57 protein-coding genes and 2 tRNA genes (1 of these 59 running past the window's edge) are annotated in these 57,671 nt (G+C 49.5%); 31 read left to right on the top strand and 28 right to left on the bottom strand.

The annotated features are described in order from the left end of the window. Nucleotides 1–897: the final stretch of a tetratricopeptide repeat protein gene (locus GO013_RS00295; protein WP_163808043.1), read on the top strand. The gene continues 2,223 nt to the left of window position 1, outside the view; only the last 897 of its 3,120 coding nucleotides appear in the window; its start codon lies off the left edge, out of view; the stop codon is at nt 895–897. Between the two features lie 128 nt (nt 898–1,025). Continuing rightward, a complete protein-coding gene (amrB, locus tag GO013_RS00290) occupies nt 1,026–1,835 on the top strand; it encodes an AmmeMemoRadiSam system protein B (RefSeq protein WP_163808042.1) in 810 nt (269 codons plus the stop codon). A gap of 107 nt (nt 1,836–1,942) precedes the next feature. Here the strand turns inward: amrB and GO013_RS17475 are convergent, their stop codons facing one another. The 12 genes from GO013_RS17475 to GO013_RS00230 all read right to left on the bottom strand — a co-directional run bounded on the left by GO013_RS17475 (nt 1,943) and on the right by GO013_RS00230 (nt 13,048). Continuing rightward, nucleotides 1,943–2,146: a UXX-star (seleno)protein family 1 gene (locus tag GO013_RS17475; RefSeq protein ID WP_163808041.1), complete on the bottom strand. Its 204-nt coding sequence runs from the start codon at nt 2,144–2,146 to the stop codon at nt 1,943–1,945. A 169-nt stretch (nt 2,147–2,315) separates the two neighbouring features. Continuing rightward, nucleotides 2,316–4,553, bottom strand: coding sequence for a polyribonucleotide nucleotidyltransferase (gene pnp, locus GO013_RS00280; RefSeq protein ID WP_163808040.1), 2,238 nt, complete (start codon nt 4,551–4,553; stop codon nt 2,316–2,318). Nucleotides 4,554–4,784: 231 nt separating this feature from the next. Next, entirely contained in the window at nt 4,785–5,054 is a 270-nt protein-coding gene (gene rpsO / locus GO013_RS00275) for a 30S ribosomal protein S15 (protein WP_163808039.1), read from the bottom strand. A 63-nt stretch (nt 5,055–5,117) separates the two neighbouring features. Continuing rightward, nucleotides 5,118–6,059 (bottom strand): tRNA pseudouridine(55) synthase TruB, encoded by a 942-nt coding sequence (gene truB, locus GO013_RS00270; protein WP_163808038.1) that lies wholly within the window; start codon nt 6,057–6,059, stop codon nt 5,118–5,120. Further along, nucleotides 6,060–7,028, bottom strand: coding sequence for a DHH family phosphoesterase (locus GO013_RS00265; protein WP_163808037.1), 969 nt, complete (start codon nt 7,026–7,028; stop codon nt 6,060–6,062). Next, nucleotides 7,009–7,344: a 30S ribosome-binding factor RbfA gene (rbfA, locus tag GO013_RS00260; protein ID WP_163808036.1), complete on the bottom strand. Its 336-nt coding sequence runs from the start codon at nt 7,342–7,344 to the stop codon at nt 7,009–7,011. The genes GO013_RS00265 and rbfA overlap by 20 nt, the downstream gene beginning before the upstream one ends. A gap of 6 nt (nt 7,345–7,350) precedes the next feature. Further along, nucleotides 7,351–7,650: a DUF503 domain-containing protein gene (locus tag GO013_RS00255; RefSeq protein WP_163808035.1), complete on the bottom strand. Its 300-nt coding sequence runs from the start codon at nt 7,648–7,650 to the stop codon at nt 7,351–7,353. Nucleotides 7,651–7,724: 74 nt separating this feature from the next. Beyond that, complete coding sequence (infB, locus tag GO013_RS00250; protein ID WP_163808034.1) at nt 7,725–10,676, bottom strand: translation initiation factor IF-2; 2,952 nt, start codon at nt 10,674–10,676, stop codon at nt 7,725–7,727. Continuing rightward, complete coding sequence (locus GO013_RS00245) at nt 10,677–10,928, bottom strand: DUF448 domain-containing protein (RefSeq protein WP_163808033.1); 252 nt, start codon at nt 10,926–10,928, stop codon at nt 10,677–10,679. Between the two features lie 20 nt (nt 10,929–10,948). After that, on the bottom strand, nt 10,949–12,337 hold the full coding sequence (nusA, locus tag GO013_RS00240; protein ID WP_203529278.1) for a transcription termination factor NusA: 1,389 nt from the start codon (nt 12,335–12,337) through the stop codon (nt 10,949–10,951). A 61-nt stretch (nt 12,338–12,398) separates the two neighbouring features. Next, nucleotides 12,399–12,857 (bottom strand): ribosome maturation factor RimP, encoded by a 459-nt coding sequence (rimP, locus tag GO013_RS00235; RefSeq protein ID WP_163808032.1) that lies wholly within the window; start codon nt 12,855–12,857, stop codon nt 12,399–12,401. 115 nt (nt 12,858–12,972) lie between these two features. Then, a tRNA-Gly gene (locus tag GO013_RS00230) sits at nt 12,973–13,048 on the bottom strand. A gap of 135 nt (nt 13,049–13,183) precedes the next feature. Between GO013_RS00230 and flgF the strand changes: the two genes are divergently transcribed. The 11 genes from flgF to fliW all read left to right on the top strand — a co-directional run bounded on the left by flgF (nt 13,184) and on the right by fliW (nt 23,621). Further along, entirely contained in the window at nt 13,184–13,963 is a 780-nt protein-coding gene (gene flgF / locus GO013_RS00225) for a flagellar basal-body rod protein FlgF (protein WP_163808031.1), read from the top strand. A gap of 17 nt (nt 13,964–13,980) precedes the next feature. Beyond that, the gene (flgG, locus tag GO013_RS00220) at nt 13,981–14,763 is read left to right on the top strand and encodes a flagellar basal-body rod protein FlgG (RefSeq protein ID WP_163808030.1); all 783 of its coding nucleotides are present in this window, start codon (nt 13,981–13,983) and stop codon (nt 14,761–14,763) included. Between the two features lie 41 nt (nt 14,764–14,804). Then, nucleotides 14,805–15,812: a flagellar basal body P-ring formation chaperone FlgA gene (flgA, locus tag GO013_RS00215; protein ID WP_239057687.1), complete on the top strand. Its 1,008-nt coding sequence runs from the start codon at nt 14,805–14,807 to the stop codon at nt 15,810–15,812. A gap of 14 nt (nt 15,813–15,826) precedes the next feature. Continuing rightward, the gene (locus GO013_RS00210) at nt 15,827–16,522 is read left to right on the top strand and encodes a flagellar basal body L-ring protein FlgH (RefSeq protein WP_163808029.1); all 696 of its coding nucleotides are present in this window, start codon (nt 15,827–15,829) and stop codon (nt 16,520–16,522) included. A gap of 47 nt (nt 16,523–16,569) precedes the next feature. Continuing rightward, nucleotides 16,570–17,727, top strand: a complete 1,158-nt coding sequence (locus GO013_RS00205) for a flagellar basal body P-ring protein FlgI (protein WP_203529275.1) — start codon at nt 16,570–16,572, stop codon at nt 17,725–17,727. 1 nt (nt 17,728) lies between these two features. Beyond that, a complete protein-coding gene (locus GO013_RS00200) occupies nt 17,729–18,502 on the top strand; it encodes a rod-binding protein (protein WP_163808028.1) in 774 nt (257 codons plus the stop codon). Between the two features lie 73 nt (nt 18,503–18,575). Further along, nucleotides 18,576–19,058 carry a flagellar export chaperone FlgN gene (gene flgN, locus GO013_RS00195; RefSeq protein ID WP_163808027.1) on the top strand — a complete coding sequence of 161 codons (483 nt, stop codon included), beginning with the start codon at nt 18,576–18,578 and terminating at the stop codon, nt 19,056–19,058. Then, entirely contained in the window at nt 19,059–21,197 is a 2,139-nt protein-coding gene (gene flgK / locus GO013_RS00190) for a flagellar hook-associated protein FlgK (protein WP_163808026.1), read from the top strand. Nucleotides 21,198–21,212: 15 nt separating this feature from the next. Continuing rightward, the gene (flgL, locus tag GO013_RS00185) at nt 21,213–22,868 is read left to right on the top strand and encodes a flagellar hook-associated protein FlgL (protein ID WP_163808025.1); all 1,656 of its coding nucleotides are present in this window, start codon (nt 21,213–21,215) and stop codon (nt 22,866–22,868) included. Nucleotides 22,869–22,959: 91 nt separating this feature from the next. Further along, nucleotides 22,960–23,202 carry a carbon storage regulator CsrA gene (csrA, locus tag GO013_RS00180; protein WP_163808024.1) on the top strand — a complete coding sequence of 81 codons (243 nt, stop codon included), beginning with the start codon at nt 22,960–22,962 and terminating at the stop codon, nt 23,200–23,202. Next, nucleotides 23,202–23,621: a flagellar assembly protein FliW gene (gene fliW / locus GO013_RS00175; RefSeq protein ID WP_239057686.1), complete on the top strand. Its 420-nt coding sequence runs from the start codon at nt 23,202–23,204 to the stop codon at nt 23,619–23,621. Before csrA ends, fliW begins: the two co-directional genes overlap by 1 nt. Before the next feature lie 23 nt (nt 23,622–23,644). On the opposite strand, the gene flgM is transcribed toward fliW, so the two are convergent. After that, on the bottom strand, nt 23,645–23,953 hold the full coding sequence (flgM, locus tag GO013_RS00170) for a flagellar biosynthesis anti-sigma factor FlgM (RefSeq protein WP_163808022.1): 309 nt from the start codon (nt 23,951–23,953) through the stop codon (nt 23,645–23,647). A 27-nt stretch (nt 23,954–23,980) separates the two neighbouring features. Next, nucleotides 23,981–24,391, bottom strand: a complete 411-nt coding sequence (locus tag GO013_RS00165; protein ID WP_163808021.1) for a DVU0524 family FlgM-associated protein — start codon at nt 24,389–24,391, stop codon at nt 23,981–23,983. A 297-nt stretch (nt 24,392–24,688) separates the two neighbouring features. Here GO013_RS00165 and GO013_RS00160 point away from each other — a divergent pair, with 297 nt between their 5' ends. The 7 genes from GO013_RS00160 to GO013_RS00130 all read left to right on the top strand — a co-directional run bounded on the left by GO013_RS00160 (nt 24,689) and on the right by GO013_RS00130 (nt 32,970). Then, nucleotides 24,689–26,452: a hypothetical protein gene (locus GO013_RS00160; protein WP_163808020.1), complete on the top strand. Its 1,764-nt coding sequence runs from the start codon at nt 24,689–24,691 to the stop codon at nt 26,450–26,452. Between the two features lie 46 nt (nt 26,453–26,498). Next, nucleotides 26,499–27,875: an MltA domain-containing protein gene (locus GO013_RS00155; RefSeq protein ID WP_163808019.1), complete on the top strand. Its 1,377-nt coding sequence runs from the start codon at nt 26,499–26,501 to the stop codon at nt 27,873–27,875. Next, nucleotides 27,868–28,512, top strand: coding sequence for a DUF4254 domain-containing protein (locus tag GO013_RS00150; RefSeq protein ID WP_163808018.1), 645 nt, complete (start codon nt 27,868–27,870; stop codon nt 28,510–28,512). The genes GO013_RS00155 and GO013_RS00150 overlap by 8 nt, the downstream gene beginning before the upstream one ends. A 10-nt stretch (nt 28,513–28,522) precedes the next feature. After that, nucleotides 28,523–29,956, top strand: coding sequence for an Asp-tRNA(Asn)/Glu-tRNA(Gln) amidotransferase subunit GatB (gene gatB, locus GO013_RS00145; RefSeq protein WP_163808017.1), 1,434 nt, complete (start codon nt 28,523–28,525; stop codon nt 29,954–29,956). 167 nt (nt 29,957–30,123) lie between these two features. Further along, nucleotides 30,124–31,176: an S-methyl-5-thioribose-1-phosphate isomerase gene (mtnA, locus tag GO013_RS00140; protein WP_163808016.1), complete on the top strand. Its 1,053-nt coding sequence runs from the start codon at nt 30,124–30,126 to the stop codon at nt 31,174–31,176. A 100-nt stretch (nt 31,177–31,276) separates the two neighbouring features. Next, a complete protein-coding gene (gene der / locus GO013_RS00135) occupies nt 31,277–32,785 on the top strand; it encodes a ribosome biogenesis GTPase Der (protein ID WP_163808015.1) in 1,509 nt (502 codons plus the stop codon). A 91-nt stretch (nt 32,786–32,876) separates the two neighbouring features. Beyond that, nucleotides 32,877–32,970 (top strand) — tRNA-Ser (locus GO013_RS00130). A gap of 45 nt (nt 32,971–33,015) precedes the next feature. On the opposite strand, the gene GO013_RS00125 is transcribed toward GO013_RS00130, so the two are convergent. Beyond that, nucleotides 33,016–34,215, bottom strand: coding sequence for a site-specific integrase (locus tag GO013_RS00125; RefSeq protein ID WP_163808014.1), 1,200 nt, complete (start codon nt 34,213–34,215; stop codon nt 33,016–33,018). A 301-nt stretch (nt 34,216–34,516) separates the two neighbouring features. Here GO013_RS00125 and GO013_RS00120 point away from each other — a divergent pair, with 301 nt between their 5' ends. The 6 genes from GO013_RS00120 to GO013_RS00095 all read left to right on the top strand — a co-directional run bounded on the left by GO013_RS00120 (nt 34,517) and on the right by GO013_RS00095 (nt 40,241). Continuing rightward, nucleotides 34,517–35,530, top strand: a complete 1,014-nt coding sequence (locus GO013_RS00120; protein WP_163808013.1) for a RepB family plasmid replication initiator protein — start codon at nt 34,517–34,519, stop codon at nt 35,528–35,530. Nucleotides 35,531–35,955: 425 nt separating this feature from the next. After that, complete coding sequence (locus tag GO013_RS00115) at nt 35,956–36,849, top strand: hypothetical protein (protein WP_163808012.1); 894 nt, start codon at nt 35,956–35,958, stop codon at nt 36,847–36,849. Between the two features lie 681 nt (nt 36,850–37,530). Next, nucleotides 37,531–38,607 (top strand): site-specific integrase, encoded by a 1,077-nt coding sequence (locus GO013_RS00110; protein ID WP_163808011.1) that lies wholly within the window; start codon nt 37,531–37,533, stop codon nt 38,605–38,607. A gap of 287 nt (nt 38,608–38,894) precedes the next feature. Beyond that, complete coding sequence (locus tag GO013_RS00105; RefSeq protein WP_203529272.1) at nt 38,895–39,380, top strand: hypothetical protein; 486 nt, start codon at nt 38,895–38,897, stop codon at nt 39,378–39,380. Continuing rightward, entirely contained in the window at nt 39,377–40,084 is a 708-nt protein-coding gene (locus tag GO013_RS00100; protein WP_163808009.1) for a metallophosphoesterase, read from the top strand. Before GO013_RS00105 ends, GO013_RS00100 begins: the two co-directional genes overlap by 4 nt. 4 nt (nt 40,085–40,088) lie before the next feature. Beyond that, nucleotides 40,089–40,241 (top strand): hypothetical protein, encoded by a 153-nt coding sequence (locus tag GO013_RS00095; RefSeq protein WP_163808008.1) that lies wholly within the window; start codon nt 40,089–40,091, stop codon nt 40,239–40,241. An 83-nt stretch (nt 40,242–40,324) separates the two neighbouring features. Here the strand turns inward: GO013_RS00095 and GO013_RS00090 are convergent, their stop codons facing one another. Next, entirely contained in the window at nt 40,325–40,555 is a 231-nt protein-coding gene (locus tag GO013_RS00090; protein WP_163808007.1) for a DUF6471 domain-containing protein, read from the bottom strand. Between the two features lie 142 nt (nt 40,556–40,697). Between GO013_RS00090 and GO013_RS00085 the strand changes: the two genes are divergently transcribed. The 3 genes from GO013_RS00085 (at nt 40,698) to GO013_RS00075 (ending at nt 44,082) form a co-directional block, all read left to right on the top strand. Then, nucleotides 40,698–40,916 (top strand): hypothetical protein, encoded by a 219-nt coding sequence (locus tag GO013_RS00085; protein ID WP_163808006.1) that lies wholly within the window; start codon nt 40,698–40,700, stop codon nt 40,914–40,916. Nucleotides 40,917–41,116: 200 nt separating this feature from the next. Then, a complete protein-coding gene (locus GO013_RS00080) occupies nt 41,117–41,563 on the top strand; it encodes a hypothetical protein (RefSeq protein WP_163808005.1) in 447 nt (148 codons plus the stop codon). A gap of 272 nt (nt 41,564–41,835) precedes the next feature. Further along, nucleotides 41,836–44,082, top strand: coding sequence for a DotA/TraY family protein (locus GO013_RS00075; protein WP_163808004.1), 2,247 nt, complete (start codon nt 41,836–41,838; stop codon nt 44,080–44,082). Between the two features lie 27 nt (nt 44,083–44,109). Here the strand turns inward: GO013_RS00075 and GO013_RS00070 are convergent, their stop codons facing one another. The 3 genes from GO013_RS00070 to GO013_RS00060 form a co-directional block, all read right to left on the bottom strand. Then, entirely contained in the window at nt 44,110–44,394 is a 285-nt protein-coding gene (locus GO013_RS00070; protein ID WP_163808003.1) for a hypothetical protein, read from the bottom strand. Nucleotides 44,395–44,462: 68 nt separating this feature from the next. Next, nucleotides 44,463–44,924, bottom strand: coding sequence for a hypothetical protein (locus GO013_RS00065; RefSeq protein WP_163808002.1), 462 nt, complete (start codon nt 44,922–44,924; stop codon nt 44,463–44,465). Nucleotides 44,925–44,954: 30 nt separating this feature from the next. Then, on the bottom strand, nt 44,955–45,239 hold the full coding sequence (locus GO013_RS00060; protein WP_163808001.1) for a hypothetical protein: 285 nt from the start codon (nt 45,237–45,239) through the stop codon (nt 44,955–44,957). 89 nt (nt 45,240–45,328) lie between these two features. On the opposite strand from GO013_RS00060, the gene GO013_RS00055 reads away from it, so the two are divergent. Together GO013_RS00055 and GO013_RS00050 are read left to right on the top strand one after the other, a co-directional pair. Continuing rightward, on the top strand, nt 45,329–46,087 hold the full coding sequence (locus GO013_RS00055) for an AAA family ATPase (RefSeq protein ID WP_163808000.1): 759 nt from the start codon (nt 45,329–45,331) through the stop codon (nt 46,085–46,087). Nucleotides 46,088–46,134: 47 nt separating this feature from the next. Next, a complete protein-coding gene (locus GO013_RS00050) occupies nt 46,135–46,362 on the top strand; it encodes a hypothetical protein (protein ID WP_163807999.1) in 228 nt (75 codons plus the stop codon). A gap of 246 nt (nt 46,363–46,608) precedes the next feature. Here the strand turns inward: GO013_RS00050 and GO013_RS00045 are convergent, their stop codons facing one another. The 9 genes from GO013_RS00045 to GO013_RS00005 form a co-directional block, all read right to left on the bottom strand. After that, nucleotides 46,609–47,634: a hypothetical protein gene (locus tag GO013_RS00045; RefSeq protein WP_163807998.1), complete on the bottom strand. Its 1,026-nt coding sequence runs from the start codon at nt 47,632–47,634 to the stop codon at nt 46,609–46,611. A 1-nt stretch (nt 47,635) separates the two neighbouring features. Beyond that, nucleotides 47,636–50,080, bottom strand: a complete 2,445-nt coding sequence (locus GO013_RS00040; protein WP_163807997.1) for a hypothetical protein — start codon at nt 50,078–50,080, stop codon at nt 47,636–47,638. Beyond that, nucleotides 50,077–50,922: a hypothetical protein gene (locus tag GO013_RS00035; protein WP_163807996.1), complete on the bottom strand. Its 846-nt coding sequence runs from the start codon at nt 50,920–50,922 to the stop codon at nt 50,077–50,079. The genes GO013_RS00040 and GO013_RS00035 overlap by 4 nt, the downstream gene beginning before the upstream one ends. After that, a complete protein-coding gene (locus tag GO013_RS00030; RefSeq protein WP_163807995.1) occupies nt 50,915–51,871 on the bottom strand; it encodes a hypothetical protein in 957 nt (318 codons plus the stop codon). Before GO013_RS00030 ends, GO013_RS00035 begins: the two co-directional genes overlap by 8 nt. 6 nt (nt 51,872–51,877) lie before the next feature. After that, nucleotides 51,878–53,197 (bottom strand): GTPase-associated system all-helical protein GASH, encoded by a 1,320-nt coding sequence (locus GO013_RS00025; RefSeq protein ID WP_163807994.1) that lies wholly within the window; start codon nt 53,195–53,197, stop codon nt 51,878–51,880. Between the two features lie 33 nt (nt 53,198–53,230). Beyond that, complete coding sequence (locus tag GO013_RS00020) at nt 53,231–54,514, bottom strand: effector-associated domain EAD1-containing protein (protein WP_163807993.1); 1,284 nt, start codon at nt 54,512–54,514, stop codon at nt 53,231–53,233. 599 nt (nt 54,515–55,113) lie between these two features. Then, on the bottom strand, nt 55,114–56,076 hold the full coding sequence (locus GO013_RS00015; RefSeq protein ID WP_163807992.1) for a nucleotidyl transferase AbiEii/AbiGii toxin family protein: 963 nt from the start codon (nt 56,074–56,076) through the stop codon (nt 55,114–55,116). Next, nucleotides 56,073–56,804 carry a DUF6088 family protein gene (locus GO013_RS00010; protein ID WP_163807991.1) on the bottom strand — a complete coding sequence of 244 codons (732 nt, stop codon included), beginning with the start codon at nt 56,802–56,804 and terminating at the stop codon, nt 56,073–56,075. The genes GO013_RS00015 and GO013_RS00010 overlap by 4 nt, the downstream gene beginning before the upstream one ends. Nucleotides 56,805–57,454: 650 nt before the next feature. Further along, nucleotides 57,455–57,671, bottom strand: a 217-nt coding sequence (locus tag GO013_RS00005; protein WP_163807990.1) for a transposase, incomplete at its 5' end; no start/stop codon positions are given.

Below are 57,671 nucleotides of genomic sequence, written 5' to 3'. Positions count from 1 at the left end.
GTTGCAAAGGCCAGAAAGCTCGGCGATTCCGTCTTTGTTTTGGCCGTGCCCGGCATGATTGACGAAGAACGGTTTGGCCGCGTGGTTCGCTATTGGGAAACTTATGATTTCATTGGCAAGGACGGGTCCAAGGTCAACGATACGACGAAAATTGCCATTGCGACCAGTTACTGGAAAATAGGCCAACCGGACAAGGCGCTTGCGTTGATTGCGCCATATTTGCAAAAGAAACAGATTCCGGGTGCTTCTGGCGAAGCCCTTGGATTGGCCGTGAATATTCATTTGGACCAATTGAATTGGAAGGATATCGCTGATTTGGTGGCCATGGCCAAAAAGAACTGGACACTTGATCCGGCGCAACAAAAGCAGCTTGAATATGCGCGGGCCATGTCCTTGCAGAATCTTGGCGATGCGCGTCAGGCCATGCCTTTGTGGGCGGAACTTGCCAAGGATGCGTCGGTTTCCCCAGCATTTCGAGCGTATGCAATGTATTACATGGCCAAGGATGCCATGCAGCGGCAGGATTTGAGACGAGTTTTTGTCTATGCCCAGGAAGCGTTGGCCCTGTTGCTTCAGACCCATGGCGACCCGGAAAAGATCAAGGACACGGTGTTGATGTCCATCTATGCCACCGAACGGTCCGGCCGGTATGATGAAGCGCTCAAGTGGGCCAAGGAATATGATCGGTATATCAAGGTGGATAACCCTGAGTGGGCGTCCACCCGATTCAAGCTCGCCCGAATTTATCGCAAGGCCGGTGCCATGGAAGAGTGGCGGCATTTGCTCGGTGATATTATCGAGAAGAAGCCTGAAACACTTCAGGCGCAACTCGCCAAATCCGCTCTCCAAACCTATGAGCTGGAGCAAAAAGCTTCAGTGTATCAAGGCGTTCAGTAAACACGGTTTTCAGGTTTTTACCGCGTGTCTGTCGTCCTTTTGGGGAGGGACGCAGTGGGCATGCTCCATGCTGGATGGAGAGTGTGGTGCGTTGTGCTGTGAAGACCTTTTTGTAAGGAGTCGAGGATATGGAGAGACATCCTGTCGTTGCCGGACGGTTTTATGATGCCGACCCGGAATTGCTTTGTTCTGTGGTTGATGGTTTTCTCAATATGGCAGGGGAGAAACGTGAAGCCCCGACACGGCTCGCCATGGTGCCACATGCCGGATACGTCTATTCCGGGGCTGTCTGTGGGACCACCTTGGGAATGGCTAATCTGGCACCGACTATCCTGCTTCTCGGACCCAACCATACCGGACTCGGAGACTCTTTTTCGCTGTGGGGTGATGGGAATTGGCATATTCCCGGAGCGTCGTTGTCCGTTGATGTGGAATTGGCAGAGGCCTTACTGATGGCTGTGCCGCTATTGCGGGCTGATAGGCGTGCGCACCAGCAGGAACATTCCATTGAGGTCATATTGCCGTTTCTCCATCGTTTGAACCCGAGGACGACCATTGTGCCGATTACCATTGCTTCGTCGTCTCTCGACGTGCTCAGGCGGACAGGACAGGCCATAGGGCAGGTCCTTGCGTCCTTTGATCGGTCCGTTTCCATTGTCGTCAGTTCGGACATGAGTCATTACATTGCCCACGATGTAGCCAAGGCACAGGATGCGTTGGCCTTGAACGCGCTTGATGTGTCTGACCCCGCCGCTTTGTTTGAAACGGTTCGGGGAAATGATATTTCCATGTGCGGTGTTTTGCCGATGACAACCGGGATGTTTGCCGTGGCCGAAATGGGGGCGACTCATGTCGAGGTGGTGTCTTATGCCACCTCCGGCGAAGTGTCCGGGGATTTCGATCAGGTTGTGGGGTATGCCGGGGTGTTGGTAAGCTGATCGTTGTCGCTCTGTTTCTTTTCGTGAAAAATGAATTGAAAAATCCCGGAGCAAAGGCTTCGGGATTTTTTGTGGTGTATCGACATCCTGCCGACAGCTTAGACGTGTCATGAGCCTCGATTGAAGCCGATCGTCGTGGTGCCGTCGTGGACAATGACCGGGACCTTGCGAAGGCCATCTGTCAGTTTGAGCATCTTTTCCAGATCGGCCGGGTTCATCACAACATCCACAAATTTTGCGTTCGGGTGCGCATCCAACGCCCGCTTGGTGTGCGGTCAGGTGGATTTTCCGTAAATAATCGTCTCTGTCATGAGAGCATCTCCTTTTCGTCTCTAATTACACCCAGCTATTGACTCTGTCTATGCTTGGAGGGGAGAGGGCTGAAAAGGATGTATGGAATGTTGGGAGGGGAGGCCATGAAAAAACCGCCCTGTCCAACGGAAGCTGGACAGGGCGGTTGAGAATGTTTTGGTTCAGGACTTAGCGACGGCCGCGGTTACCACCGCCACGGTTGTCACGGCGTCCGCCGCCACGGTTGTCACGACGACCACCACGATCACCGCCACGAGGGGCGGGACGTTTGAAATCGTCCAGATTGACTTCCTGGCCGGCTTCTTCCATCAGCCATGCCTTGCGGGACAAACGAATACGTCCGCCCGGTTCCAGAGAGATGCACTTGACCCAGACTTCCTGTCCGAGCTGGACAACGTCTTCGACACGCTCGACGCGCTCGAAGTCGAGCTGGGAGATGTGCAACATGCCTTCCATGCCAGGCAGGATCTCGACGAGAGCGCCGACTTCCAGAACCTTGCGCACGGTACCGAGGTAATTTTTGCCCGGTTCGGCTTTCTGGTCGTAGTACAGGACCATTTCCTTGGCCTTTTCCATGGATGCCATGGTCGGGGCGAAGATGGAGATCTTGCCGGAATCTTCGATGTCGATGTCGGCTTCAGTCTCTGCGGTAATGGCCTTGATGTTTTTGCCGCCGGGTCCGATGACAGAGCGGATTTTCTCGGGATCAATGTGAACGACAGCCATCTGCGGGGCCAGTTCAGACAATTCCTGACGCGGCTTTTCGAGAACGTCGCACATGTGATCGAGAATGTGTGTCCGGGCTTCTTTAGCCTGGTACAGGGCTTTTTTGAGAACGTCCTGAGGAATACCGGCGATCTTGATGTCCATCTGGATGGCCGTGATACCGTCTTTGGTACCGGCAACCTTGAAGTCCATATCGCCAAGGGCGTCTTCGTCACCGAGGATATCGGTCAACACGAAGTATTTGTCCTCTTCCTTGCAGAGACCCATGGCAATACCGGCGACCGGCTCGGCAATGGGGACACCAGCGTCCATGAGGGACATGGTGGCACCGCAGACGGAAGCCATGGACGAGGAACCGTTGGATTCCATGATTTCGGAAACCACGCGGATGGTGAACGGGAATTCGTCCTGATTCGGTAGAACCGGGGTCAGGGCGCGCTCGGCGAGTGCTCCGTGACCAACTTCACGACGAGAGGTTCCGCGCAGCATACGGGCTTCACCAACGCAGTACGGTGGGAAGTTGTAATGCAGCATGAACCGCTTGGTGGCATCTCCGAGCAGGGAGTCGTACCGTTGTTCATCGCGAGTGGAACCCAGAGTGGCGACAGCCAGTGCGGATGTTTCACCGCGACGGAACAGCACAGACCCGTGAGTCTGGGCCAAAACGCCGGTCTCGATGGAGAGCGGACGAACGGTCGTGGTGTCACGACCATCAATGCGCAGACCTTCGTTGACGATACGGTCACGCACAATTTTCTTGGTCATGTCGCCGAAGATGCCGCTGACGGCCTTGAGCTTTTCTTCGTCGTCGGGGAATTTTTCTGCAACCGCTTCCTTGGCTTTCTGCTTGGCAGCGTCCTTGGCAGCGTAGCGGATCAATTTTTCGGGAGTGGTCAGGGCTTTTTCCAGGTCTTCAGTGATGAAGTCTCCCAGGAAGGCAGCCACTTCTTCGTCGCGGACAGGGGCTTCGACTTCCAGCTTGGGAACGCCGACTTTCTCGCGAAGTTCGTCCTGAATGTCGAAGAGCGGAGTGATTTGTTCGTGACCCCAGGCCAAAGCATCGGCAACGAGGTCTTCGGAGACGAAGTTACCGCCACCTTCAACCATGACCATGGCTTCGCGAGTTGCCGCGAAGATCAGGTTCAGGCTGGAGCCATCGTTCATGTCCTTGTAGCTCGGATTGATCACGAATTTGTCGTTCACATAGCCGACACGAGCGCCGACGATGGGGCCGAGGAACGGCATTTTGGAAATGTGGCAGGCCGCAGAGGCACCAGTCAGGGCCAGAACGTCCGGGTTGACCTGTTGGTCAGCGGACAGGACCGTGGCGATGATCTGCACTTCATCTGCAAAGCCTTTGGCAAACAAGGGGCGAATGGGGCGGTCAATGAGACGGGAAACCAAGGTTTCATGCTCGGACGGACGGCCTTCGCGACGGAAATAGTTGCCCGGCACGCGGCCTGCGGCATAGGCCATTTCCTGATAGTTGCAGGTCAAGGGGAAGAATCCGCGATCAATGGCCAGAGGTTGGGTCACAGCGGTGACCAGCACAGTGGTTTTGCCGGACGTGATCGTCACGGCTCCACTTGCCTGACGGGCGTATTTGCCCGTTTCGATGGTGATGTCGATGCCGCCGACCGTTGCGGTCACGCTGGTGGCATCAAAAGGAATCATTGTCATAGTGATTTCCTACCTTACTAAGGTAATAGGTGAATCACTTCCTGCGTATCCCTCGGATTGGGTTAGCCGGCTTGGGTAAGAACTTTTGGAACGTGGTGAACCAAAAATGCCTTCCGCAGCCAACTAAGCTAAGGCGTGAGGGGCGAAGCGTCAAAGACGGCTCCGTCGCAGAAAGTGACAAGAATGAGGGGAGGCTAACGCCTCCCCCTCGTACACTCAGTTTATAAAGAACTACTTGCGCAGACCAAGGCGGCCAATGAGGTCGCGGTAGCGCTGGATGTCTTTGTTGGCCAGGTATTTCAGCAGTTTTCTGCGTTGACCAACTAGTTTGAGCAGACCAGTCCGGGAGTGGTGGTCTTTTTTATGGGACTTGAAGTGTTCTCCCAAGTATTTGATGCGTGCAGTCAGCAGCGCAACCTGGACTTCAGGGGACCCGGTGTCGCCTTCACAGGTCTTGTACTCTTCAATAATTTTCAGCTTTTCTTCAGCAGTCATAACCACAGCGCTATCCTCCTCGTTTGGGGGTTGATGTATTGTTGTGCTGTTTATTCAGTCCTGAAGTGTTCAGTTCTGGTTCCAAAGTCCTCGAAGAATGGCCCATTTGGGCATTCCGTCCTGGAGTTTTGCCTCAACGAGTGCCAGCGGAGTTGTATCGCAATCGAGCACCATGGCTCGATCACCGATTTTTCCGGCCAGCAATTTCCCGGGTTCATCATTGACCGGCAACCAGGCCCCGTTTTTCACGAGTCCTGCCAGCGGTTCGGTCAATTGGTACCGAGGCCAGTGAGGTAAAGTGTCCTTTAAAGGGATCACTTTGTCCGAAAATGCATTCGGATTTTCCAGAACGTCTTTGAGGTCATGGGCTTGATCGAGCCGAAAAGGCTCGCTCGATTCCCGGACCAGGCTGGTCAGTGTCGCACCGCACCCCATTCGTGTCCCCAAGCTGTGGACCAGGGAACGTATGTACGTACCGGCGGAGCAACTGACCCTGAATGATGCTTCAGGCATCTGAACGTCTAGCGATTCCACATGAGAAATAACAATGGGCTTTATTTTCACCGGAGTTTCCTTGCCTTCGCGGGCCAAGGCGTACAACGGTTTGCCCTTGTGTTTGGCAGCCGAATAGGCAGGAACTTCCTGCTCTGTCAACTCTTTCCAGTATAAAACTGCCTGTTTCACGTCTTCGGCCGAGACGTCAACGGGTGACTCTGTGAGCACTTTACCTTGAATATCAAGGGTATCAGTGGTTATTCCGAGTCGAAATGTGCCGGAATAGGTTTTGGTTCCGCCACTCAGGTACGGAGCAAGCTTGGTTCCGTGTCCAAGCAGCACCAGAAGCACACCTTGTGCCATGGGATCAAGCGTGCCGCCGTGTCCGATCTTGTATTGTTTGAGTTGATGCTTGATGTCATTGAGACACCCGGCGGACGTCGGACCGGACGGTTTGTTCAATATGAGTAGTCCATCACGTTGTTCAGGACTTCGTTTGTTTCTTTTGCGGCCCATTTATCGTGTCCTCAAATAGGTCTCGATCGTGGAAATGAGGCTTTCCCGTGCCTGCTCCAGCGGAGCGGAAATTGTTCCACCGGAAGCGTTTTTGTGTCCACCACCACCGAAGTGTGCCGCGATTTCCTGGACATTATCATCCCCATAGGAGCGCAGGGAGAATTTGTACGTGTCGGTTTTTTCTTCGCGAAGCACTGCGGCAATGCGTACGGATTTCAGCCGACGCAGAAAATTGATGATATTTTCCGTATCCGAAGATGTGGTGCCTGTCTGTGCGAACATCTCCCGGGTGATGACAGTGGTTGCAATCAGTTGGTCATCCGAGACAACCACACCATTCATGGCTTCGGTCCACAACCGCATTCTGTTTTCGGACCACTGTTTGGTAATCGTCATATTCATATGAGCAATATCCAGTCCGTCCCGAAGCATTTCCGCAGTTAGCTCCAAAGATTCCGGTGTGGTCGAACCATACGTAAAAAATCCGGTGTCCGTGGCCACGGCCAGATAGATGTTTTCGGCAAGGGGACCAACCAGCGGGAGGTGCAATTCTTTGGCGAGAAGGGCTACTATGGACCCGGCTGCCGGCTGGGTATGGTCCACCAAATTTTCCACACCGAATTGATCGTTGCCAAGGTGGTGGTCGATGTTGATGAATTGTGTTTCGTCGGCGCGGGCTGTCAGCGCATCCCCCATCCGGTCTTTGGCTCCGCAATCCAGAACGATCGTCCACTTGGGCAATGTTTCCGGCAGGGATTTATGAATCGGTGCAGGAACGGAAATGAAATCATATCGTTCCGGGAGTCCCGACGCATTGTATAGGGAAAAACGTTTGCCGAGCGCAGTGAGGATATACCCCATGGCGCAGATGGAACCGATGGCATCCCCATCCGGATTGGTGTGAGAGGCAATCAGGAAATCATCCTGAGTGCGGAGGATGTCACATATCTTATGAATTTGATTTTCCATAGACAATATCCTCAAGAAAATCGTCAAAAACAAACCGGAGTTCCGGGACAAATTGTAATTTGAGGATGCGTCCGAGACGGGAGCGCAGGAAACCGGAGGCCTTTTCGAGACCTGCCTGGACTTCCTTGCGATGTTCCTCATCGCCGGACACGGTGTAGAAAATTTCTGCAATCCGCAGGTTGGCATTCATTCGAACACCAGACAGGGTGACGAGTTGCAGCCGGGGGTCGGCGGCTTCCTGTACCAGCAGCGTGCCTATTTCGCGCATGATCTGATCGCCCATTCGGACGGCTCTGCGAGAATTTGATGCCTTCATTATAATCTATCCTTCATCTGAATCAGAAAAAATTTCAGTGTTGCACCGGGTCAATTCAGCCGGTGAAAGAGCTTCCACCATGGCGAGGGCTTTGGCAAGCCTGCTTTCAACGCGCTGCGTGGCATTTGCGGTGGTCACGACGCCTAAAACAAGTATGTCGTGAATATCCATGGCTTCAATTTCCGCAACTGAGACATTGAATTTGTTGCGTAATTTTTGTTTCAGGCTCAACGCGACCTTGCGTTTCCCTTTGAGAGAGCGGTTCCCGTGCAGTCTGAATTCGAGGTGTAAGACGCCTATTATCATACATGCCTCCCCGAAGAAATAAATACGGGCGGCCTATTATGCAATAGGCCGCCCGGTGTTTCGTGATGTTTTTTTTAGTCGATGGTCCGTGCGACCTCTTTGGTCTCAAAGGCTTCGATAGCATCGCCGACCTTGATGTCGTTGAATTTTTCGAGGCCGATTCCGCACTCATAGCCTTTGGCCACTTCGCGGACATCGTCTTTTTCGCGGCGAAGCGAAGCGACCTGACCGGTGTAGATGACCACGCCGTCGCGAAGCAGGCGAACCTGTGCGCCGCGAGTGATCTTGCCGTCCGGAATGTAACAACCGGCGATGAGACCGATCTTCGGCACGCTGAATGTCTGACGGACTTCCGCCTGACCCAGGTACACTTCTTCGATATCCGGGGTCAGCATACCACTCATGGCATCCTTCACTTCCTGCACCAGCTTGTAGATGATGTCGTAGAAGCGGACTTCAACGCCTTCGTGTTCGGCGATTGCCTTGACCTTCAGGTTCGGGCGGACGTTGAAGCCGAGAATGATGGCTTCGGACGCACCGGCCAGAAGAATGTCGGATTCGGTGATGGCACCAGCTCCGCCGTGAACGACGTCGATTTTGATCTCGTCGGTGGACAACTTGTTGAGTGCTTCGGTCACCGCTTCCAACGAACCCTGAACATCGGCCTTGAGCACGAGGTTCAACGTCTGTGTTTCATCGTTGGGTTTGCTGGCCAGGAAGGATTCCAATGTCACCTTGGACTTGGAGGAGAGAATCTTCTCACGTTTCTTCATGGCACGGGAGTTGGCGATGCGGCGGGCGACTTTCTCGTCTGCCACGACAAACAACTCGTCACCGGCTTCAGGCAGGCCGTCAAAGCCCTGGATCTCAACCGGCATGGCTGGTCCAGCGGTTTTGAGTTTTTTGCCCTGATCATTGAACATCGCGCGGACCTTACCGAAATGGACACCGGAAACAAAGCTGTCGCCCTGATTGATGGTTCCTTCGGAGATGAGCATGGTGCCCACTGGACCACGGCCCTTGTCCAGCCGTGCTTCGACAATATGACCTCGAGCGGGTTTGTCTGGGTTGGCCTTGAGTTCCAGCACTTCCGCCTGGAGCAGGACCATTTCGAGCAACTCGTCGATGCCTTCTTTTTTCTTCGCGGAAACAGGAGCGAAAATGGTTTCACCACCCCAGTCTTCGGGGGAGAGTCCAAGCTCGGCCAGTTCGCGTTTGACGTTATCCGGGTTTGCGCCTTCCTTATCCATCTTGTTGACGGCGACCACAATGGGAACACCGGCCGCTTTGGAGTGGCTGATGGCCTCACGAGTCTGGTCCATGACACCATCGTCAGCTGCGACGACAAGAATGACGATATCCGTCACCTGGGCACCGCGCATACGCATGGTTGTAAAGGCTTCGTGACCGGGAGTATCAAGGAAAACCACTTCGCCGCGTTGCGTTTGGACATGGTACGCACCGATGTGCTGCGTGATACCGCCAGCTTCTCCGTCTGTCACATTGGACTGGCGGATAGCGTCCAGCAGAGAGGTCTTACCATGGTCAACGTGACCCATGATGGTGACCACGGGAGGACGCGGTTTGAGATCGGCTTCCTTATCTGCCTCGGTGGGAACCAGGAATTCCTGTTCGTCAAAGGAGACGTTTTCAACTTCATATCCGAATTCGCCAGCAAGCAGAGTTGCGGTATCCAGATCAAGTGACTGGTTAATGGTCGCCATGACACCCATGGTGAACAGTGCCTTGATGAGGTCCTGCGCTTTGATACCCATCTGGTGAGCCATGTCCGCCAGGCGGATGGTTTCATCGAATTTGATCTTGCGCTTTGCGGCCTTCATCGGCTGGGCCTGAACCTGCTCATGCTGCTGAATCTGGTTTTTACGACCCTTTTTCTTCCGGCCCTTGCGTCCCTGCGGGAATCCATCGTTGAAATTCTTGTTGCCACGGTCATTTCCGCCGCCGAATTCAACAACACGGCGTTTCTTGCCCTGTTTTTTCTTGCTACGTCCATCCGGCATGGCAGGGGTCGGAGCCGGAACGCTACCGGGACGGCCTCCGCTGGGACGACCGCCACCTGGGCGACCTCCGCTAGGACGACCACCAGCAGGACGGCCTCCACCTGGACGACCGCCACCTGGACGACCTCCACCCGGACGACCTCCGCCCGGACGACCGGGACGACCACTGGAACGGCGTTCGGGTTTTGCGAGCTTTGCAGCTGCGCGGGCCTGAACTTCCGCCTCTGTGGGCATGGAAATGATTTTGACTTTGGGAGCTTCGTGCTCTCTTTTCTTCTTTTTCTTCTTTTTGGGTTCCGCCTTGGCCGTTCCCTCATCTTTTGCCGTTTTCTTGGCAGGAGCTTTTTTCTCCACCTTGTCCTGTTTTTCAACTTTCTCGGTGGATTTTGCCTTTTCGACGGGGGCGGCAGGGGCTTTTTCCTCAACAGTCTTTTGAGGAGCAGCTTCAGGAACAGCGGTGGTTTTTTCAGGCACGGGTTCGGGGGCGGCCTCTTCAACCACTGCTTCCGGAACCGGGGTCTTAACAACCTCGGCCTTGTTTTTTTCAGGCGTTGCCGCATGTGCAGGCTTGATAATCTTCACCTGTGGCGCTGCCTTTTTTGGAGCTTTTTTCTTGGAAGTTTTTTTGGCTTCCTGGGGTTCCTTTGCTTCCTGAACCGGGGTGGCTTTTTCCTCGACAGGAGGGACAACCTTTTCCTCGACTGGAGCGTCTACGACTTCTTCAACGACTGTTTCAGTCGCAGGAGCCGTTTTCTCTTCCTTGGAAGTTTTGGATTTTTTGCGTCTGCGTCGAATAATGACGCCAGAATCGCTCACACGGCGGACTTCACGTTTGCCGGAGCCACCTTTTTTCATTTCCGCCTTGAGGCGGTCCACATCTTCGTTTTCCACGACAGTCTTTTGGCTTTTGGCCTGGACGCCGATTTCACGAAGTTGCTGAATGATCTCCTTGTTGCTGAGTTGGAACTCAACAGCCAGATCTTCTACCCGAACCTTTGCCGTCATCTAATTACCCCTTTTGCGTTTCTTCATCAGGCCCTTGAGCACTTTAGGGAAGCGTTCCCTGCATCGGGTCTGACCGCATACGTAAATTCCGCGCCCGGGCATGGTATGCCCCGGATCAAGTATCGGACCGGTGTCACTCGGTTCGCTTGTTGCTTCCGGACAGACGTATCGCTGCAATTCTCGTTTGGAGAACCGTTCGCGACAGACAGCGCACATTCTGACAGGATCGTGTTTGTGTCCCGTGTTTTTCATGCGCTGTCCGTGCCCCAGTGTTATTTCGTCTCCTCGCCATCGGCGGGAGTCTCTGATTCTATCGTTTCAGTCGCTGTTTCAGTGACTTCTTCCGGTGTGACTGTTTCAGTCTCTTCAGATTCGTCTTGGATTTCGATGTCGTCCGCTGCTGCGTCAGATTCGTTCGCCAGTTCTTCCTGAAGGCCGGGAGCCAGCATATTGATGGCCACACGAATGTCGCCGATTTTGCTTTCCGTCATGCCCTTGATGGACAACAGAGCTTCATCGGTTGCTTTGACAATGGATTCGATGGTTTCGAAGCCCGCGCCAAAGAAGTTTTCCATGCCGATTTCCGCAACTGCAGCGATCTGATCCATACCCTTGCGTGCGGCGTTCAGTTCGCCGTAGCGGGATTCGGTGAAAATGTCGATCTTCCAGCCCAGAAGTTTTGCGGCCAACTTGACGTTTTGCCCCTTGCGGCCAATGGCCAAGGTGAGCTGATCGTCCGGGCAGACCACTTCCAATGCTTCCTCTTCGTCATCCACAGTGATGCGGGAGATGAGGGCCGGGGAGAGTGCATGCTGGGCATACATGGCAATATCCGGGCTCCACACAACGATGTCGATGCGTTCGCCCTTGAGTTCCTGTACCACGTTTTGGATGCGGGAACCACGGATTCCGACACAGGCTCCGACCGGATCAACATCACGATCACGAGACATGACGGCCACTTTGGCGCGCAGTCCCGGATCACGGGCAACACCCATGATTTTGACGGTGCCGTCAGCCACTTCGGGGACTTCCCGTTTGAACAGCTCGATCATGTAGTCCGGGTGGGACCGTGACACGACAACCTGTGGTCCACGGGATTCCTTGAGGACATCAATGATATATGCCTGAACGCGATCACCGCGTTTGTACCGTTCTCTCGGAATCTGTTCGTCTTTGGGCAACAGTGCCTCGGTCCGGCCAAGGTTGATGATCCAACCCGTGCGGTCACGGCGTTGGATGATACCACTGGCAATTTCCGAGATGCGGTCCCTGTATTCTTCGAAAATGATTTCCTGTTCAGCGTCACGCATCCGTTGGATGATGACCTGTTTCGCGCTTTGCGCGGCAATACGGCCAAGATCTTCGACTTTGAGGGGGAATCCCATCTCGTCGTCCAACTGGGCCTTTGGATCGTGGTCGATGGCATCGTCCAGCGAAATTTCACTGATGGGATCGTGCACGTCTTCCACAACCACTTTGAATTCGAAGACCTCGATTTCGCCAAGTTCCTCATTAAAGGATACTTCGATGTCCATGGTCTCGCCATACTTGCGGGCCACGGCCGAACGGACGGCCTCCTCAAGAGTGTCGATCAACAGGTCGCGGTCAATGCCCCTGTCCTTGCTTATCTGGTCGATGGCCTTTTTCAGCTCCGACATGATCTAACCTCCGCTTGTGCCGAAATGATCCGAATCCTTTCGGCGGATAGTGCACTTACAACTAAAATTTGTGTATCAGTTTGGCTTTCTTAATGGAAATCCACATGAAATCCAAAGTTTCATTATCGACATTCAGGGTGACAGTGTCGCCCTTTACTCCGGTCAGTGTTCCTTTGAACTTTCGTCTGTCACCATGAGTTTCATTGAGGGTAACAGCAATTTCTTTGCCAATATAGTTGACCATTTGGTCCGGCGAGAAAAAAGGTCGTTCCAACCCGGGGGAGGAAACTTCCAACGTAAAGGCTCCGGGGATGATGTCTTCGACTTCGAGCAACAGGCCAACCTGGCGGCTGACATGAGCGCATTGGTCGATGTGCACCCCTTCAGGACCGTCGATGTATATGCGAACAACACGTTTTTTGCCGGACGCAGGGGAAGCCAGTCCCCAGAACTGGTAGCCGAGGTTCTCTACCTCAGGCCGGATGATGTCCGACAGCATTTCTTCGAAAGTTTGACGCATTGTATGAATACTCCATGCATACCGCGTGGGCGGCAAAAACAAATAAAAAAGGTGAGCCCGAGCTCACCTGCGCGAACCCCGCAAGGTTGTGAAATACAAGCCTTGCGAAAGGCTTTGGAGCGGGTGACGGGGGTCGAACCCGCTACTTTCAGCTTGGGAAGCTGACACTCTACCAATTGAGTTACACCCGCTTGGAAACGAGCCTATTTATACATATATGCAGACTATGTCAACAAGTCTGACCCGTATAAAAATCTGTCGGGTCCATTCCTTTTCTCTCTTGGCATACATAGTGCAAATCCCTTGTCGAACAGGAGGATCGCTCTATGCGAAATAGTACATACAGCGCATTATTCGGCGCTTTATCCAATGAAATGAGGATGTCATCCATCGCCAATAATTTGGCGAACGTGAATACGTCGGCCTTCAAAAAAGACACGTTGGCCTTTCATGACACCTTCACTCGTTTCGCTCATGACTCTCTTATAGATGGAAAAAACCATCTTCGGGGAAAGGATTTATTTCCGAAAGCGAACGTGATGGCGAAACCGCGTCTTTCTGCCCAACAGACTGATTTTTCACAAGGAAGTCTTCAAGAAACTGGTAATCAGTTGGATTTGGCCTTGTCTGGAGAGGGCTTTTTCAAGGTGCAGAGCGGCAATGGAGACGTTTTGTACACCCGTGCCGGGAATTTCCTGCCGGATTCGACCGGAATGCTTCGGACCCAGGACGGCAATACCGTCATGGTGGACGGCGGTCCTTTGACATTGCCACCGGGGGCGAGGGTGGAAGTCGATCCTTCAGGAAATGTTTCGATCAACGGCAATCCGGCGGGGTCACTTGATCTGGTTTCATTTGATGATTTGGCACAGGTCGAACGGTTGGGGGCCAATTATTACACGGTTCCAGAAGGAACAGCGGAGATTCCCCCGGAAGATATTACCGTGCAGCAGGGATTCCTTGAAAAGGGGAATGTGGATGTTGTGACGGAAATGGTGGCCATGATTGAAACTCAGCGGGCCTTCACCATGTATTCGAAAATGATTCAGACCGCTCACGATACTGACCAGAAATTGATTACTCAGGTTGGCAGACCAACATTATAAGTTAGGAGGATTTGGCTATGATGCGTTCCCTTTGGACCTCAGCCACAGGCATGGTCGCCATGCAGACCCATATTGACACGTTGTCCAACAACCTGGCCAACGTGAATACCACCGGATTCAAGAAGAGCCGGGCGGAATTCGAAGACCTGATGTATCAGACGCTTCAGATCGCTGGCTCGCAAAATGCGACGGGCGGCCGAACGCCTGTCGGGATGCAGATCGGTATGGGTGTTCGTCCGGTCACGGTACACAAGTTTTTTACACAGGGTGATTTTAAAAATACTGGCAACCCGTTGGATATGGCCATTGAAGGCGATGGGTTTTTCAAGGTCATGCAAAATGACGAGGAAGTATACACCCGTGCGGGATCATTCAAGCTCGACGATGAAGGGCGAGTGGTGACGGCTGGCGGGTGGCCTTTGCAGCCGGAATTTACTGTGCCGCCGGAAACCGTGAGTGTCGTCGTCACTGAAAACGGTAATATCGCGGCGTTGGATAAAGATGGAACATCCTTGGCCGAAGCGGATATCGATATCTATCGCTTTCAGAATCCGGCGGGATTGATTGCTACGGGACGTAATTTCTATCGGGAAAGTGAAGCCTCTGGTGCGGCAGTCTCCGGGACGCCGGGCGACGAGAATTTTGGGACCATTGCCCAGGGATTCCTTGAAGGGTCCAATGTGGAGATGGTTGATGAAATGGTTGGGCTGATCGTGGGGCAGCGGGCATTTGAAATCAATTCCAAGGCGATCACTACATCCGATGGCATGTTGCAGACGGCTATTAATATCAAACGGTAATGAGTGATGTGCAATGTTTGTTCTGAGGAAGGGTGAAAGGTATGCCGAGTAAGCAACGCATGAACACATGGTGTCTTGTGGCGATCCGGTCGTTTCTTGTCATGATTTTGGCTGTGATGGTTGTGGGTGCGCCTGGCGTGACCGGGGCCGAAGACGGCTCGGCATGGCAAGCGTTGGTGCGGAGTGCTGCGTGTGTGAAGGGACCGGATGTCCTGCTCGGCGAGATCGCTGATCCCGTGAATGACATGGCCCTGAGCCAATGGAAGACCTTGGCGCAAATTAAATTGTGGAAAGCCTCAACGCATCAAGGGCGCCCGGTTACGGTGGCGCGTTCAAAATTGAAGAAGGTTCTGCATCATTATATTGGGGATTTGGTGGATAATCTGGTTTTGCCAAGTCAGTTGACTGTGCAGACTGGTGGACAGGTTATTTGTCAAGACGAACTCAAGGAGCGCGTTGTCGCTTTTTTGACACCACGGGCCAAGGATTTGGGAGGCGAGGTCGATTTCAAGAATCTTCAAATGCCTCGGCACATTTTTTTCCCCAATCACTATGACTCGTTGTCCATTAGCATGAGGGACGACCTGAAACCCGGTCGGAATACCCTTAAATTATACGGTGTGACGCCGGATGGAAAAGTCCTCTTGCGAAAGAGTTGCGTGGTGTTTGCCAATGTCTGGAAAGCAGTGCCTGTGGCAGCACAGCCGTTGAACCGATTTGAGCGGCTGACCCGCGACAAGGTGTCGTTTCAGCGTGTGAACCTGGCCTACAAACGCGATGTCTGGGATGGCACTGGTGGCCCGTGGCGTATGGCCCGGACACTTGGGCGGGGACAGCCTTTTACCCTGTCTCATCTGGAACTGGTTCCGCTCATCGAGAAAGGTGAACACGTTCATCTGATGTTCCGGGGAAAGAGGGTTCAGTTGACCATCAAGGCGGAAGCTTTGGGCGAAGCCGGTATGGGGCAGCAAGTTTTGGTCAGGAATTTGCAAAGTAAAAAGAAAGTGTTGGCCACCGTCATTGGCGACGACACTGTACTCGTCAGATAGGCAAGGAGAGCGTCATGAGGCACTATATATTGATGATAATGGCAGGGATCATGCTGATGGCCGGTTGTGCCCCTCGGTATGAGCCGCAGCCCATGCCTGTTTTGACTCCGCCTATGTACGAAGAACAGGACCCCGCGTTGAATCCGGGTTCTCTGTACGACACCAACCGATCCGAATTTTTATATGATGATAACCGTGCGAGTCGTGTCGGTGATATCGTTTTAGTGCGGGTGTCCGAGACATCCAATACCAAATTGAAGTCCGAAACCACGGCAGACAAGGAAAATACCATCGATACCGGCGTGACAGCCATGCCGACCACCGGGTTGATCGGTGGTATCCCCTTGGCGGGAACGCTGGGAGCCAAGGCCGGGACCAGTATCAAGGCATCGCAGTCTTCTGAATTCAAGGGAAATGGCGAGACCAAGCAGGAGTCGGAGTTCGAAGCCATGGTCGCCACTCGTATCGTGCGCAGGTTGCCGGGTAACCTGTTGCAGGTTGAAGGAGCCAGACGCATTCGGGTGAATGCCGAAACCCAGTTCCTCGTGGTCCGTGGACTGATTCGGCAGCGAGATATTCAGGCGGATAATTCCATTTCGTCCGCAAGTCTGGCTGAAGCACAGATTGAAATATACGGGCAGGGTGTTTTGGCCGACAAGCAGCGTCCTGGATGGTTATCCCGTATCTTGGATAATATTTTTCCTTTCTAATGAAAGAACATGAGACGATTTGAGGAAGGGGTTGAGGAGTGTACGTCATGAATTTGAATCAGCAAACGGCATCCATGCAGCGTGGCATAGTAGCACGGTCACTGTTTTTTGTCGTTTTTGTGGGAATTGCCTGTGTCTTTTTTGCATCGGTTTTGAAACCGATTGAAGCACGAGCGGCTCGTCTGAAGGATATCGCCAGTTTCAGTGGAGTGCGAAACAACGAACTGGTCGGATACGGTCTGGTTGTTGGTTTGGCTGGGACAGGCGATGGCACTTCGTCCACCTTTACCATGCGGTCCATGGCGAACATGTTGGAAAAGATGGGCGTTGAGGCCGACCCTAATTCTCTGAAACCCAAGAACGTGGCCGCTGTGATGGTCACGGCAAAAATGCCGGTTTCAGCCAAACCCGGATCTGGGTTGGACGTGACGGTCTCTTCACTTGGTGACGCCAAGAGTCTTTTAGGCGGAATCCTGTTGCTCACGCCTCTCAAGGGGCTTGATGGGCAGGTCTATGCCGTTGGGCAGGGAGCGTTGACCATTGGTGGTTTTTCGGTCGCCGGAGAAGCTGCGGGCGCGCAGAAGAACATTCCCACCGTGGGGCGGATTCCCAACGGAGCCGTGATTGAGCGGGGTGTGCCTTTCCGGTTCAACAATCAGACGTCCATGACCTTGAATCTGACGGTCCGTGATTTTGGAACGACAATGCAGGTCGTCAACAAGATCAACGCCAGCATGGGCGGCGGGTACGCTTCGGCCACAGATATTTCCACCGTCGAGCTGGCTTTGCCCGACAAATTCCGGGGAAATATGGTTCCGTTGATGGCCTCGCTCGAAAATCTGGATATTTCCCCTGATGGAAAAGCACGGGTGGTCGTTGATGAAAAGACCGGTACCGTGGTTCTCGGTCAGGATGTGCGTTTGAGCAAAGTGGCTGTGGCTCACGGCAACTTGCAGATCGTGGTGTCGGAAACCCAGGAAGTCAGTCAGCCCGGTCCATTTTCCGATGGCGAAACCGTGGTGTCTCCTGTCACCGATATTCAGGTTCAGGAGCAGAACAATCAGTTGATGCTTATGGAAGGAGCGACATTGCAGGAACTGGTGGATGGGCTCAACTCCATCGGCGCGGCTCCCCGCGATCTCATATCCATTATACGCGCCCTCAAGGTGGCGGGTTCATTGCACGCAGAAGTCGAGGTGATTTAGCATGATTGGCAACACCATTGATCCGCGTTTGGCCGTCCAACAGACGGAGACCAAGGACCTCATCCGTTTCAAGCAGGAAATGAACGGCCTGAAGGAGCGGTTGTCGGATGGAGTGGACACCAAGGAGCAGCAGCTCAAAAAGGCATGTCAGAATTTTGAAGCCGTATTTATCGGAAAGCTTTGGCAGCAGATGAAACAGTCTGTTCCCAAGGAAGGATATCTTCATTCCAAGCAGGAAGACAGTTACATGGGGATGTTTGACAAGGAGTTTTCCGAGAAAATGGCCCAAGGTGGAGGTATCGGTCTGGCGGACATGATCTTCTCGCAGCTCAGTGAAAAGCTCAAGGAAACGAGCAAAACGACATTGTCCGGCGGGGTGGATATCAAACCGTTGGTTCCGCAGCCCATTGCCGTGAATCAGACCAGTGGCGGTATTGCGTTGCCGAAGACGTCTGGTGGGATGACCTTGGAAGATTGGGGTGGGACTGAAGAAGCTCGTCCTGCTGAAGCCGGTCAGACTGATCCGAAGATGCCCGGTGGGACAAATGCGGCGGGCGTGTTGAATGCATCGTCCACCCCCATTTTGAGTGACATGGAAGTGCAGGCCCGACTTGACGATCTGGTCCGGCGGCTCGAAGCGGAGCGGGAGCGGGATGGCGTTTCCGGTGCCGAGACTCGGCGGTCGGCCTTTGGCAGTGTCGGAAGCGGCTATGACATGCAGCGTCAGGGTGAGCAGGATGAATTGATTGGCCGGAAACTTGCAGAAATAGGATGACGGGAACTGAATCGTTCCATTGAAAAATAGTAAGATTTCTTTTGATTTAAACTGGTTATGTAAGGGGATGGGTATGAAGCTCCGTCTTGTAGAGGAAAATTTGGTCCGGCAGAATAAGGCAACCATGCTTTTGCTCCTTTTGTTGGAGGAAGAATTTTCCCGCCTCGGTCAACTCAAGCCGCAGTCGGTTTCCCAAATTGAACTGTCCATTCAGGAATTGATGCGTCAGATCGTGGTCGAACGCTATTCCTTGCGAGGATTGGTCGGGGACAGTGCTCCTTCTGCTCAGAAGGTGGCAGATCTGTATCCCTTGATGGATGAGTCCATGGCAGAAAATTGCCGCGGGCTGGTCAAACGGCTGGATGAGACGGAACAGAAGTGCGCGAAGCAGGCGGCCAAGAATAATGAGATGGCCCTGGCCTTGTTCGATCAGAGTAAAGGGTTGCTCGACTTCATGCATGATCAGATCAAGCCCAAGAACACCACTGCGTATTCCCGTTTTGGTCGATTTGCTCAGGCTCCCAGTGACGCTCGGCTCTTGTCCGGGAGGATGTAAATGTCTTTTGGCGCCAACTCCATTCTCGACATGGGCCAATGGGCGTTGTTTGCGTCGCAGGCACAGCTCCAGGTTACGGGGTCGAATATCGCCAACGTCAATACCGAGGGGTATTCGCGGCGGTCTGTTGTCTTGCAGGAAGGCTCGTATATCGACTATTCGCCCGGTCAGCTTGGGACCGGGGTTGTCGCCAAGGAAGTTGTCCGGCATTTTGATGAAATGGTTGAGGCCATGTACCTGCAACAGTCGTCGTTGACCGACAAGTGGGGCAATTTATGGGATCAGCTCAAGTCTGTTGAAAATCTGCTCAACGAATCCAGCGGAACCGGGGTCAGCGATTCCCTGTCAAAATATTTTAATTCTTGGAACGAGGTCTCGCAGCGTCCCGATAATTACGGTGCGCGTCAGTCCGTGCTCAATGAATCCGCGACGCTCATTTCCACCTTGCGCCAAGTGGATACCGATCTTTCCATGATGCAGGAGCGAATCAACAATGACGTTGCATCTCAGGTGGATGAAGCCAATCATCTGATGCAGGATATTGCGTCCCTCAACGAGGAAATTCAGGTCCATGATATCCCTGGTCAGAATAATGCCAACGCGTTGTATGACGAACGGGCTAGAAAGGTCCGTGCTTTGGCCAAATTGGTGGACGTCAAGACCATCGATCACGGCGGAGGGGATTTCGTTATCCTGACACAGTCCGGGCAGACGCTGGTGGACGGAGACAATCATTATTCCCTGGAGTTCAATGCTTCGATCAAGACCGAAGACTTGCGGGCTGATTCGACCTTTGCGGGAAATGTGTATTTCAACGGCAATGACGACTATGAATACACGATTGAATTTGTGGCTTCCAGCGCAGGGTCCGGGGATGCCGGACAGGTTGGGAGCGGTGGTAATGCCGCGCAATTCAGGGTTTCTCTGGATGGTGGCGTGACGTGGTTGTCCAATGATGATGGCAGTGAACGACATTTTGCCGCGAGCGAGTATGATGATCGTGTGAATGTGGAAGGCCTTCAGATTTGGTTTGGTTCCGACACGGACTCCAAGGGAATGCCGAGCGGAACATTAAAAGAAGGCGATCGGTACGTCATCAGTCCGCACCAGGGTTTGTATTGGGTACAGAATACGTCCCATGCCGAAGAGATTACGCCGCAACAACATTTCAATGGTGAAGAGAATGATCGCCGGTTGACTGGTGGGTCCATCGCCGCACTGTTGACTTTCCGTGATACGTATGTCGGGAAATATCGATCCAAGCTGGATGAATTGTCTCGGACCGTGATTTGGGAAACCAATCGCAGGCATAGTCAGGGTGCCGGACTTCAGGCGTATTCGGCACTCGATGGGACGTATCGGGTGGACTACACTGACAAGCCTTTGGGTGGCGATTCAACCGGGTTGGCCTTTGGCGACAAGATCCAGTCCGGAAGTTCCTTTGTCTATGTGTACAATGAATCAACAGGATTGTTGGCTTCTTCTGCCGCGCTGGATTTTGATGGCAATGGTGGAACATTTGATCCCAGCAAGCATTCGATGGAAGATGTGGTTGCCGCATTTGACAGGTCGTATGGTGGAAAGATCAAGGCTTCCATCGTGAATAAACAGATTCATCTTGAGGCAGCAGACGGATATACGTTCGCTTTTGGCACCGATACCGCGGGGTTATATGCGGGGCTTGGAATCAACACCTTTTTCAAGGGTGAGACGCCGAAAGACATGATGATCAATGAAAAAATTTCGAGTGACATCGATTATCTGGCGACCGGACATGTCAATGGTTCTGGAGAGATCAACCCCGGCGACAATCTGACTGCGTTGGCCATGTACAAGCTGCGTGATGAGAAGGTGGCCACGAATACCGCACACGAAGGGTCTACTTCTCAGACCATACTCGACTATTATAACGGTATCGTCGGCAATGTCGGGTCCGATACCAGTCGAGCGGAATTCAACAAGAGTTTTTATGCCACATTGTCCAACGATTTGAATGAGCGGCAACAGCAGGTTTCGGGTGTGAATCTGGATGAGGAGATGAGTGACCTTATCAAGTACCAGTCCTCCTACACTGCGGCGGCCAAGCTCATTTCCACGGCAGATCAGATGTTGCAAACAATTTTGTCACTCAAGCCGTAACGAGAGGGGATAGGGATGCGCGTCACGCAACAAATGCTTTTTGACAGGTATGTCTTCAACTTGAACTCGTCACTGACCGAGTTGATGGACCTCAACGTCAAGGCTCAAACCCAAAAGCGGGTCAACAAACCCAGCGATGATCCGACCGGGATGACTCGTATTCTGGACCATCGCGATACGTTGCGTTCTCTGGAGCAATACAAAGAGAATATTTCCACGGCAAAGGGGTGGCTGACCAATGCCGACGAATCCTTGTTGCAGGTGTCCACGATTTTGACCCGTGCCAAGGAATTGGCTGAACAGGTCGCCACAGGAACGGTTGACGCCAATAACCGTGAGCAGGTCAGTTATGAAATGCGCTCCCTGTTTGAACAGTTGATCGGTTTGGCCAATACGGAATTTGAAGGCAAGTCGATTTTTTCCGGACACAAAGTGGATGCACCGGCGTTCAAGGAAACCATGTGGTTGACGACCAATGACGAGGATTTCGGTAAAGATGCCGAGTTCACGATCAACGGGTCATCCGATACCACGGTGCTTGTTCAGTATTTTGACACCACCAAGGCCACGGCAGTTGGTGACACCATGAATTTGTCGGACCCCAATCTTGGCGTTCGATATTCCATTGACGGTGGAGACACCTGGCTGGATGACGCCACGGTGACCGCTGGCGTTTTGAATATGCCACAGAGCGGTACCAATGTGACATTTGCCAATGATCCGGTGGTCAAGATGAATGATCCGGATAATCCGGCCACCTCGGATGGAACCTGGATGTGGATTCGACCCGCCGTCCAATATATCGGTGATGATGAAGACGCACCGCCTCAGGTGGATTCCATGGGACCGGGGTCGAACCAGATCGGCGCGACTGCATCCGGGTCGTTTCTTGACTCCAATGTCACGGTTCGTATCGACAATCCGACCGCTGCGACCATGGACGAGGAAATTCATTATTCCTACAGCATGGACGGCGGTATCAATTGGGTGACGGGGAATGTCGTCCCGGCAGATTCGAGTGCTGATGAAACCGTGCTCAGTGTGGCCAATGGCGGTATCTTGACCTTGACCAATGCGGGGGCCAATGAGCTGAAACCAGGACAACAGTATGTGATCCGTCCTCGGAGTGCTGCGATCAATCTGGATGTGTCCTTCAGCGAACAGGTGCAGGTCAACTCGGTGGGCAAGGATATTTTTGGCGGTTTGTATATCGACCCAAGCAATGCCGTTGCCTCCAATGGGGGAATCGTTCCACTGTCGAGCATGAGTGGAGGCCGAGTCTTTCATGGGACTGGCGGGTCAAAGATGGGTTTGACTGTCCAGGGCAATGATGAAGCGTCCAAAAATCTTTTTGAAGTCATGGGAAATCTTGTGGCCTTTGCGGAAACTAATAACCAGACCGGGTGTCAGCAGGCGTTGGCGAATCTGAAGAATTCGCAGGAACATCTCATGAATGCCGCAGCCGAGATTGGTGGACGGGAAAATCGATTGACAGTCAGCGGAACGATTCTGGATGGGATCAAGCTCAATGAAGATTCGTTGATAAGTTCCATTGAGGACGTCGATTTGTCTGAATTGATGACGCAATTGAAGCAGCAACAGATTGTGTATGAAGCTGTTTTGCGTTCGACATCCATGATTATGCAGTTGAATCTGGGCAAGTTTATCTAGTTGAAATGCTTTACTCGAACGAGAGCGTGATGTACTTGGCACTGAGCGTCTGCTTAAAGTGGATAAGCCGAACGAAAGAATTAGGAATTACATGTTGATACTGACCCGGAGACCGGGAGAAAGCCTGTATTTGGGCGATACTATCAAGCTCAAGATCCTGAGTGTTCAGGGGAAGCAGATAAAGATCGGCCTGGATGTCCCCGAAGACATGACTGTCTATCGGGAAGAGGTGTATCTGAAGATCAAGGAACAGAACAGGCAGGCGCTGGAAATTTCCCAGCAGGACCTGCTCGCGGCGGCTGCGCTATGGCAAAAAAAAGAACACAAAAAATAATGACGCGACTGGGCGAGCGCGAAGTCGGCCCGAACGGTATTATTTATTTTCCTCGGGGACTCGTCGGGCTTGAAAGTAAGCGCGAATTCGCATTGTTAAGCGTCAAAAGCGATGATTCGCCTTTTCTCCTGCTGCAATGCGTCACTGATCCCGGGCTTGGGCTGCTCGTGGCCGATCCATATGCTTTTCTGGATGAATATGATGTGAAGATCGAAAATGGGGACCGAAAAGTTCTCAAGGTCGAGAATGTTCATCAGTTGGCCGTGTTGGTGACAGTCAGTATCCCACAGGCTAAACCTGAAGACACCACCCTGAATCTTCAGGGACCGATCGTCATCAATACCGAGAACCGGATAGGGCTTCAGATTCCGCAGACTGAAACAGGGTATCCCACCCATTTCAACCCGATCAAAGGCTGATACCGGGCCGAATTCCCGACAGGTTAGACAAAAAGATCAAGGTCTTCGCGAATAAGGTTCGCGGCGGCCTTTTTTATGTCCGGTCGATATGAACCGTCCTGAACCTGTTTTTTGAGTGCGTCCACCTTTTCGCGGCGGACATTCGGGGTTTCGTTTGCTGTTTGTAGCGCAGCTCCACGGAGACGGCCTTCAGAGGACAGCACAACCTGGTCGGCGGCGTCTCCTGCATTCCTTGCGGAATCCGATGTCCGTTGCAGATCTTTGGCGTGTGGCCGTTCAATTTTTTTGTTCGCATACGGGTTCTGATCTCCCGCGATGTTCCTGATAACCATGGTGTCCCTCCCGTGTGAACGGGGTCATCAAAGCATGGTGTCGTCCACCTTTGACAGTGTTATTTCCCACAATCGGCGCATGACTTCGTCTCTTTCCATCTCGTCCAGCCCCTGCGATCCCCTATACGTCTCTTCAAATATCTGAACGTCGCCACCTTCAAGCGAATACTCGAAAAAATACCGATGTCCTAACTCCTGCTCAAGCTGGGCAAGGATAGCCTTGACCACCGGGGGCGGGTCGGAATTGACGATCAGGTTTTCAATGATCTCATGGGCGATGCGTTCGACGAGTTCTCGGCGTTTCGCCTGTCTGGAGAGGTCCTTTTGGGGTTCTCCGTCGTCCATTGTCTGCCTGAAGCGAGCGAGACGCTTCGCGTTCGTAAGCTGCTTCCCATAGGTGCGCAGCATATTTCGAACAGTGGCAGATGACGCAGTCACGGTTTTTCTCCTTTCTTCATTGATACAATCGACTGTTTGCAAAATTACTTTAGGGGAAAGATGGGAAAAAATCGAGAAACGTGTTTTCCTTTTGATACTTTTAACGTGGTAAAAATCAATAAATATCGTATTTTTTCAATGTATTATCTCTGTTTTCATGCCTGTTTTTTCGGGTGATTAAAAAATGAATATTTACTGAATAAATGGTTTTTTGTGATGTGTGCGAATGTGTGATTCTTGGCGAAAAATGTGTATGATAAACGATAGGACTCCAAAAATACGATGTGAGAGGTTCCCATGGGTTTATCCCGACATATAGATTCTATTCGTGATATTCAGTATGGCAAGGACGCGACGCTTGATGCGTTGTTGTTGCATTTCATGACTGAAAATCATCTTGAATATTCCATTGATCCCGACAAGAACGCGTCGGGTGAACAGATTCGTTTCATGATGGCTCTTGAAGAAGGAGAGTTTTACGCCCCGTGTTCGGACTGGATGTTTCGGATGTTGCTCGAAGATGGTTTGCCCAAACGATTGCTGGATGAATATTTAGTTCAGTGGAAGACGTTTATCGGTTTGTCCCGTGCGTTTTGTACGGACAGGGAAATCGCACGTCGGTTTATCCAGTTGGCCCGGCATAAATTCAGGATGGTCCTGGCGTCTCCCATCATTTTACCGTCTCGTTTGATGAAACGGTTCATCACCATTTTTATGACACAGAGCGGCATTGATGATCCATATAGAGATATTCGTCGGACGTTGAACAGCAAGGCGGCCGAGATTGTGCAAAGTGCCGGATTTGACGCCATGGTCAACGGGTGTCTGGCCAATGTTGAGCAGCCCGGACGGATCGATGATCTTCGGTTCAAGATTGATATGCTCGAAATTGAACGGCTCATGCGAATTTCCACGGCCACCGACTCTTTGCAGCCAGAGGCGTTTTCCGAACAGGCCCTTCGGTCGTCTGGTTTGAATGAAGAAGTCCGGGAAGGGACACGGGTGTTTCGAGATGTTTTTGAGCGATTGGGCAAGGAAGGGGAGAAGCGGCATCGCATTTTGTACCTTCCCAACCGTTCCGGTGGCATCATGTTTGATTTGCAGGTGGTTCAGACCCTGCTTCGTCTGGGGCATCGCGTGGTCATGGCCTTGAAGGAAGGATTTTATTTCGAGCATCCCACATTTTGGGATCGGGATAATGATCCGGTTTTGGCCAAGGCGTTCAATGGAGCACAATTTGTCAGTCAGGATACCCTGTCCAAAAATGAATTGTTGGGAATTATGGCCCAGCATCCTTTTGTCGTGATTTCGGATGGCACCCGTGAGCGGTTCAATCCGTATCGGGCGTCCGTGACCTTTGCTCGGGCTTGGAAGGAATGTGATTTGGTATTGGCCAAAGGGCAGGATGTTCATAATCGATTGATCGAGAGCAGTCACGATTTCACGCGGGATATCGTCAATTTCTACCGGGACGCCTCCGGCGAATTCCATTTGCACTATCGGCCGAAACCAGATTCCGTGGTGTCCTTTAGCGAGCAATATATCGCGGCCAAGGCGGACGAGATTATCGCTGAAATGCGTGTGGCCCGATCTTTGGGGAAAACGGTCATGTTCTATTCCGGCATCATCGGGTCGGTTCCGGGACAGACCCAGGCCGCCATCGAGGTCATCACGACCTTTGTGGCTCACCTTCGGTCACAGCTCGCTGATGCGTATATCATTAATCCCGGCGAGCACTTCGAAGAAGGCATGGACGCGGATGATCTGATGTTCATGTGGGAAAAGGTGCAGCGAAGCGGGTACATCAATGTCTGGCGTTTCCAGACGTATTTCGATATTGAGAAGAGCTTCGAGCTGATGGGACGGAAGGTCCCGCCGGTCTGGACCGGCAAGGACGCCACCTATTCGACCGGATGTACCAAGGAAATGCATATCGCGCTTGATGTGCAGAAAACACACCCTGAATTGCAGATTATTGGACCGAATCCCGAAAAGTTTTTCCGAAGACGAGAATACGGTGTGGGAAAGTTTTGTGATGTGGCCATAGATTCTTGTGGATAGGATGCGTTGGACTGGCTGTAACCGTAAGTGGAATATGAAAATCTGAATGCGCACTTTTTTTGGACAAATCCTGCGAATTGTTCTTTCGGTATTGTGCTGTGCCGTTCTTGTTTCCTGTACCAAGAACGGTGTGTGGTTTCGTTCCGATTCCGAAAATCCGTCTGGCGCAGTGGGGTCGACGTCTTTGGAACAGGCCCAAGAAGCGGAGTCGCCCGAGGGCTCTGCGGATGCTGTCGAGTCTCTGCATATCGGCGGTCTCAGCGGAGCGGGGGTGACCGAACGCCTGCGTTTGCGTATGGTTCGGGAACCGGAAACGATCCCCACATGTGACATGTTTTTTCCGCTGTCCACCGTCGAAGGGGCTGAGAGCACAGCCCGGATCGATATAGCCAGTCAGGGACTTTCGTCGTGGATGGCGTTGGAAGACCCGGTTCAGCGGAGTCTTGAATACGCAATGAACATGACGCCGGATGCCCCGGCTTTAGTCCGGCCCGGGATGGTGCTGACGTGGGGGCAGGTGGTGCGTTCTCTTGAAGAATTCCTTGATCTCTTACCACATCTGGATGAAAATCCGGCCCTGCTTGGGCAACGATTCATTTGGTATGGAATGACGAAAAATCCGGTTATGACAGGGTATTATACCCCGGAAATTCCGGCCAGTCTGACTCGACGTCCCGGCTATGAATTTCCGATTTACGGGGTGCCCGAAGACTTGCGGTACGGCAAGGTTCGGGGACATAAACGATTTTATCGGGTGGAGAAAGGCCGGGTTCAGTCATATTATGATCGGGGTGACATGGATGTCCGTAAGGTTCTGAATGGTCGTGGGCTGGAAATCGCTTGGGCCAAAGACCCGATCGATGTTTTTTATATGCAGGTTGAAGGATGTGGTCGGCTTCGGTTGCCGGACGGCTCGACGCGAAACCTGTTGTATGGGGCCAAGAACGGGTATGGATTCAGGAGTCTTGGCCGAATTCTTCATGCGCGGGGCTTGCTGCCGAAAGGGCGGTTGTCCAAGGAGCACGTCAAAGCGTATTTTGACAAACATCCCGAACGGATGTTTCAATTGATGGCGGAAAATAGAAGTTATGTTTTTTTTCGGTTGCAGGATTCTCCACCCGAGGGAACCATTGGAAAGCCGTTGACGCCGATGGTTTCACTGGCTACAGACCGAAAGCTGTTGCCGCTCGGCAGTCTGCTTGCCTTTGAAGCGGAAATTCCCGAGGCCCGGAACGGTCGTCCGGTTGGCAAACGGATTGTGTCCGGGATCGGTCTGGCACAGGATACCGGGACTGCCATTCGCGGACCACGAGTGGATTATTACATCGGCGAAGGCAAAGCGGTGGAGCCTATTGCCAACAATATAAAAACTGAGGCCACCGTGTATCTCCTTATAAGCAAAGAAGCACTCATCAATGGCTGATATTACCATAGATCTTACGAAAGAGACTCTTCAGGACGCCATCGCTCACCAGACCCGGTCAGTGATGGATTGGCATTATGGCGAACCCGTCTATGAAGGCGAGCCGGCTGACGACCTGAGTGGCGTGTCCGGTTTGCGTGAACTCATAGCCCGTCAGCATTGGGCGAATTTTCAACTGTGGCATGTCGAGGACCGTGCTCGTCGTAAGGACGTGGAAGCCAGGGTCATCGCGGATTGCAAATATGCCATCGATAAGCTTAATCAGAAGCGAAATGATTTGATCGAGCGGGTTGATGAATGTCTTATCGGCATGATGGCCTCGTGGCTGCCTGGTGACGCGGTGGAAAAGTATAACACTGAGACCGTGGGCGCAGCCCTGGATCGGTTGTCTATTCAGTCGCTCAAGATTTACCACATGAAGGAACAGTGTCATCGCAAGGATGTCGATGAAGCGCATTTGAAACAATGCACAACCAAAGTGGATGTCCTGATGCGTCAACACGCGGATTTGGGACAGGCCATTTTGGAATTGATCGATGAATACGCGGCTGGCACCAAGAAGCCCAAGGTGTATTTTCAGTTCAAGATGTACAATGATCCCAGCCTGAACCCGGAACTCTATCACAACAAGTCATAAGGTACGCGACATGTCCCGCTACGAAACAGTTATTGGCCTTGAGGTGCACGCGCAGCTCAAGACCAAGACCAAGATTTTTTGCTCCTGTTCTACCGAATTCGGTAAGGACCCCAATGAAAACGTGTGTGCAGTCTGTTCCGGTATGCCCGGCGTATTGCCCGTGCTGAATGAAAAAGTTGCAGAATATGCAACAAAAATGGGCCTGGCCATCAATTGTGAGATCAATCGCAAGTCGGTCTTTGCCCGGAAAAATTATTTTTATCCCGATCTGCCCAAAGGATATCAGATCTCCCAGTTCGAACTGCCCATCTGTGAACATGGGCATGTGACCATCGAGGTCGATGGCGAACAGAAGCGGATCGGCGTGACCCGGATTCACATGGAAGAGGACGCGGGCAAGAACATTCACTCTGCGGCAGACAATGCCAGTTTTGTGGACTTGAACCGGACCGGCGTTCCGCTTATCGAAATCGTTTCTGAACCTGATATGCGGAGTGCGGAAGAAGCTATCGCCTACCTCAAGGAAATTCGGTCCGTTCTGCTCTATCTCGGCATTTGCGATGGCAATATGGAAGAGGGGAGTTTTCGGTGTGACGCCAATATTTCCGTCCGTCCCTATGGGCAGGAGGAATTCGGCACTCGTGCGGAACTCAAGAATCTCAACTCGTTCAAGCACATTCTCAAGGCGATCAACTATGAAGTCGAGCGGCAGATCGATCTCGTGGAAGATGGCGAAAAGGTCGTGCAGGAAACTCGATTGTACAATGTGGACAAGGGCATTACCCAGTCCATGCGTGGCAAGGAAGAGGCCCATGACTATCGGTATTTCCCGGACCCGGATCTTGTCCCGCTGGTGCTCGATACCGAATGGATCGAACAGTGGCGGTCCGAGTTGCCCGAGTTACCCCGTGAAAAACGGCATCGTTTCATGGAACAGTATGCGTTGGCCGACTATGACGCTGCCCTGATTACACAGGACAGGGCTGTTGCCGAATATTACGAGGCCGCTGTCACCGCGTATGGTGGTGAGGCCAAAAAGGTCACCAACTGGGTGGTCGGTGAGTTGCTGCCGTTTTGCCATGAATCGGAGAGCGAAGCATGTGATGTCAAACTTTCGCCCGAGAAATTGGCTGTGTTGCTGAAACTGGTCGATGACGGCACCATTTCCGTCAAGATCGGGAAAGATATCTTTGTGGAACTGTGCGAGTCTGGTGCTGATCCGGCGGAATACGTTGAGGCCAAGGGGTTGGTGCAGGTGTCCGATTCCGGCGAACTGGAAGCCATGGTCGATCAGATCATTGCCGACAATCCGTCAGAGGCCGAAGCCTTCAGGGGCGGCAAAAAGAAACTCATGGGCTTTTTCATGGGGCAGGTCATGCGGCTTTCCAAAGGCCAGGCCAACCCTGGTATTGTGACCAAGCTCATTCAGGAAAAATTGTCCTGATGATTTCAAGGGAGGCGTCTTTTGGGAGCCTCCCTTTTTTTGAGAGAGATGTATTTGGCTGATATCGAATTGGCGCAAACCGTCCGTGAGTGTGTGGACAATGTTGTGCGTAATCCTGTGAGACGAGTCCCCAGTGGACGCAGTTTTCGAAATGCCGGAGGCAACAAATGACTGAACATATTCAATATTCACTAGAAAAAGATGCGCTTGTCCTTCTTGATCAACGATTCTTGCCTAATCGCGAAGAGTGGTTTGAATGCACGACCACGGATGACATTTGTTTTGCCTTGGTGGTCATGGTTGTTCGAGGTGCACCCGCCATCGGTGTGACTGCGGCATACGGCTGTTATCTCGCTGGTCGCGAAGTGCAGGGCATGGACGGTGACTGGAAAACGTTGCTTGAAGCCAAGCTCGATCAGATTCACGATGCTCGTCCCACTGCTGTCAATCTTCGGTGGGCGGTGCGTGAAATGCGGCGGATCTGGCGTGAAGCTGGTGACGTCTCTCTGGAAACGGTGTTGGATATCTGGCTGCAACGGGCACAGGAGATCCATGCTGGTGACATCGAGATGTGTGAACGCATCGGCCAGTTCGGTGGCGCGCTCATGGATGACGGTGATACCATTATGACCCATTGCAATGCCGGTGCGTTGGCCACTGCCGGGTACGGTACGGCTTTGGGCGTGGTGCGAGGGGCCATCGATCAGGGCAAGAAGGTCTCGGTGATTGCCAACGAAACCCGTCCGTTTTTGCAGGGGGCGCGGCTGACCGCGTATGAATTGCACAAGGATGGCATCCCCGTGAAGGTCGCGTGTGACAACGCCTGTGCATTGCTCATGAAACGTGGCCTGGTTGATAAAGTGGTCGTTGGTGCTGATCGGATCACTGCCAACGGGGACGCGGTGAACAAGATCGGGACTTTTGGTGTGGCCATTATTGCGGACCGATTCAATATCCCTTTTTATGTGGCAGCTCCGCAATATACTATCGACACCGAGACCGCGTCTGGTGACGATGTGCCCATTGAAGATCGGGACCCACGCGAAGTCACCCATATCGGCGATCATCGTATCCCTCCCGAAGGAGTTGAGGTCTACAATCTTGCCTTTGACCCTACACCGAATGAATTGATTACCGGGATTATCACGGAAAAGGGTGTGCTGTATCCGCCGTATACGGAATCAATTAAAAAACTCTTTCAGGATTATCCTGAGGGATAGACTCGACATTCGTTTAAAGATACGCTAATCCCGCTCTTCCCCTAAAAACGGAAAGTGCGGGATTTCATTGTTTCGTGCTAATTTCTACTCTGGAGCCAGTATGTTGCCAATCGTCGCCCTTGTGGGTCGCCCTAACGTGGGTAAATCCACTCTTTTTAATCGTCTATTGAGGAAGTCGAGGGCCATTACCCACGATATGCCCGGTGTGACGCGCGACCGTATCTATGGCGAATGCCAGATGGGTGACGTGCGTTTTGATCTGATCGATACCGGTGGTATGGTATTGGAGTCCGAAGCCACGCCCGAATTATCCAAGGATTTCGAAGATGAAATTTTTGAACAGGCGCAGGAGGCCATTAATGAGGCCAACGCCATTATTTTTGTGGTGGACGGCAAAGAGGGGCTGACGCCGCTCGATCAGCAGGCCGCAGAATATGTGCGTCGATCAGGCAAGCCGGTCTTCATGCTGGTGAATAAGGTAGACGGCAGTGAATTTGAAGCGGAGATGACGAGCGAGTTTCATGAACTTGGTATCGATTTTTTACCGGTTTCCGCTGCGCATGGGTATAAATTGCACGATGTCCGTCATCGGGTGAAACAATTTGTCGTTGATTTGAATCTTCCCGAAGAAGAGGATGACGGCATTGAGAAAGGGTTGCGTCTGACGATGCTTGGGCGACCGAATGCAGGTAAATCTTCCATTATCAATGCAGTGATCGGCAAAGATCGGCTTATTGTATCCGATGTGGCCGGAACCACTCGTGATTCCATTGACGTGACTTTCGAGAAGCGGGGCAAGCGGTATACGTTTGTAGACACTGCCGGAGTTCGCAGGCGAGCGAATATTCAGGAACATTTGGAAAAAATCAGTGTGATTCGTGCGTTGAAGAATTCCAAGCGGTCGGACGTGACGATTTTGACGATCGACATCACGCTTGGCGTGGGGCGACAGGACAAGCGACTCATCGAGTTTTTGTCCAAGGAAAAGACGCCATTTATTGTCGTGGTGAACAAGGCCGATTTGGTCCCTCGCAAAGAGACGAATCGGGCGTTGGAAGCATTCAGGAATGAACTGCGGATCATCCCGCATGTGCCCATTGTCATGACGAGCGCGCATAAGGGCGTGGGGGTCGGGAAATTGCTCCCCATTGCCGAGGCCATGCGCCAGGAATGCAAGATTCGTATTGGGACAGGAATTCTCAACCGATCGCTCCAGGCCGTGTTGGAACGCCAGCAACCGCCGGTTGTGAAACGCCGTAGACCTAAATTTTTCTATGTGACTCAAGCAGATGAAGAGATTCCAACATTTGTCTTTTTCTGTAATGACCATACTCTCGTCAAGACGTCCTACATTCGGTATTTGGAAAACCAGTTCCGTAAAATGTTGGGTATCAAGACCGCGCCTGTGAATATCGTGTTTCGGTCAAGCCATGACAAAAAGGAATGGGAAAAGAACCGTGGTATTTCCGCTATGGGCAAACGAGGCCCAGGCCGCGAACGCATCGGTGGTGCCAAGACTCGCCGTCACGAGACCAAATACAAGGCTTTGAAGAGCAAGCGTCGTCGCGATGAAAAGGAAGAAAAGGGAAAAACTCGGAAAAAAAGGTAAATATCGGCTCTCTTTATTGACAAGCACTGGATGAAAAGTGTAGACGGTCTTTCCTCGACACGTTGTTGTCACCAACAAGCGTATCGAGCACGGAGAAGTGGCCGAGTTGGCTGAAGGCGCACGCCTGCTAAGCGTGTAACGGGTGTTAAGCTCGTTCGAGAGTTCAAATCTCTCCTTCTCCGCCATATTTCAAGGGCTTACGATGTACGTCGTAAGCCCTTTTTTTGTGATTATTCTGTCTCATCTGAGGGGTGTGCACCATTTTGTGCACCATTTTGATTCAATTCTGAACTTTTTAGAAGGTCATCATCGTCCAAGATCGCGGCTGCTCGCTGAGAATCTCCACGGAGCCCTTTGAGATAAGTATCTGTGGTTGTGGCCTTTTCGTGGCCAAGTAGCTTTTGGATGTCGGTTAGGCTTGCCTTGCCAGAGTCATCAAGGCGCAGAGCGACGAAATGTCGAAGTGATTTTAGGGTGAAAAGCTTAACTCCTGCCTTGGAGCACAGGCCCACCTTTTCTCTGCGTTTGACTTTTGTTCCATCTTTTAGCTTCTGGTAGTTGTAAGCGTCTTTGAGCATGTATTTGAAGTCCCACGCATTGCGGACGTAACCTGTGCCCGTTTCCGGGTTGGTAAAGACGTATATGCTTCTATTGTCTCGCTCATTCCAACGTCTTTTCAGGATGTTGTAAAGTGTGCTGCCTTTGGGCATCGCTATCTTACGGTATTTTTTCTCTCCGCCCTGGCGCTTCATTGTCCAGAAGGCAATCCATTCTTGTTCGAAATTAACGAAATCCCATGTTAGCCGGCGGGGATCGCTGGCGCGGCAACCTGTCTTGAGGATGATGTTGAGGTAGTTTTGCTGCCAAGGCTTGGCGGCGAGGAGGACGGCTACGACGTCTTCAGTGGGGGGAACATATTCTTGGTGCTCTTCTCCCTTGTTTTTTTTGATATGGGTCCAAGGATTGAAGTTCGTTCGAGCTTCTGCCATGTGCCAGTTCCACATAGCCTTGAGATTCTTGAGGTGGTTATTGGCCGTCTTTGTGGACACCTTGGCCTGAACATAGCGATAGTATTTGCGAGCAATTTCAATAGTGATCGAGTCAAAGGAGAAATCGACTGGCTTATTCAGGATGGTTTTGACCATCCATTCTGCAAAGCTAGTGTACTGGTGGTATTTTTCGTTGATTGTTTGCCGCTGCATCCAAGCGCAGTCTTCAAGATACTCCTTGGACCCTGCGGAAAACATCAAAGCCAGAGACTTTTCCTTCTTGAGTTCCGCGTCTATTTCTTTGACTTTCTGCTCGGCCCATTCGCGACCTTCCTTCTTGGTCATTACAGCTTTGGACGGCTGTTTCCCTTTGTATTTGAAGTACGCGCGATACTTCTTTCCCTTCCTTGGATAAGGACGAAACCATACGTTGACTGCCATTTGCAGCCTCCTCTTGATGCCGGCTCATGGCTTTGCAATGCGCAATCACTTCAAAATAATCAAATCTTGCTGATTCTAGCCGAGGGTTGTCCCACCCTTTGGGCGTGACAAAAAAGTGAGGAAGAGCTTTCCAAACATTATACATGGTTTTGTGCTCCAGGTGCATGAGTGAAGCAAGTTCTTTGTATGTCAGGCACTTAAGTTGATTGTCTGTCATTGCATTTTGATGATTTGTATTTGTTGCGTGATCAATAAGTACTTCTTGACATATCGAATGTCAACAAATAATAATGGCTTCATCATGAAGCACATCGACGACAAACAGAGGGCTGCAGGGAATAAGTTGTCTGTGCCCTCAGCACATCAATTAAGCCTCTTTTATTATGATGTTGACGATGAATATTCAAATATGGTGGAGCTTTACAACGAGATACCGAAGTATGTGCATGATGAGCCGACTGACCAAAAACATCTTGAGTCACGTGAACGAGAATTCAAAGCTAATGGGATTTTGTACAAAGTAGTTCTTCACCCAGCTCGTATCAAAATTCGAGATCCTAAAACTGGCATGATGATTGGAACCAAGGAGATGTTCATAGGGACCCGAGAGGAGTTTGTGGAAGATGCAATTACAAAAATTGCGATTGAAAACAAAAGCCTTTTTGAATTGAAGGACACAACAAGAGTTGCCGTAACCATTGGTCAAATTCAGCAAGAACTGAAACGTATCAGTCATAGCTATAGTTACAGTGAGATTAAGGAAGCTATTCAGATCCTTGGCGGAGCCCGGATTATTCTTGAAGACGAAAAAGGTGAGGCCGTAGCTGGGACAAGCACATACCCTGAATTCTTGTTGTCTACAGATGCTCAGGATGGGCGCGGGTATGTCCAACTTCACCCCCTTGTTTCCCAGCATCTTAAGGAAGGGCTTTTTCGCCAGATTAACTATGAGTTGTGTATGGGGTTTAAAAGTCGCTACGCACGCAGAATATATAAGCAGTTAAGTCTGCGATTTTATGGTGCTACTTACAGGCAGCCGCCAATCAACATTTATTTGAAATCTTTTGTTAATCGCCATGGTTTTGTTGTGTATTCAAAGCTGTCTGACAATGCGAAGAAGTTTCGGATTGGTTTAGACGAATTGAAAGCTGCAAAAGTTATTGAATCATTTGTAGAGGAGCATAAAAAGCAGGGGCGAAAAATCGTTGATTACAATTTTAGGCTCAATGTTCATTTCAGATTTGTACGGAAGGAGTTGATACGGGCGAATGGAATACGCAAAAAGGTCAACGAGAAATTGCTGCAAAGGCGTTAAGGATGATGTCCCAGTTTGTGCAAAATCAATTAAAACGGCGGGGTTTGCAATGTTTGGCAAGTGCTGATTCCTAAGGATTATGTCCCTAATGGGGATAAAATTTTAGGATGGCGTCCCTAGTAGTATGAATGATTAAGGGTGACGTCCCTGTTCGCGAAAAATCAGTAAGGGTGACGTCCCTGAAAAAATGAAGATTAAGGATGACGTCCTCCAACCGTTAAGGGTGACGTCCCAGTTCGTCAGGTTGCATCATATTATATATTCTTATCCTCTTCTTACCCTACTTACCCAAGAAAAGAAGAGCGGGATTATGAATCAGTGGCAGTTAAATAGGGAAAGAGTCGGCTCCGCCTCCAAGCTCCTTCGGCGCGAAAGGCAAAAGGCAGCCAATGAAAAGGAAGAAATTGAAAGCCAAAGGAGGCTTCATGCCCAACATGAAGAGATTTACTGAGATAATGGATGAGCAGGCTCGTGAAGCGTATGTCCTTTGTGTAGAGCTTCTCGAAAAACTCTACGCCGGCGAGAAGGTCACTGAAACCCAACTCGTTAATGCTGTGGCCAAGGCATGGAAGATTCACAACCGCTTTGCAGCTGTGTTTCGTCACAATGTGTTGAATGGACACTGCAATGTTGACAGCATATGTAGGTCTGTCGGAGATCCTTTCAACCTGCATAAGTTCATCCTGGATTATATCAACGTTGACCGTGACTTTTTTGATGGCGATAGCACATCGCTTATCGACCTTGCTCGTGAGTTGTTGATGGAAGCTGTTGACTACTCGACACGTAAAATAATGGAACAGTGGAAGGCTCTTGAGGGGGCTCACATGGAAGTGCGTATCATCTTTAGCGAACAAAAATTCGAGAAGAGAAGCTACACCGGGCCGTGGCCATGGGGGGGGGACGATCTTCCAAAACCGAAAGTTGACACCTACCTTGCAGGGCTCGATTTTGGGCTCAAAAATGCCAATAGAGCCTTGGAAAGGGTAAATAGGTTCGACCACTTCGACCTCTGGCCCAAGAAGTCTGCCTATGAAGATGTGCTTGCAGCCCGAAGGGAACTCAATGACCGCTGCAGGCATCACGATCAGTACATTGAGTCGGTTCTTAAAGAGTATAACGGCTACCCCGTAGAAGGGCTGGTCAAACTGCATGATGTCTCAATCCGCATTGCACGACAGTGGTGTGAAAAGGGGATCATCGAGGCTAGGCAGATAGAGAAGGCCTGGCTGATTGATAAGGACGTGGCTGAATCCTTTGTGCCTCCGAAAGCTCAAAGGCAATCAAGGCCTGGAATTGGTTTTTCGAGCACCTATTAGTGGGTCTAATATGTCGCTTGTCCTTAAGCATCTACTAAATACGCAACAAGCACGAAGCTATCGAGAGTATAGGGTTGCCCTCGATGACCGTTTAAAGGCGTTCGAGAGCCCTTTTCCCCCTCCGTATTGCCACGATTTGGCTCACGAACAAAGGCTGTCACCTTTAGTCATGTGGAACGCCTACTATTCGGGCCGGTTTCATAACCTCTTGACCCGCAGCATGTGCCTCGCGAGTTGGTGTGTCCTGCCTGGAGCCAGCCCAGAAGAGGTGGCCTGGGATGTGTTGTTGCAGGTAAGTAGGCAAACAGGGGCGGAGCTTTGGAAAACAGATGTCCCGGGTGTAGATCCTTGCATTCGATCCGTGTTTGCATGTTGGAATTTTGCTCTTGAATCCGTAGGTCAGCCGGGAGGGGGAGTGGATGATTTTCAATATGATTTCTAGAAGTGAATCACGAGTCGTCTTCATATTCGCGGTAGGCGACGTTTAGCCTACCGCGAATATAGGCTTATGGGGCAAATTTGCTGCGAGAAGCATGACATTTTGAGCCTGCGAAAAATGGCGTGATTCACGCCGCAGATTTTGGACATAAGCCTATATTTTCCCCTCTGTGAGGGGAGCTGCCCGGAAGGGCAGAGGGGAGGCTTGGAAAATCAAAATACATATTAACAATGGCTGTCAAAATGGATTTGAAACAAGCTGCAAAGATGGCTCGAAAGATCGTTGATCGGAGTCTCAAAGAGAGCACCCGAAAAGGATATTTGCGGTCGTTTCATCAACTCGACGATAGGGGGCTCACGCCACAGGCATATGCCAACGAGAAGAGTTCAGCGAAACCATTGAGCAAGCGTAGGTACTATGCACTAAAGGCAGGCTACCAATATGGACTGGCCGAGCAGATTATTCAGAGGTTTGAGAATGTGAAAGCGTTGAGAAGGATCGCCGACGAAGGAGCCTTGGAGCAAGCTGAGCATCTTGAGTCCATGATATTGGACAGCGCACGTTTACTCGAAGACCAAGCCCCAGATTACGGCCGACAAAGAAAGCGTGAAGGACGGCCTTCGGCACATCCAAAAGTGCAGGTGGATAAGAAATCTCGAAAAGGCAAGCGCCAATATCTGGGTCGGCTCAATAAAGCGATCCCAGATTGGCAGATGGAGTTGTTCAGAGCCGTGCCTCGGCAACACAGATTATTAATTCTTGTTTTAGCTGCGTCGGGTTGTAGGCCCGCGGAATTATATCCGGGAAGAGAAGTCGGTAAAGGGCTAGTTTCTGATGGCGTGCATTTGATCATACATGACAAGAAGCTTGTTTTGACATTTTATGGCGCAAAAACTGGTCAGGGCTATGGGCAGATGAAACGCGAACTGGTGATTTGTCCGGTTTCAACAATGGAGCACGGGCTCTACCGTTTGGTAGAAAAGGCTGGGGGGGCTCTTTGTTGTGAACCTGCAGCGAGTGATAGGGCTGTTCGAGGGGCAGTTGAGCTTGCTGTAATTAAGGCTCTCGGAAAGCGCTGGAAAGGTAAAGTCTCGATGGCCTCCTTCAGACACCAATTTTCAGCAGATTTGAAAGGGGCTGGAGTCTCCAAGGAGCAAATTGCCATTGCCATGGGACATTGCTCGGATCGAACTCAAGGGAATTATGGCTTGGCCAGTCAAAGGCGAAAAGGGAGCAGGCGAGGGTTAGTTCAAGTAACAGGATCGCAGCCAGTAAAACGGCGTGATTTGAAGCCTAGTTCGAACGTATATCCCCGATAAATATATGACTCACGCTTCCAGAGTTCGCAACAAAGCTGATTTTGCTTTAATCATCAATAATTGCCGCTTCTTTTGACAGATAGCTAAGCTCGAAAGGTTCAAATTGAGAGATATCCAGCAGTCGAGATTATCATATATTCGGTCCGTGAGACGCTGAAAGAGGCCTTAGAAGGTACGTGGGGCGTGGAATATGTGGCTCATGGTTCCAGATGGTTCGAAATGGTTAATTGTTATGGTGGGGAATGAACGTATCGTTGGTGGATTTGGGAATATGAGAGGAGGGCGTGTTGTTTTACTTTACCGCCGATGAGCATTTTGGGCATGCCAAGGTTTTGGAATACGAAAGTCGTCCCTTTTCTTCGGTCGAGGAAATGGATGAGGAGCTGATCCGGCGTCACAACGCGGTTGTGCGGCCGGAGGATGCCGTCATTCATGCCGGCGATTTTGCCTTTGTCAAAACGCGTGAGTTGGCCGAGGAAAAGTATATCAGCCGGCTCAATGGCGAACACATTTTTTTATACGGCTCACATGACAACTGGCTTGGGCCTCGCAGGGCGCCAGACATTCACACGGTCCAGGTCGACAAGCAGCTTGTGGTCGTATGCCATTACGCCATGCGCGTATGGCCACGATCCCATTATGGGAGTTGGCACGTCTTTGGCCATAGCCACGGTTTACTCGAACCCTTTGGTTTGTCCTTGGACGTAGGCGTGGATTGCCATGACTTTTACCCAGTGTCCTTTCAACGGCTTCAGGAGTTGTTTCAGCTATGATTCTAGTGGTAGGTGATCTTCATGGGCGTTTTGAAGCCCTCAATGACCTGGTGCAAGACAAACAGCCTGACGCCATTTTGCAAGTGGGCGATTTTGGGTACTGGCCAAAAGAGTATCCAGGATGGCCACCAGACGATCCGGAATTCGAACTTGGCAGAACCAAAGTCTATTGGTGCGATGGGAATCATGAGGACCATGAAGCGCTTGAGTTGATCCAGGGAACCGGCCAGCTCGAAGTCGCACCTGGTTGCTTCTATCAGCCACGCGGCTCGATACTCGTGCTTGCTGATGGTCGACGAGTGCTGTTTTTCGGTGGCGCTGAGTCAATCGACAAGGTTCATCGCAAACGTGGCCGGGATTGGTTCCCCCAGGAATTGCCCTCGTATTCGGACTTCGCCAAAGTGCTGGACGAGCCGGTTGATATAGTTATCAGCCACACGGCTCCGACTTGTTTCAGTATCGAGAAGAGTCCACCCTTTGGCTATGCCTCGTTGCCATGGCTTGCCAAATTCAAGGAGCCGACCCCGAAGATGCTGGACGCCATTCTTGAAATTGTGAAGCCGAAGCAATGGTTTTTCGGTCATTACCACGTCCATCAGGTTGGCCATGACTGTGGAGTTGATTGGACAGCCCTCGGTTACGCCGATGGCTTAGAAAAGTGGTGGATTGAATTGCCTGAAAGGAATGAATATGCGCTTAGATAGCCATATGAATTCAACTTATAAGCAGTTTGGCCAGGACTTTCGTCGGGTCCATATCGCTATAGATGAATATTACGAGATATTCCGCAACTTATTGCATTGGGTGGTCCACCATCACGCCTTGGGCGTTGAAAAGATGGTGGAGCGATTTGATGAATAGGCTTGTAGCGGTTCTTTGTATCCCCGCGCAGTGCATTGGACAGATTGTAAAGAGGGATCGGTACGAGTGGTCAAAAGACAGTATTACGGTGTGTCAGATTTTTTGAATTCCGGCTGCAAATCGAGAATGCTGAGCACCAAGAGGAACCAAGCGAATGTAAATTTTCCGCGGTTAATTTTTGTTGTCACGCTGGAGCGTGTTTCCTTGCACCCATGCTGACATAACAGTTCAGCTAACTCTTTCTGAGTCTTACCATTTCGTGCCAGGAGGCTTTTCAGAATTTTTTTGGCTTCATCATTCCATTTTTCGTCCATGTAAGTATGCTTACACGCTATCCTAGTATCCTTCAAATGAAATCATTATTTCATATTTGAAACAAATGTCTAATTTGGTGTTGACCAATTAATTCATATTTGAAATTATGATTTCATAAATGAAACACTATGGAGGTGAAGCATGGTGAGTGCAAATTTGTTAGATTTCAAAAATCAAAGTCCTGCCGAATTTGAGACACTGGCCGACCAAGTAGGTGCTTTTGTCTTGGATCAGAATGAGTTGCGTGAGCTTTTGGACACGGCAGGTCGGGCAGCAAAGGAGACGGAAACGTATAAAAATCTCCAAGGCCTTTTTTTACGCCGTGAAATCATGAGAACTGCACCTTTTGGCAATGCATGATTCATATGATCAAATAAATCACAAAATAAAAAGGACTCGAAGCAATTCGAGTCCTTATGATTTGATCAATTTTTCAAAATTTATACAGATAAAATTGGAAAAACTACTGTTTTTTAGTGTTTTGTTTGCCGCAACACTAGAGGTGTGATATTCTTTTCTCAATTTATGCATATAAATTTTAGAATATTTGGGAGCAATAAATGAGACCTATTAAAACAGCGAAACGGCTTGTTGATTGGGAAGAACACAAAAAGCTAAGGCGTCATATTGGCCAAATGCTCCGCAGCACTCTTCCCAGAAAGCCAATGGCTCTTGACGATCCCGGCGCGCCGGACATGACAAACTGGCCCGAGGTGGAAAAACACTGGGGTTTTACAGAAAGAGACAGGCCACGCCTCATCAGGGCATATAAACTTCACAGATGGATCGCGTTTATTCCCTTATTGCTGATGGGTTTGGTGGTTTGGGACCAGGTGTTTATTTTCGGCTTCCCCACTTTGAATAGTTTATTGATATCCTTCCTTCTTCTGGCTCTGAGCTGGATTATCTTTGTCAGCTCTTCATGGCGCTTATGGATGCTCAAAAATAGAAAATTTCAACCCCTTATTGTTTGGATAGGAGTAAAAAATGATGAAAAGTATCTTTAGTACCCTGCGTGTTCTTTGTAACATCCTGTTTTCTTTCATACTTGCTTTTTATTCTATCTTTTTTTTTGTGTGGCACACCACGGAAATTCAATATTACAAGTGGTGGGGTAATGTGCTCGTATACTCAATGATTATTTTCGCCTGTGTCTACAGCCTCCCTCGGCTTTGGTGGAGTGTGATGGTCCTTTCGCGCAACAAGGATTCTGAGTTTCGTCCTTGGGCAAAATCACAGGTCAGTCGGCTGACCGCGCTTCTCTAAGACTAGGTGCAACATGAAAAATCCATATTCTTTACCTGTGGATCCGGCGCAGGGCTTTTCTCTGCCAACAATTAACCCGCACGATCTTTCCGCCCGTTTGTTGGACGCCGTTTTCGGCCCTGGGTGGCACTCTTTGAACGTCGGCGGTGATCCCGGCTCAGGCGGCAATGCAGCAGTGTCAGTTCTTTTGCCTATTTTTGAGCAATTAAATTGGCTCGGTACAAGTGCCATAATCATCATCTTTATTTGGGTATACTTAACAGGCTGCATAGGCACAGCCTCGGAAGGAAAGCCTCTGGGTGAGAAATATCACACCGCCTGGGTACCGATTCGCATTGCTACCTCGCTCGGAGCAATTGCGCCCGTCGCCAAAGGTTTTTGCCTACTGCAAATCGGAATTCTTTGGTGCGTCGCCTTCAGCATTCAGTTTGCAAATTGGATGTGGTACGTGGCACTCGACTATCAGGAAAAACAGGTTGGCCAGATCGTGGCCAGCCTGCCTCCCAAGGTGGCCGAGCAAGCGGATGAATTGGTGAAAACAATTTTTATAAATCAGGTGAATCAAGAGCGTTGGAATCATTTTTACGGCGATCCAGACTCTCCACTATACAATCCCATAGAAGGCGACACTATTTATGAGCGGCGAGAAGAAGAAAGGGCCGGTCAGAAATATATTTTACTTGTGTGGAATGGTCCCAAATCGATCCGCGACACAGGAATGGGATATATCAGAATGCCTTTAATGAGTGATTCTTCCATCCAAAATAAACACGAAAATCTCATTAAAAAACTTGTTCTTGAATGCAATTCGATCGCAAAACCATTTGTGAGAAATGAAGCGCTTGTGAGTAAGGAAGCGTTTCCTGTATCTCCCCAAAAAAAGCTCTGGCTCGCTGCGGACGCATATAAAAAAGAGCTCCGGGAATTTATATCTGATTATTACAAGAAGGAAGTACCGGAAAAGCGAAAAGCAGCTTTTGAGGATTTCAAACGCGAGGCCTTGTGGCGCGGTTGGGTCAGTGCTGGTGCCTATGCATGGACAATGTCAGGTTTTCTGGAAGGGCTGAATCAAGAACTTAAAACATTTCCGACCGCCTTCAAGCCAGGGAATAATGCTTTGCCAATAGGCGATAGCAACCTCGCCCCCTTAATCTCGGAAAAAGGAAGTTCGATTATACTTTCTAGGGCTAGCCAGGTGGCCAAGGAAGCTTTCGACATGTCAGCGGCGGCAGAAGCTGGCAAAGGCGGCAATGAGGAAGGCACTCTCTCCACGATGTTTAACGAGTTTTTTAGGGGAATGATTACGTACGTGATCCATGGAATGAACTCGGGTGACCCCATTGTTTCGATGTCTGAAGTAGGTCACAAATTGGTAGCAACTGTCCACGGATACATAACCGCAATTATTGCGATTAAAGCAGGAGCCTCAGCAGTTGAACATGCCTCGGAAAATGGTTGGGTTGGAAAGATCGGGAACTGGTTATCTGGCGGGATCACCGGCGCATTGATAAAAGCCGGCAACAAGGTCGTTCAAGGATTGGGAGATTTCGCTATCGTTGGCGTTATACCCCTATACCTTGCAGGCTTGGCCATGGCCTTTCTTTTGCCGGCGCTGCCGTTCATCATCTGGTGGGGAGCTGTGGTCAGTTGGTTGATTCTGGTTATAGAAAGCTTGGTAGCTGCACCAATTTGGTGCCTAGCTCACGCAATGCCTGAAGGTCAAGGCTTCGCCGGCCAGCATGGAAGATCCGGTTATATACTCCTGGTGAGTATATTACTCCGCCCTCTTCTTATGCTCCTTGGTCTTATCGTCGCCTTGATAATAATTGCCGTCATAGGCCCAATCATATCGGAAAGCGCGGAGATTATTATTTCATCAGCTCCGATGCTTCCAGGAGGCACGGAGAGAAACATTGGGCTAGCCGGCACTATTTTTTATATATTCTTTTTCTGCGCCTTTATCCTTTTCCTCTGCAATAAGCTTTACCAGCTCATTAACCACCTGCCTGACAACATCATGCGTTGGCTTGGACAGATGGGAGCTGGTGCTCAACTCATGAACGGTGCCGAGGATCACATGCGCGGATCTACGAACCAGGTCTTTGGTGTCTTTACTACAACCGCGCAGGCCGCTGGAGGTGGTGGGACGCCATCTGATTCTGATTCTGATTCAAATTCAGGGAAGGATGAAGATGCCGCTTTGAATAACAAATCGAGACGCAACTTTAGCACTTCAAAAAATGGAAGGATGGGCGGATAATAAAAAGGGGCGTAAATCGCCCCTTTTTTATGACAGCTCGGCTACATGCCTTTCAAAATCTTTTTGAACCTCTTTTTCATCATATTCAACGCCAAATCTATCCAGGTACTCATAGAACAAATTCTTCATGGCGTCTCTCTGAGTGGCAATTACGTCTAACTCTTCATCCAACTCACGAATTCTATATTTATAAGCCTCAGCATTTTGACGATGCTTCTGGAGGATCTTATCGGTCGCTTTTTTGTTGTAGCCCTTCTTAATTATCGCAGGCTGGCAGCTCCCAAAACCGAAGAGGCTTGTGTTCTTACTCATTTTTTGACTCCTCTCGAAATCCCTATGTCTAGGTCATGTATGTCTCACGGGCCCTTCTTGTCGAAAGTTTAATTGTCTTCAGAATTAGCTTCATGGACTGTGCTGTCCATTTTCATTTTATCAAGTTTCTTTTGCTCGACATCGAGTTGATTGCCGTGGAGTTGGGCCACCGTTGGCTCTCCAACGTGGTCTTTGGGAGACCGTGGTTCTATGTCTGAACGTAAAATGCAAGGGCCAGAATAATTAATATCTTTTAGCCACTTGTAGGCAGCCTTTTCGGAGAAATATCTGATTTTATTTTTTTGGGTAAGAAGGAAGAATGAGTGCTGCCGCCGGGTCGTAATTACAGCGAAAAAGAATCTTGGGGGTTCTCGATCTTTGTACTTAAAATCTCTGGTTCCAGCAATCTCGCGGAATTCAATTTCGAACGGTGTTCCCATTTTGATGGAGTTCTTTAGTGCGGGTTCGTAAATTGGCTCCCATTCCCAAGACATTATTTCGATTTCATCTTGGTTTGCAGTTACAAGCATTTTTTGCCTCTCAATTTGTCAGAATATGTTTTATGATATGTCAATCTTGTTGAATTGATCAGTTAAACTGTGATTGTAGTCTACGTCAAATACAATATGAGTTCCTGTCTTCATTTCGAGGGACCAGTTGATAGCAGCTTTTGCTGTAAATTTGCGTATGTGATCTTTTTGAGTGTGAAGTATGTTGTCTCTGTCGTTAACACGAACTACGCTGATATATTTGTCTTTTCCGTTTTCAGCAGGGGTAAATATCACGTCAACTATGACTCCATTTGAAATTATGTGCTTAACCTGAGCTTCTGAGATCTTGTTCATTGTTGCCTCTTGATTTATCAAAAAATACAAATTAATGATTGCATTGTGCTAATGGAATGTCAAGTTTGATGTTTTAAATGGGAGGACGAGTGAAATCGAAAGTTTGTGCCTTTGCGAACCAAAAGGGGGGCGTTGGAAAGACAACCACCGTGAATAACCTTGGTGTGGCCATTGCCAAGGCTGGATATAAGGTTCTGTGTGTCGATCTCGATGCTCAGGCAAATCTTACGGATGGTCTTGGTGTGGACCCCTATGGCGTTGGGCAGAGTGTGTTTGACTTGCTCAAAGGGCAACCTGTTGAGCGAATGATCCTTGATGTTGGGGATGTTCATCTGCTTCCAGCGTCGCAGCTTTTGGCCACAGCAGATCTCGAATTCTCAGGTCGAATCGCTAGAGAGCAACTTTTGCGGAAGGGGCTTAAGTCTATTTTGAGTTCCTACGATTACATCATGCTGGATTGTCCACCCAATCTTGGGCTGCTGACGGTAAATGCATTTGTCGCAGCGACACATGTCTACTTCGTGTCTGAGGCGGAATACTATGCATTGAGCGGCTTGGGGTTGATTTGGACGACTTTTGAAGCGTGCAAGGAACTAAACTCAACCGTCGAACTGGCTGGCGTAATTGTGACACAGTATGACAGGCGAAAAGTTCTTCATCGGGACGTTGTTCGATCCATCGGAGAGCAAGGGCAATTTGTAAATAAGGTTTTCGAGACGAAGATTCGTTGCAACGTCGATTTGGCCAGCGCTCCAAGTCATGGCTTGTCGATTTTTGAATATGCTCCAAAAGCTAATGGTGCATTTGATTATGCTCAGTTAGCGCGTGAATTTTTGCGGAAATTTTAATGTACCAATGTACATTTGTATCAAGATATAAATGGAGTTTCATACAAATGGCTAAGCCCAAGGGATTAGGACAGCGCTCTAGTGTTCGTCAGGTTAAAGCGATCGAGACAATAATTGGGAAAACTGGTGGGGCACCAATGAAGAAGTCTAAGAATGTTGAATTCGATATGGCGCTGTACCAAAGGCTTCGGAGAGCTGCTTTTGAAATGGACCGAAAGGAGGTTCATTTGATACGTGAGGCTCTAGATGAATACCTTGAAAACAAAGGGTATTGATACGATTGATGGTGTGAATCTTGGCTAGGTAATCCCCCCAAGGGCAAGACTGGCCGAGGTAGCATAGCCTCTACTTTTCAAACCTACTAGAAATGGGAGGATTACCGCTAGTTTCTATATGAGCTTTCGAGAGTTTTTGTTTACGTACAAATATTCACATGTTTGTACATTTGTATGTTGTTGTGTTTCTTTTGGCGTGTCTGTGTTGTTGGGGGGGCGTATTTAAAGGGAGTCCGTAAGACTGGGCTACGAGTACGATCTCATGTTGTCGCCATAGCCTGGCTGCCATTGCCCCCACAAGTTTGGATACCGGACAATGCGAAGGACAGAGCCTGCATAAATAATGTTGGGAATGCAATGATGTTGATAATTATTGTCTGGTTCATAATGGGCCACCGGGCGAAGATGCAAGAATTTACTAATGTCTTTTTGTTTTCTCAGGAAAGCAAAGCCAAGGTTGGGGACTGCCAATAAATCGAATGGTTCATTTCCGTTTTCTTCTAATGCTTTTTTTAGCCGTTTTTCTAATTTTTCCAGTTGGTCGCGTGAATTGGCGTGAAGGGTTAGGAATTCATCAATGTATGGGTATATTGCTGAATACATCTCCATTGATTGCTTGGTAGAAAATGCATCCAACAAGATCGCAACATTTTCGTAAAAATTTGGGAGACGGTAAAGTTCTTCCTGGTAGCTACTTGGTTCCTGACACTTTTTAAAGCGGGCTATAAGTCGGTGCCAGTACGATTGAGGGGCTTGTGGTTTGTGGTCCTCAAAGTCCTCGTCAAGTCTCGTGAGAAATTGAAGCCGACTAATGATGCCCATACCATGATCTGAGTCAAGAGCTGGGTCATAAATGTCTTTGACTACTTCAGTTATGTCATGAAAGTTGTGCCTCAGGTGTTTTTGAAATCTAGGAGGGTCATAATTGTCAAAATGTTCGTAGATCTTTTGGTATGCTTTTCCTGCAACGCTTGTGAGCTCTTTGACAATTTTTCTTAACTCATCAGATACTTCGATAAGGGTCTTTTGATGGTGTCGCGAAATGTCAAAATGATTCTTTTGTGAGGCAAGTTCTTGATAGAGCAGAGATGTTTGTTGATAGTATAAAGATTCTTTCTGTAATTTTTCAATTTCAATTTGATGGCGTATTGTAGTCTTTGTGGCCTTTCTCGATTTAAAGTACGCAAATAGGGAAATTAAGCAGCTAGTCCCTAAAATAATTACAGTCGCAACAGTCGATGCGTCTTTTATCATATTTTGAATTTCAAGCATTTTAAAAGAGTCTCCTCTTGCGGTTGAGTAATTGCCACATATCTTTTAGTTCTTTCAGTTCCTGATTGTGTGGGATTTCTTTTTCAAGAGCCTCAAGCAAGGCACCTACACCACCTTTTAGCTTCCCGTCTTCTGCACGAAAAACAGCATGCTGCCATTGAGATTCTGGTGTGCCATACAGTTCAAGGTGTTTCCTTTTCCCGCCAGCGCGTTCCCAAAGGTCGTGCAAACCATCGGTAACGGTGTCTGCGCCCAGTCGGGCTATTTCAAGAAGAAGCTGTTTCTTGTCAGCAGGATCGATGGAGGAGCTCGGCGTCTTGGAAAATTTCAAACGCAGCTGGCTCAGAATTGGCAATAAATCGGAGCAGGAATTTGCTAGTTTTTTCAAGCTGCGTTCATGTAAACTGCGCTTGTAAATATCTTGAGCAATTTTCTTCCAGGATAACGCTTGTATGTGGCTTCCAAGGATGTGGCTGATAGTTGCTATTTCATCACCAGAGAGCTTTGTGAGCCACTTTCTTACGGCTTCTTCTTCAATGTTTGCATCCCATTGGAAAAGGCTGGCTATGAATTGGGCAGAGGGAGGAGCTAAAATCAGTTCCTTGAATACCTCTTTTAGAACATATGGGCTTGGGAGAGAGAGTGTGTGGCCTGCATTGACTTTGGTGATCAATACTTGTGCTACCTGCTTGGCCAAGGCTGTCTGTTCGTCCATTGGCAAGATGGAAAGGACCTTGTCGAGCTGGGGAAAGGCGAGTGCGTTTTCTGAAAGATCTTCGGCAAGAGTTTTAGCAAGACCGTAGGAAGTGCCCCCTTCAAGAATGGCGTTAAGAAGGTCCGTTTTTGCTGTGTCAGTATCTACTCTATCTGGCCACGTGGCCCCACCGTGTTGGATGTGTTCTGCCCAAAGGCGGCGCCATGAATCAACTGCTGGGTCGAGAGAGTCTATCAATGAACTGTCGTTAACTGTTCTCTGAGCGACACTCGCTACTGGGGTAGATTCGGGGTGGGAAAGATATTCTGTTAGAACGGCTTTGCCTGGCAGTGAATTGAGTAGGTAAACAAGCCCGTCCATTGCGCTAGTCGGGAATGCTCGCTGTATTGTAAAGGCAACCGCTGGACTTGATTCTTTGCCCGCAGCCCAGGCGTGCAGCCTGGACCAGCCAAGTCTTTTACAAAACTCCCGTATGATGGGGAACGAAGAGTTTGGCAACTGACTTCCGTCGGCAACGGCGAGCAGTTGGTCCTCATTGCTTGACGAGCTTGAAAGCAATGATTGTATGATTTCGATTGATGCGCCAAGTGCAACCCATTGCAGAGTCGCTGTGGCCCATTTAGGTGATAACTTGGTTAGTTTTTTAGTGAGTGCGCTTTGGATAGATTTTTGCCACCAAGTTTGTTGGGTATCTGGTTCTAAAAAAGACAGTAGCTGGACAGCGTCTGATGCCTCTTTTGCAATAAGTCGAGTTCCAATCCAGGTGGATATTTCGTTTTCAAGGAACTTGTTTGCTGGAATTTGATTGCTGTCTAGATTGGCAAGGGCGTTGATGAACTTTGCAGATGCATTTTGTATATGGTCGTGGACAACTTCCAAAGCTTCTTGTTTAAGCTGATTGGCTTGTGAGATTTGAGGGGCTAATGTTGCTATGGTTCTCAAAAAGCTTAAGGCGCTATCCGGGGTGTTATTGTCTCGGAAATTGTCAAGATGAGCAGCAGCTCGGGCAAATTTATTTATATTGATAAGTGCGGGACCAGTCTCTGGAGAAGCATGAATGATTTCATCAATTGTATCGTCCGTAGCACCAGACAGCCATAGTGCTCCGCGTCCTATCTTACCAAGAGCAGTATTGCCGTCGAAGATGGGATAGTGGCTCCAATGTTGAGCTCTGGTAGGTGGAGTTCCAAATAGAATTGGATTTGCTTGCCATTCGCCTCCCTGGGGAGGTTGACCGGCTACGCAGACAGAAAAGTGTTCACGGGCGCTTGGCCATAATTGTTTCCAGAGGGCTGCCAACAAGCCTGGCCATAAATCTAAATCTTTTATGACAGGTTGTTTTTGAGAGCGCGAGAGTAATGCTTCGGCTGTGTTGCTGAGCAGCGAGTTTGGAGGAGATAGTATTTGCTCGATACCACATAACTCTTCTAAAAACGGGCTTAGATCATCGATGCTGCCGATATCTTTAATTCGCCAAATCGCAACTTCGCTTTTAGCCATTCCGGAGCGTTTGGCTTTCTCGTCAGGGGTTGTCCACCATAACGCCCACCATTCTTCAATGGGGCTACATCCTACCGATGGCCACCAGACTTCGCCTGGAGATGTCGGAAACTGGGGTTTGTCCGTTAGCCCCAGCAGGCTCGTTGGGAGTTCTCCATTAGCCTTGTCCCATGTAAGAAGGGCGTGACTGTTATCGTATTCACCGTATTGGGCTCTAAATGGTTTGATCACAACTCTTCCAGTAACCAGGCCAAAGGTTTACTGAGATCGGGGTCTTCATTGCTACCATTGGGAGGGACAATCCAACCTTGATATTCTGGACCTTCATCAATGAAATCATCATTATTGGAATCTGGTTCGAGGAGGCAGCCTAAAGACGATAGTCCCCAAACGCTATAAGCTTCTGGAACCCAATTGGATTGGATGAAAGAAGATACAAGAGGTAAATAGCTGTTCAATACTTCGTGGGGAGAGAGATCTTTTGTTTCAATTTCATCATAACAAGATAGCAGTACAATTAGACGAGGAGTCTCGAGGCGGTGAGCAATACCTTTGCTAGCAATGTGCAGAAGAATTTGTAAAAGCTCTACAATACGAGCATTTGCATCCCACTCATTTTCTATGTCTGCAATTCTCGGATTACCTTCTCTCTTGAGTAGATTCGGTAAGTTTTCCTTATAAGTCGTTTCGGAGTTGAGGCGGATTAGCAAGACCCAGCCTGTTGAAGTCTCAAGGCGTGTTTGCCATTGTTCCGAGACTTGTCGATCGTCGGTTATAGCTTTTAACTGCTCGCCCCCGTAATCAGGCCAATTAAGGTCAATTGCTCTTCCTGATTCATCTTCCAATTGCAACTGAATGTCTTCCCATGTTGTGGCCGAGGTATGCCCTGCAGCACATCCTTCCTCCAAGCTGTTCAGGACTTCTTCGAGGATACGAAGATTTTCAGGTGTGGCTCCTTGTCCTCGCATTTGTAAAACACCAGGATTGCGCTGGAGCCTTCCATAGAGTTGGCCTGCATAATGTGTTTTCCCACTGTTGGGACCACCAAGTAACAAAAGTTCAGGATTAGCCACGGTCCCCCCTATAGGCTTCAAACGGTTGAGCTTTGACAATTGGTTCGACTAGTTGGTTCATCCGGCTGGGAAGCCAACAAGGAAAAATGACACTTTCCAATGCGGCCTTTAGGGTTTCAATGTCGTTAATCGTTGTTTCGATCTCGGTTGCATGTGGTATGTTTTTATAAAGAGCTTTTTTTACGGATTCCTTGATTTTTTCTGGTGGTGTGACATCGCTTTTGGCCCAGACAAGAGTGGTAGGCCTGTCGTTAACATGGTTTGCCACTCTTTCTATGAGCTGGCGTATCTCACTCCTTGCGTGGCCTCGGCCTCGTCCAGGGGCGGATAGACGTTCACAATCAGCGAAGATTAAGAAGGCGTCTGAGTTACCTACTACCCATCGAGCGCCTTGCGACAGATCATTTTTTTCATCTATTGCCCAACTTGAAAACCATTCGCCTGGAGCATCTGTCATCAAAACATCTCGTAGCTCTTCGTTGGTTCCTCTGAGCGCAACGTGCATGAGCCCTGGAACCCGGTTGGTGCCTCGTGGGGTGTGTGGCGGGAACGTGGGACCCTTTGCTGGGTCATCGAAACGTGTAAAGGCAGCTAATGATTCCCATGCGCCAAGCGTTCTGGAGCCTGCAAATTGAGCATTGGCCATGGGGTGGCCTGCTAACAGGTTTTGATAACAGCCGGTTAAAAGAGTTGTTTTCCCTGCATCGTGTGCCCCTAGCACACCTATCAGCATTGATCGTCCACGGGGTAAGAGGCTTGAAAGGTCAGCCATCCCCAGTGTGCTACCAGACCAGGGGACTCTGGCGGCAGTGTAGCTTTGCTCTTTGTCTTCAGATGAGCCTGCTTTCTTTTTAGACCAGCATTCACACTCTGTCGGATTGAGGTGTCCGCGGGCGCAAGATTCACCCTCATCAACAAAGCAATTTTTGTTTGTGCAATGTCCTGGCATATTCGTTTACCTCCTGGAGATATGCTCCGCCTGTTCTTGCCTGAACAAAGCGTGTGCAAATTCCGGTAGGCTTATTTCGTCTTCATTGCCGTATGCCGTGCGTTCGATTGTTGCATCAATATCCAGTTTGTTTTTTTTGAGAGCTATAGCAATGGCATCCCTTAGGCTTAAGCATCCGTTTTCCGGAGCGTCGAAAATGTCTTCTCGCCAATCCGAAGGGAGTTCATTTCGCTTTTCATGAATTGTCTTAAGGAGCTCCTGTATCGAAATCTTTTCATCAAAATCGGCACCAGGCAAACGATTGACGGCTTCAGCCAAAACATATCCGACACTGGCTGGCGTCGGCGTTGTCAGCTGTTCGAGAATGTCGATCGCCATTGCAACGGAAGCAATCTCAATTGGCAATTGTCTATAGCTGGTTTGCAGCGATGTAGAATATAGTGTCTCGTACCACCAAAGAGTGTTGAGTCGGAGTTGCTCAGCTTTAGTTCTTTTTTCAGTGGTATCGATGACGTCTTTAATCCATCGTCTCTGGCTGGCTAGTTCTTCTTTTAGGTTGTCAATAATGGCAGTTTGAGAGGATACTATTTGCTTGTTTAATTCTGCCTGACCGTCGATTGCAGCTTCGGCAATCCCTTCAAATTCATCAGCAAGTAGCCCGGTCATACGATCCGTAAAGTCCCACGACCAGTCTTGGCCTTGTGATGCCCAGTAGCGGTTTGCGGGGTATTCTCCAGTCGATTGATTATTGTAGTTTTGGCCGGCGGCTGCAGCTACTCGTAGCTTGAGATCTTCTTTGTCGAGGCTATATGCTGGCGTTTTAGGTATGACGGGGGCTTTAAGTTTTGATGTCGGGTTTTTCTTTTTGTGAGGCAAAGGGAGTGGTTGCGTGGCAAATTCTTCATATTTTGTTGCTGCTATTTTGAGCAGCCGCTTAACCGCTGGAGCCTCTTTGCCTAAATTGGTAAATGGCAATGTGTCTGCTGCGGTGAGCCACAGAACAGCTGCATTAGTGTTTTTGGCAATCTGGTCGCATGCATCCAAAATAATGGCTCGCAGAAGTTTGATTGGGGTGTCCGGATGTACGGAACTCATCGATTTCCATTCTGCGGTCAGGGCCTTTTTGGCCATAATGATTGCAGGATCGTCTTTTGCTACATCTGGGTTCAGGCCTGCAAGGATTGCTCTGATAATCAACGCTGGATTGTCGTTGAATTCTTCTGCAACAGACTCTGCTGCCTTTTCGAATTTTTCAAATAGTTCATCGTCGCCGCCGAGTTTGTCGATCAGGCCAGCTTCCAGAAGTTCAGTCAGAAGTTCAGACATTCTTGCCTCCAATGAATTGCTATCTATCGAATGCTAGTTGTTTAAATGCTTTAATAGTGTGGGGTTGTTCGGCAAGTCGTCTAGCGCTGCCTGAAGTAGCTTCTTAGGCGTTACTGATGCCCCTTGAATACTTTTGTTCCAAAGTCGTTGCCACAAGTCTTTGGGGCGAGGGTTGTTCTCAACTTCTCCCTTGCGGCCTCCAGCTCTTTCCCAGACAGAGCGGGCATCTCGCGTGTCTGGATACTCTTCAGCTAGGATTTCAATAAGATCTACCGGTACTTCTGAGCCCGATGCTACTGGGGGAGTTCTGCTAGCAGGAGGCTGGAGCAAGTCCTTTGATTGCCTCAAAAGCGAAATGAGTACCTCAGCTGAGGCTCTAGCAGCAAACTCTCGATAGCGATCGTCTTTGAGTGGGTCTCCACAGTCAGAAACGCCCTTGGCTACAATAGCTGGGATAGTGTTGAAGCCCGCAAAGGTGCCAATTGCGCTTGCTTCCATTTCAACGCCAAGGGTTTTTCGCATTGATCCCTTGAGGTTCTCAAAAAAATGATCGTCTTCAATTACTGCAGCTCCTGTTGCAATAGGGGCTACGTGAATTGCGAATGGAGCTGGTGTAGGTAGGCCGGTAGGGTAGTCTCTAGCGAGTGCTTCTGCTTCTTTTCGTCCAGAGTTCGAAAGCTTAATCTCTCCGTCTACCCATTCTCTTTTTTTCAGCCGACTAACAACATTTTTCCAATCAGGACAGTATCTTGAAAAATCCTGATGTTGGTGGGGTGTGTGACCTTCGGTCATTGTCATTATGGCCCATTGTTCTTGATATTCGAGGGTAAGCTCAGGGCGAAGTTTTAACCATTCTTCTGATTCTGAGACGGACACATTTTGCATCCGCTGGACCCAAATTGGGGGTGGGTTCACCTGGTTAATGTCCCCTAAAAATTTTTTCTCCCCGTCTTGAGCTACGATTTTACCTGAGTCGTACGACCAGAGACGGTCAGCCAATATTACGTCACCCAGAGCGACCTTTCCGCGTTGACCACCACAAATGCCGCTCATGGCCACGCATTTTGCTGGTATATCTTGTAGAAGTACGCTTGCGAGGGCAAGAGCATTTTCTCTACCCATATGTGGAGCCCAGCTAGTACAAATGGTTAAAGGCTCGTCCGTTACTGATTCAAACGATCCTTTGGCGAGAGTCCACCCTTGGGGGCTTGTTTCATGTTGCCAACCAGGTTCGATGAGGCCATCACTGACTTGGAGAATTTGGTCGAATTCGTCTTTCAACGCACAGATTAAAAGTACATCAACTTGAGAGGGCATTATTATCCTTGCAGTGAATATTGTGTTATTTGTAGAATAACTTTAGATAGTCACTTCTGCAAGAATGTAAATGAGAAATGGTGAGAAAGTTGTTAATTATAAGAAATGGTTGACCAAAAGTATTCAATGACAAATATCTTGTTATTCATACTTCTTTGGTCGATTTTTTTGTTTAATGCCCTAAGGAATAGAGGCTGGGCCTTTTCTTCGTAGAATGCTTCACATTCATAAATGGATTGTGAATGCTAGAAATCGTCTTTTCCTTGAACATGAGTCAAGGGCTAAGAGTCTGTTGTGCAACTCGTGTGGGGCTCGCAGCATCATCGGCACGTTCTTAATATCAAGGTGGGCAGAGTGCGGCCGCAAGCTGTGCGGATTGCCGTTCAAGCTTTGTTGTGTAGCAGTGTCACACACCTCAATATGGCTTTGCGATAATCTTCAGGTTGATTGTTGGACCGAAGTTGTAATTGTGGTCTTTGACTATGGCCTTTCCTCGTAAAGCCAATTGGTTCGGAAATTGTGGCCAAATATTGTGGGTTATTGGGGGTGAAATCGTTAAGCATAGAATTATGAGTGTAGCTCACTCCCTTGGGGGGGGCTTAGCAGTCACATTCTTCCAGTCTGGCGCCAATGAGTTCTAAAGAGACTTGTACATCTTCCATAGGGGGGAGCTCCCCGAAGAGCATTCCGCTAAAGTCTCCTTCGTAAATGGGTCTGAGTTCAGGAAATATTTCGTCTGGGGTGCTGAAAAGGGAACATTGATAACATGGATTATCTAACCATGACTGGTCTCCTACTGGCGACGCCCCATCGTCTTCTTTTACGGCTTCAATCATTGGTTTGAATTCATCCCCTGAGATGAACTCTGCCATTTCCCCTACGGTTATGAGTCGATGGAGATCATATATATGTCTAATTTTTTCTCCTAAGCTTCCTATATGGTCTTCTCTAGTTGAAGCTTTTACGAGTGCCATGATTTTTTCAGCTAAGGTCCTTTCTACGTGTAATACATTGAAGTCGAAAGGTTCAAGCTCAAATTCTTCGATCAAGGCTGCATTGTCCGTACCGTGAAGGTATTCATAAATATATGAAGAAATTTGGACTTTTGACATGGGAAACGGTGTGGCAAAAGCGTTGGCCTCCACCAATAAGTTCGGGGAGATTTGGCCCCAATTGGTGTTGTCGATCTGTTTATCGTATTCGAAGTATATCTTTCGGCTTTTAGAGTATTTTCGTGAATTTTCAGTGTCTTCTGTTAGATCCTGGCCCGCTGTGTTTGTTATCGATCTGAGTTTTTGTTTCGTTTGGTTATTTGATCTGCCTTTTTCAGGGATTAATGCAAGGTCTAGGTCTTCTGAAAATCGTTCAATTATTTTATGGGCTTTCGACAGAGATGTTCCCCCCTTGAATACAATTTCTTCCGACAGGTCTGAGTTCGCCAACCGAAGGAGGGCAAGAGTCACCCAATAATCTTTTTCAACATAGAGATCCCGGATTCCTAGAGCCTGTGAAGTGGCTGTGATTGCATCGTTTAATGCCTGCGGATCAATGTGTAGATTCATTGAATTCTCCACTCTTCTTTGTTCGGGAGTTGGTCAGATGAAATTCCAATCGAATATTTGCTGTTGGGGTTAAGAGATTCTTTTATTATAGATGCATACGTTTTATAGCCCAAGGAATCAATGATGGCACCATACATAGCCTTGGTTGATGGTGGGTATTGCAATGCGTATGTCGTTAGCTTTTTTATTTCAGCAGACTCAAAAGAATCGATGATTTTTGTCATTGCTGATATCACATTGGTTGGGCTTGTGTCTTGTGCCTTTTTGATAAATCGAAGAGCGTCAAGTACCTGTAGGTAGTATATGTTTTCTTTGTTGATTTTTTTGACATAACTCTTGACATATTTGGCTGCTAGTCGGTTGCTGCTTTTCTTTTTGCTAGGGTCAGGGGTGGCTATGGTTGTTTCGTTTGGGACTTGTGTAGAGATTTTAAATAGTAAATATACCGCAAGGCCAGACAAGTAGCCTGTATATTTCCCATTTTTTAGCAGCATACTTTTCAAAATTTCATTGTCAGTTGGCTTGAGTTCTCCAAAGCGTGTTTTTTTGGCTTTGTAAAAGACTCCTTTTTTTTGGCGAACGAGGGTGCCGTTTTCAACTAGGCGTTGTAAAGTTTTAGCTAATGCTTGAGGAGATTCTTTATTTAATTCTTTAAAGTCATTATATGTAATTAGGCGACCAGCTTTCAGCCTTGCAACTTTTCTTTTGACTTGTTCGTAAATTTGCATGTTTTTTTACCTCCTATGAGGTAGATGCTATGGTTATTCAAGAATTTGTCAAGTTTTTATCAAGTTTTTTCTAGGGTAAACTTGACTAAATAATATCTTAAGTTGCTTTAAAATAACTAAAAAACTGAATTGGCATATCCTGTGCTTAACATGCTTGGTTTTGATTGAGTTTTTTAGTTCCTTTGAGGGGGAGCATTAAGCCTTGTCATTTTAAGCGTGCACCAGTTTGTGCACCATAATTCAATTAAATTTAGTGAAAGCGGTGCGCGATTTGATGAGGATGGTCGAACTTAGTGTCTGAAAGTATTGGTATTATTGAATGCTGCTGTTTCAGTAATACGCCTGCTAAGCGTGTAACGGGTGTTAAGCTCGTTCGAGAGTTCAAATCTCTCCTTCTCCGCCATATTTCAAGGGCTTACGATGTATGTCGTAAGCCCTTTTTCTTATGCGGCACCATGTCAAGAACTCCCTTTCTTCGTTGTTTTCTCTTTAATTAGGCCAGGCTTCACCCTCGCCTTATGGCGTATTAGTAATGTATTCCTTTTCTTATTCGTGCTCTGCGGCACCAAGTACCGATTCGGTACACTATCAATTGAGGATCGCCATTTTTGTGTCGTAGTCTGTGCTACCAAAAGCCCTTCGCGATCCGTTTATGACTGCGCCACTGGTAAGCTGAGCTTCCAGAGTAGCGCGGCCAGTTTACGAGCTAAAGCTGCAATCGCTTTTTGAGCAACTCCGCTTTGGCTGTAAATTCGATTGTAGAAACCTCTTGCCCATTCATCCTTTTGCTTCCAGATCCACGCTGCTTCGATGAGCAAACTTCGCAAGCGTCGTTGTCCAACAGGGCGTAAGCGCCCTTTGCCTTTG

It is taken from the genome of Pseudodesulfovibrio sp. JC047, assembly GCF_010468615.1.
GTDB lineage: Bacteria > Desulfobacterota > Desulfovibrionia > Desulfovibrionales > Desulfovibrionaceae > Pseudodesulfovibrio.
The sequence above is the reverse complement of the archived record's forward strand: the minus strand, read 5'-3'. Positions and strand labels throughout refer to the sequence as shown.

Coding starts and splice junctions, on each gene's coding strand:
- amrB (WP_163808042.1), top strand. CDS start 1,026: ATGGAGAGACATCCTGTCGTTGCCGGACGGTTTTATGATGCCGACCCG.
- pnp (WP_163808040.1), bottom strand. CDS start 4,553: ATGACAATGATTCCTTTTGATGCCACCAGCGTGACCGCAACGGTCGGC.
- truB (WP_163808038.1), bottom strand. CDS start 6,059: ATGGGCCGCAAAAGAAACAAACGAAGTCCTGAACAACGTGATGGACTA.
- GO013_RS00265 (WP_163808037.1), bottom strand. CDS start 7,028: ATGGAAAATCAAATTCATAAGATATGTGACATCCTCCGCACTCAGGAT.
- rbfA (WP_163808036.1), bottom strand. CDS start 7,344: ATGAAGGCATCAAATTCTCGCAGAGCCGTCCGAATGGGCGATCAGATC.
- GO013_RS00255 (WP_163808035.1), bottom strand. CDS start 7,650: ATGATAATAGGCGTCTTACACCTCGAATTCAGACTGCACGGGAACCGC.
- infB (WP_163808034.1), bottom strand. CDS start 10,676: ATGACGGCAAAGGTTCGGGTAGAAGATCTGGCTGTTGAGTTCCAACTC.
- GO013_RS00245 (WP_163808033.1), bottom strand. CDS start 10,928: ATGAAAAACACGGGACACAAACACGATCCTGTCAGAATGTGCGCTGTC.
- nusA (WP_203529278.1), bottom strand. CDS start 12,337: ATGTCGGAGCTGAAAAAGGCCATCGACCAGATAAGCAAGGACAGGGGC.
- rimP (WP_163808032.1), bottom strand. CDS start 12,857: ATGCGTCAAACTTTCGAAGAAATGCTGTCGGACATCATCCGGCCTGAG.
- flgF (WP_163808031.1), top strand. CDS start 13,184: ATGCGAAATAGTACATACAGCGCATTATTCGGCGCTTTATCCAATGAA.
- flgG (WP_163808030.1), top strand. CDS start 13,981: ATGATGCGTTCCCTTTGGACCTCAGCCACAGGCATGGTCGCCATGCAG.
- flgA (WP_239057687.1), top strand. CDS start 14,805: ATGCCGAGTAAGCAACGCATGAACACATGGTGTCTTGTGGCGATCCGG.
- GO013_RS00210 (WP_163808029.1), top strand. CDS start 15,827: ATGAGGCACTATATATTGATGATAATGGCAGGGATCATGCTGATGGCC.
- GO013_RS00205 (WP_203529275.1), top strand. CDS start 16,570: ATGAATTTGAATCAGCAAACGGCATCCATGCAGCGTGGCATAGTAGCA.
- GO013_RS00200 (WP_163808028.1), top strand. CDS start 17,729: ATGATTGGCAACACCATTGATCCGCGTTTGGCCGTCCAACAGACGGAG.
- flgN (WP_163808027.1), top strand. CDS start 18,576: ATGAAGCTCCGTCTTGTAGAGGAAAATTTGGTCCGGCAGAATAAGGCA.
- flgK (WP_163808026.1), top strand. CDS start 19,059: ATGTCTTTTGGCGCCAACTCCATTCTCGACATGGGCCAATGGGCGTTG.
- flgL (WP_163808025.1), top strand. CDS start 21,213: ATGCGCGTCACGCAACAAATGCTTTTTGACAGGTATGTCTTCAACTTG.
- csrA (WP_163808024.1), top strand. CDS start 22,960: ATGTTGATACTGACCCGGAGACCGGGAGAAAGCCTGTATTTGGGCGAT.
- fliW (WP_239057686.1), top strand. CDS start 23,202: ATGACGCGACTGGGCGAGCGCGAAGTCGGCCCGAACGGTATTATTTAT.
- flgM (WP_163808022.1), bottom strand. CDS start 23,953: ATGGTTATCAGGAACATCGCGGGAGATCAGAACCCGTATGCGAACAAA.
- GO013_RS00160 (WP_163808020.1), top strand. CDS start 24,689: ATGGGTTTATCCCGACATATAGATTCTATTCGTGATATTCAGTATGGC.
- GO013_RS00155 (WP_163808019.1), top strand. CDS start 26,499: ATGCGCACTTTTTTTGGACAAATCCTGCGAATTGTTCTTTCGGTATTG.
- GO013_RS00150 (WP_163808018.1), top strand. CDS start 27,868: ATGGCTGATATTACCATAGATCTTACGAAAGAGACTCTTCAGGACGCC.
- gatB (WP_163808017.1), top strand. CDS start 28,523: ATGTCCCGCTACGAAACAGTTATTGGCCTTGAGGTGCACGCGCAGCTC.
- mtnA (WP_163808016.1), top strand. CDS start 30,124: ATGACTGAACATATTCAATATTCACTAGAAAAAGATGCGCTTGTCCTT.
- der (WP_163808015.1), top strand. CDS start 31,277: ATGTTGCCAATCGTCGCCCTTGTGGGTCGCCCTAACGTGGGTAAATCC.
- GO013_RS00125 (WP_163808014.1), bottom strand. CDS start 34,215: ATGGCAGTCAACGTATGGTTTCGTCCTTATCCAAGGAAGGGAAAGAAG.
- GO013_RS00120 (WP_163808013.1), top strand. CDS start 34,517: ATGAAGCACATCGACGACAAACAGAGGGCTGCAGGGAATAAGTTGTCT.
- GO013_RS00115 (WP_163808012.1), top strand. CDS start 35,956: ATGCCCAACATGAAGAGATTTACTGAGATAATGGATGAGCAGGCTCGT.
- GO013_RS00110 (WP_163808011.1), top strand. CDS start 37,531: ATGGATTTGAAACAAGCTGCAAAGATGGCTCGAAAGATCGTTGATCGG.
- GO013_RS00100 (WP_163808009.1), top strand. CDS start 39,377: ATGATTCTAGTGGTAGGTGATCTTCATGGGCGTTTTGAAGCCCTCAAT.
- GO013_RS00095 (WP_163808008.1), top strand. CDS start 40,089: ATGAATTCAACTTATAAGCAGTTTGGCCAGGACTTTCGTCGGGTCCAT.
- GO013_RS00090 (WP_163808007.1), bottom strand. CDS start 40,555: ATGGACGAAAAATGGAATGATGAAGCCAAAAAAATTCTGAAAAGCCTC.
- GO013_RS00085 (WP_163808006.1), top strand. CDS start 40,698: ATGGTGAGTGCAAATTTGTTAGATTTCAAAAATCAAAGTCCTGCCGAA.
- GO013_RS00080 (WP_163808005.1), top strand. CDS start 41,117: ATGAGACCTATTAAAACAGCGAAACGGCTTGTTGATTGGGAAGAACAC.
- GO013_RS00075 (WP_163808004.1), top strand. CDS start 41,836: ATGAAAAATCCATATTCTTTACCTGTGGATCCGGCGCAGGGCTTTTCT.
- GO013_RS00070 (WP_163808003.1), bottom strand. CDS start 44,394: ATGAGTAAGAACACAAGCCTCTTCGGTTTTGGGAGCTGCCAGCCTGCG.
- GO013_RS00065 (WP_163808002.1), bottom strand. CDS start 44,924: ATGCTTGTAACTGCAAACCAAGATGAAATCGAAATAATGTCTTGGGAA.
- GO013_RS00060 (WP_163808001.1), bottom strand. CDS start 45,239: ATGAACAAGATCTCAGAAGCTCAGGTTAAGCACATAATTTCAAATGGA.
- GO013_RS00050 (WP_163807999.1), top strand. CDS start 46,135: ATGGCTAAGCCCAAGGGATTAGGACAGCGCTCTAGTGTTCGTCAGGTT.
- GO013_RS00045 (WP_163807998.1), bottom strand. CDS start 47,634: ATGCTTGAAATTCAAAATATGATAAAAGACGCATCGACTGTTGCGACT.
- GO013_RS00030 (WP_163807995.1), bottom strand. CDS start 51,871: ATGCCAGGACATTGCACAAACAAAAATTGCTTTGTTGATGAGGGTGAA.
- GO013_RS00025 (WP_163807994.1), bottom strand. CDS start 53,197: ATGTCTGAACTTCTGACTGAACTTCTGGAAGCTGGCCTGATCGACAAA.
- GO013_RS00020 (WP_163807993.1), bottom strand. CDS start 54,514: ATGCCCTCTCAAGTTGATGTACTTTTAATCTGTGCGTTGAAAGACGAA.
- GO013_RS00015 (WP_163807992.1), bottom strand. CDS start 56,076: ATGAATCTACACATTGATCCGCAGGCATTAAACGATGCAATCACAGCC.
- GO013_RS00010 (WP_163807991.1), bottom strand. CDS start 56,804: ATGCAAATTTACGAACAAGTCAAAAGAAAAGTTGCAAGGCTGAAAGCT.